This is a genomic window from Autumnicola musiva (assembly GCF_031846585.1).
Taxonomy (GTDB): domain Bacteria; phylum Bacteroidota; class Bacteroidia; order Flavobacteriales; family Flavobacteriaceae; genus Autumnicola; species Autumnicola musiva.
The window spans coordinates 115,344-173,014 of sequence record NZ_JAVRHK010000005.1 but is presented as its reverse complement, the minus strand read 5'-3'; the positions used below and the strand labels follow the sequence as shown (position 1 = coordinate 173,014).

The following is a 57,671-nucleotide window of genomic DNA, read 5'->3' as shown; positions in this document are numbered from 1 at the left end:
CCGAGTAAAGTGGTTACACTGCCATCCTTACTATGTACTACATCCGTCCCAAATTCTAAAATACCACCTTCTTTCTCGTCTTTTTTAATGATCTGAACCCTCTGGCCGGCAACACGTAATTCCCAGTCTTCTGGTTTTGCCTCCTTCACGAATACCCGTAAATCTTCCATACGATCTTTATGTCCCATGGTAACCTGTTTTATAAGGTACTGCGTAAGTGGTAAATTATGCCAGAAAACTCCCCATAGCGATGGAATATTATCCAGCCTTATGGATTTTGGAAGAGCCAATTTTGAACCTTCTTTTAAGAACTTGGTGCTGAATCCCGCAAAGGGGCCAAACAATAGTTCCTTCTTACCGTTTATATACCGTGTATCCAAGTGTGGCGTTGACATAGGAGGCGCGTCCGGCCCCGCTTTGCTATAAACTTTGGCGCTATGCTCTTTAATCACTTCCGGATTTTTGCAGAACAACCATTGTCCGCTTACGGGAAAGCCGCCATATCCCTCTTTTTCTTTTATATCTACTTTTTGTAAAAGGGGCAATGCACCACCACCGGCACCTATAAAAACATGACCGGCATCGTAATATTTTTTGTCTCCTGAACTTAAATCTTTGGCTTCCACAGTCCATTCCAGTTTTTCATCTGGGTCTACGTCTAAAACTTCATGGTTTCTTAAAACCGTAACATCAAACTGGGTCTCGAGAATCTTAAAATAATATTCGGTAAGTTTTCCAAAGTTGACTTCAGTACCAATTTCCATTCTTGTAGCCGCAAGATTTTCACCTTCGCTGCGGTCCTTCATAATTAATGGAAACCATTTACGCAGGGTAGAAAAGTCTTCAGAATATTTCATGGTTTCAAAAAGGGGATGTGCCTTCATGGCTTCAAACCTCTTTTTGAGGAATTTCACATCATCTTTTCCATGCACCCAGCTATGATGAGGCACTGACCGCAGAAAGTTTTTGGGATCCTGGATTAATCCTTTTTCAACCAGGTAAGCCCAAAATTGTTTGGTGGTTTCAAATTGTTCAAAAATTTCAATGGCCTTGGAGATATCTATTGTTCCGTCTTCCTTTTCCGGAGTGTAATTCAGCTCACATAAAGCAGAATGGCCCGTGCCGGCATTATTCCATGCTTCAGAGCTTTCTTCGGCAACTTTTTCAAGCCGCTCAATAACAATAATTTTGGATTCGGGTTCAATGAGTTTCAGCATCAGGGAGAGTGTGGCACTCATAATCCCGCCGCCTATGCAAATTAAATCGTAATCTTTTTCAGTAGTAATATTAGGAGTCATAGCAGTCTTTTCCCAAATTTAGGGAATTGAGCAGCCAATTGGTTTAAAGAAATATTAAAAGGCCTTACAGCAAAAATTTAAAACCTTCAGAAGAAATGATTTATGAGGATGTTTCTTCAGCATATTCTATTTTTTCCTCTAACTTTCCTTCTTTTCTTCTTTTCTTCTTTCTTTGAGAAAGCGTTTAAGATCTTCTCCGTATTTGGATTTTTTTACTCTTTTGTCCAAAGAATTATAGATGGTATCCAGGTATTTGATATTGGCATCAAAAACTTCGGAAAGGGCCAGATAGGGGGCCAGCTCAAGATTTTTATTGTTAATGGCGAAATTTACCGTGTAAAGATATTTTCTTCTTAAAAGCTTATCATACTGCTGGTCAATTTCCATCAGTTTATCTTCATCTTCAGCCTGCTGCGCCTCAAAACTGGCTTTAATAAGATCAAGATTACTGTCGTTGAACCGTTTCATCATTTTACGGTATTCTACCAGTTTTTCCTGATTTTGAGAGCCAACAATTTTTGCGGCAGTTTCAAATTTATCTAAGCGGGTGGTAATATTTACCTCACCTTTATCAGCAAAAAAATCCAGCCTGTCATCATATTCAGAATTATCTACTTTTTCAAGATAGAGATACATCATCTGGGGACTGTCAATATAGGTTTCCAGTACAAACTGAGGATCGCCGTTAACTTCCACCGAATCCACGTTCACCAGTGCAGTATCCTCAATCCTTTGAAGGAAAACTGTACCTTTTTTTAATCCTTTGATATTTCCATTGACCACCAGATTGCTTTCCTTTTCAGATTCAGAACAAGCGGAAAGACTAATCACAAACAATAAAAGAAGGCCAAGATTTTTCATTCTGATCAATATAATTTTTGGAGCGCAAATATCTTATAAATTTTTATTTTTATCTAACCTGCAGAAGCCATTTGCATTAAAATTGTGCACAAAATTGCGCCATAAGTTCCTACCACATATCCAAATACAGCAAGAAGTACACCAACTGTTGCCAGCGAAGGGTGAAAGGCCGCTGCTACAACCGGAGCAGAAGCCGCCCCGCCTACATTTGCCTGGCTCCCTACCGCCAGGAAGAAATATGGTGCCTTTATAATTTTGGCAGTAACAAGAAGAACAATCACATGAATTAAAATCCATACCAGCCCAATGGCAATTAACCCGGGGTTATCCAGTACACTGCCTAAATCCATTTTCATCCCTATGGTTGCCACAAGTATATAAATAAAAACGCTTCCCAGTTTACTGGCCCCCGCACCCTCGTAGGATTTAAACCGGGTAAAGGAAAGGACAATTCCAATTGCCGTGGCAATGGTTATCATCCAGAAAAAATCTGATGAAAAGGAGGACAGTGCGCTTTTAGGGTCTGTAAAAACTTCAAAATTAGCAGAAAGAAAAGCTGAAATTCCGTCGGCTCCCCAGTGGGCAATACCAACTGCGCCAAAAGCCAGGGACAGTAAAATCATTAAATCTGCCAGGGAAGGATTACGGGTGACGCTGGCTGCATAATTGGAAACTTTGGTTTTTAGTTCTTCTATTGCCGAGTTATCTGCTTTTAACCACCTGTCTATCTTTTCGTTTTTGCCAATTCCCATTAGTACTATTGCCATCCAGAGGTTGGCAACAATAATATCCACCAGTACCATCCCACCATAAAGATCGGGGTTATATTCATAAATTTCGAGCATGGCAGCCTGATTGGCACCACCGCCAATCCAGCTACCTGCAATGGTTGAAAGGCCACGCCAGATAGCATCGGGTCCTACGCCGCCAACAGTTTCAGGAGAAACTGCAGAAATAAGCAATACCGCCACAGGGCCACCTACAATTATCCCAACAGTTCCGGCAAAAAACATTATTAATGCCTTTGGCCCTAGGTTAAAGATGGCTTTTAAGTCTATACTCAGGGTCATTAATACCAGTGCAGCAGGCAGAAGGTAGCGGCTGGCTACAAAATAGAGATTAGATGTGGAATCATCTATTAATCCCAGCGAGTTAAAAATTGCAGGGATAAGATAGCACATCAAAAGTGCAGGAACTACAGCATAAAACTTTTTCCAGAAACCCGATTTTTGTCCAGAGGTGTAAAAAACAAATCCAAGTGCGATCATTAAGAGGCCAAATACAATGGCATCATTGGTAAAAACCGGTAAATCTTCCATAGAGTAAAATGTAGTTGTGACGGCAAAAATACAATTTTAAGAAACTTTTTTTGAATGTCCCGCTAAAAGTAAGAATGAATGTCATCATGAATCTGGCTGCCTCCCGAGCCATAAAGGTTCAGCAGGAGAAACACTGGCTTTTTCTCACGATTTAAGGGGTATAGAAATTTTTAAAAATGTTTAAACTCGTGAATTTTGAAGTTTGAAAAGCTCCCGTAAACTCTTCGCTACACCGTCTTCAATTCCTGCGTGGGTAACTGTGTTGGCAACTCTAAGCACTTCATCCCGGGCATTGGCCACCGCTATGCCCATTCCCACTCCTTCTATCATCTCCACATCGTTATAATTATCACCAAAAGCAATACAATCCTTAATATCCATTTGATAATGCTCTTTTAGAAGTAGTTGAATGGCGCTGAATTTGGAAATATTTCTGTTGGCGATTTCCAGATAAGTAGATTTGGAGCGGTATAAATGAAGTTCTTCCGGAAAATTTTTGTTAAGATAATCCCTGATGCTGTCAATATCTTCTTCAGTGCCCATAGCCATTACTTTGTGCGCACCTTTGCCTTCATTTTTCCATTTTTTGATCGCTTCAGCATTAGGTTTTACTTCCGGGGCAACTTTTGTATTCGCTTCCTCGCGTTCAGACCATTTGTCAATCTGCGGAACATACCATTCATCTTCATGGTAAAGGCTTAAATGGCAGTTGAGTTCAGAATTAAATTCATGCAATTTTTCAACAATTTCAATAGGTATAGTTGTGGAACTGATAGTTTTTTCGCCCACCATTACCAATCCGCCGTTATAGGCAATAATTGGGTAGTGCTTTATGTTGAGGTCATCCTGAAGGTGATGCATGGCTTTTGGCATCCTCGCTGAAATAAGTACAAAAGGGATTTTATCGCTAATATTCTGAATGGTTTCAATGGTATGGTCAGAAAGGACTTTTTTTGAATTAAGTAAAGTTCCGTCGATGTCTGAAAAGATAATTTTGTAAGGCATTTATTCTTTGTTTTTATTTTTAGGATCTCTGTTTGCTTCTTTTAATGATTTGTTCAGCATCCACTCAATCTGGCCATTGGTGCTTCTGAATTCATCAGCAGCCCATTTTTCAATAGCCTTCAGCATCTCCTCGTCCACTCGTAGTGCAAATGCTTTCTTTTTACTCATTACTTCTTCTTTTTCCTTTTAATCCCTCATTGAGGGTTTAATTTCCCGAGGCTTGCCTCTAAATTCTGAAATGTTTTTTCCGATTCATACCTCGTGGACTTGCCCCACAGGTAGTTAATTGTTTCTGAAGGTGATTTTTTATAGTTCTGGCTGCTCCATCTGGTTCCCTGGTGCCCATAAGAAAGGATTTTTTCTTTTTGGTTAACAGTTGAATTCCTTTATTTCCTGAAATTTTGTTTTTCTTTAAAGATTATCGGTACCATAAAAATTAATGGTTTAAAGTTCCTGCGTTCACCACGGGACTCGCATCTCTGTCTCCGCACAAAATAACCATTAAATTACTTACCATTGCAGTACGGCGCTCATCATCTAGTTCCACTATTTGCTTTTGGCTTAATTCTGTGAGGGCCATTTCTACCATACTTACGGCACCTTCAACAATTTTATGCCTTGCTGCAACTATGGCTGTAGCCTGTTGCCTTTTTAACATGGCACTGGCGATTTCATTAGCGTAGGCCAGGTAACCTATCCTTGCTTCAAGCACTTCTATTCCGGCAATATTCAGCCTTTCTTCAAGTTCCTTTTCCAGGGCATCACTAACTTCGTTCATGCTGGAGCGAAGAGTAATATCTTCATCCAGGCCTTCATCGGCAAAATTGTCATAGGGATATAAACTGGCCAGTTTTCTTACAGCGGCATCGGTTTGCACCACCACAAAATTTTCAAAATTGTCAACATCAAAAGAAGCTTTAAAGGTATCTTTTACACGCCACACTAAAATGGTACTAATCATTACCGGGTTTCCCAGCTTATCATTTACTTTTAAGCGTTCACTGTCAAAATTTCTGGCCCGCAGGGAAATTTTCTTTTTGGTGTAAAAGGGATTTACCCAAAAGAGGCCGTTTTTCTTCACAGTACCCCTGTAATCTCCAAATAGGAGCAATACACGGGATTCATTAGGATTTACCAGGATAAATCCGGGAAGCAGTACTAGTGAAATCAAAAAGCCCAGGCCGAACCACACTGTTTTTGCTATGGTAAAGCCTATGATACTCCCAATTAAAAGGATTAGAAAGATAAAAAGCATCAGGTAACCGTTAGAGGGTTTTAAATGTTTTTCCTGTGTCATGACTGAAGATGTTATTTGATATTAATTTGATATCATCAATATATTAATTTAAAAAGTATTAAACCTATACTTTAACAATTAATTTCTTCTTGTTCCATATCTTAGCCGAAAATTGTAAAACATGAAACCTTTTTTAGTGCTATTCCTTTCTGTAGTATTTATAAATACTGCCCTTGCAAATAATGATGATTGGGGAAAAACCGGTCACAGGGCCACTGCTGAAATTGCAGAGTCCTATCTTACCAAAAAAGCCAAACGCAATATCAGAGATTTATTAAACGGAAGAAGTCTTGCCTTTGTGGCAAATTATGCCGATGATATTAAAAGTGACCCGGAATTTCGCCAGTACGGTCCCTGGCATTATGTAAATATAGATCCTGAAGATGAAGAATATAAACCTGAAGAAGCTAATCCTCAGGGAGACCTGGTACAGGCTATTAGAAAGTGCATCTCGGTTTTAGAGGATGGTGGAGCTGCAAAAGAGGAGAAGCAGTTTTACCTGAAAATGCTGGTGCATTTTATGGGGGATCTGCATCAGCCTTTCCACGCCGGAAGAAGTGAAGATAAAGGCGGGAATGATATAAAAGTAAAATGGTTTGGAGACGATTCTAATATTCATAGGGTATGGGACAGCGAAATGATAGACTCTTTTCAAATGAGCTACACCGAGCTGGCAGAGAATACCAAAAATATTTCTAAGGAAGAGATGGAAAAAATAAAATCCGGCAGTCTTCTTGACTGGGTTTATGAATCCCGTGATTTGGCCGGTGAACTTTATGCGTCTGTAGATAATGAAGATAATCTGGGATATGAATGTATGTATGATCGTTTCCCGCTGGTACTGGAACAACTTCATAAAGGAGGCCTGCGCCTTGCTAAAGTTCTTAATGGGCTTTTTGGATAGGATTATTCAATTCTTCTGAAGGTGAGATTTATTCTTGATCCTATTTCTTTTTTGGTTTTTGGAAGCTGATGTTTCCAGAAATGTTGAGTAGGGCCTTTCATAACTAATAAACTGCCATTTTCAAGTTTAAGCTTAAATTTGGCAGTTTTAGATTTGTGCCGTAGATGGAAAATCCTTTCAGCACCAAAACTAACAGATACAATTTCAGGATTATCTCCCAGTTCTTTCTCGTCATCTGCGTGCCAGCCCATGCTGTCCTTTCCGTTGCGGTATAAATTCAAGAGGCAGGTAGTAAAACGAACATCAGATACTTTTTCTACTGCTTCCTTTATCTTTAGTAATGTTTCAGAAAAAGGTTGCGGATGCATGGTAAGTCCCGAATATTTATAATCTTTGCCGTTATCTGCATACAAAGCAGTAAGCCTTGGCTGAAGCATTTCTTTTCCGAATATCCTAATTTTATCCTGTTTCCAGGGCGTATCCTTCAGTAATTGCTCTAAATAAAGATCTGCATCAACTTCAGAAAAGAAATTGGGAAAATAGAAAATTTCGGCATCAGGTAATTCTGGAATTTCGTGTTTCATTTAAAATCTTAGATAAAACCATGCCCACCACATGAGAAAGAATTGCAGCGGAATTCTCAAAACCAGGGCCCATTTAGGTAGCCCGGCACCTGCTTTTTCAGAAGAAAGCATATAAAAATGTACCGGTAAAAAAACAGCTAGCATAGCAATTATCCCATAAACAGCAATGTTTTTAGTTGCTTCAAAACACAACGCCATACCTAGCAAAGCTTCCGCAATTCCGCTAAGATAGACCAGGAGTTTATGAGCGGGAAGGTAGGAGGGCATAATTCGTATATACATTTTTGGCCTCACAAAATGATTAATGCCGGCAAGAATATAGATTGCCGCCATAAGATAAAGATGCCATGGGTATTTCATGGGTGAAAGTATGTGGCACTAAAATACATATTATTCATAGTTCATTTAACAGGGTTGATAAATTATTTTTGTGTAGTTCGTTAAAATAACCTAATTTTCGTGTCCCTTATTACTGGACCTAACCTGTCAACTAATTGAAGAGAAGCTGTTTTACGCTTATTTTTTTGCTATGGGCTTTTGTGCCGGCAATTGCCCAAACTGAAGCCTGCCGGGATGCATTTCTTGATTCTATATACTGGAAATCTTCAGATTATATAGGTATCTACAATTATAATGATGGGATTTCCGAAGCCAGGAAATTAATAGAGGAAGCTCGATTTCGGGATAATAACAGCTATCTTTTTCATGCCCATAATCTTCTGGGGGCAAGTTACACCGACTTAAGTGACACGCTTCGCGCAAAAGGGCATTATGAAAATGCACTTGAATATGCTGAAAAATCTAAAAACGATACACTCATCCTCTGGGCCATCAATAACCTTGGGAATATTTATGCCGACAATAACGAAACGGCAAATGAAGGAATCACTTATTACGAAAAAGCAATACATCTTGCTACAGAGCTGGAGGTAAAAAATGAAATTTTATATCCCACGGTGAATATTGCCTGGACCTATCTCGATAATGAGAAGCTGGAAAAAGCAAAACCGTATCTGGATAAAGCATGGAGATTACAAAAGGAATCTGCAATTACAGATAATTACCTTTTATCGCAACTTAATTTTCTTACGGGCAGGTATTATGCCGGGAAGGATGAGCTAAAAAATGCTAAAGCTTATTTTGAAGATGCCATTGAAGTGGCAGATGAATTTTCCTATTTATTAGAGGCTTCGATGGCGTATAAAGCTTACGCAAAATTGCTCTTTAAAACGGAAGATTTTAAAGAGGCTTATGCTGCTTTGGATCAATATGAAAAGTACAATTCACAGATTTTTGAAAAAGACAGGCTGCGCCAAATAGAAATAGCAAATGCCAGGTTCGATAATAATAAATATCAACACAACCTGGAACTTGCCGAAAGTGAACAGGAATATCAGGCAAAAATAATAAGGAAATCCAATGAGAAGCTCTTCATTATGCTTGTCTCTTCCATTATACTCGTGGTAATTCTTTTTAGCCTGAATAAAATCAACCGCGACAGGAAAAAATTAATTGAGGAACTTAAGGTAAAAAATAATCAGCTTCAGGAATCCAAGAATGAAGCTGAACGCCTTTCAAAGCTTAAAACCCAGTTTTTCTCTACGGTAAGCCATGAAATAAGGACGCCTTTATACGGGGTAATAGGGCTTACTTCTTTGCTGCTGGAAGATAAAGGCCTTAAGAAACATGAAAATGACCTGAAATCCTTGAAATTTTCAGCAGATTATTTACTTGCACTTATAAATGATGTATTGCAAATGAATAAGATGGAATCCAACCTTGTAAAACTGGATAATATATCTTTCCATCTTAAAGATTTGATGGCCAGCATCCTGAATACCTTTGAATTTTCCAGGGTGCAGAATAGCAATAAAATACATATGAGTATAGATAAAGATATCCCTTCTTATTTAATGGGGGATCCTGTGCGGCTGTCACAAATATTGATGAACCTGGTGGGGAATGCCGTCAAGTTTACTGAGATGGGGAATATTTACCTTTCTGCCCGTCTTGAAAAGGTTAAAGATGAGAGGTGTTTTGTTTATTTTGAAGTGAAAGATGACGGTATAGGTATTCCGGAAAATAAGCAAGCTCAAATTTTTGAAGAATTTTCCCAGTTACGAACAGCAAATTACAATTACCAGGGTACGGGATTGGGGCTTCCAATCGTGAAGAAATTACTGGAATTGCATAATTCTGAAATTTATCTGGAAAGTAAAGAGGAAGAAGGAAGTACTTTTAGTTTTGAAATAGAATTTGAAAAAGATATCCAAAAGCAGGAGAAACCAGCACAAATTGAACAGGAAGAGGAATTAAGTACTGGCGAAGATGCCCTGCTTCCGAAGAAAATTTTAATTGTGGATGATAATCGTATAAATCAGGTAGTGACAAGCCGAATTCTTGAAAAGAAGAATTTTAGATGTGAGGTTGCCGGCAGCGGGGAAGAGGCAATAGAAATCCTGAACAAAGAAGATTACCACCTTGTTCTTATGGATCTTAATATGCCCGGAATTGGTGGCCTTAAAGCTACGGGGAAAATAAGGAGTTTTAATTCCCAGGTGCCAATAGTTGCACTTACAGCAGTTGAGGTAGATGAAATGCGGGAGAAAATTTTTACAGCCGGGATGAATGATATTATTGTTAAACCTTATGATGTGCAGCAATTCTACAGGATTATTTACAGGAATATTGACAGCCGGGAAGTGCCAGCAGAATCCTGAGCGGGCCTAAACTGCTATTTTCACACCATCTGCCTGCATATTACCTTCTGTGTCCAGGTAAAAATCGATTCTCCCCAAATATAACCCATAACAACCTACCTGGTTTACGAGTACACTTTTACCTGCTTTGTTAGTTTCAATGTCTGGCTTTTCAAGAAAAGTGTGGGTATGGCCACCAATAATCAGGTTAATGTTCTCAGTAGCCCTGGCCAGTTTTACATCATCTATTTTTTCACTATCATAGCTGTAGCCAAGATGGCTAAGGCATATTACCAGGTCACATTGTTTTTCGTTCTTTAAAATCCTGGTCATTTCCTGTGCAGTTTCTACAGGATCAAGATATTTAGTCTCCTTGTATAATCTCTCATTCACCAGTCCCCGCAGTTCAATTCCCAACCCAAAAATGCCAATTTTAACCCCGTTTTTGGTAAATGTTTTATGCGGAAGGCTATGGCCATCCATTACAGTATTGCTAAAATCGTAATTAGAGCATATAAAACTAAAGTCGGCGTGTGGCAGTTGCGCGTAAAGTCCGTTTATGCCATTATCAAAATCATGATTTCCAATAGTGGCGGCATCATACTTTAATTTGCTCATCAGCTTGAATTCCAGTTCTCCGCCATAGAAATTAAAATAGGGAGTTCCCTGAAAAATATCTCCGGCATCTAAAAGTAGCGTATTTGGATTTTCCTGTCTTATTTGCTGTACAAGGGTAGCCCTTCTGGCCACACCTCCCATATTTGGATTTTTAGGGTCATCAGGCCCAAAAGCTTCAATATGGCTGTGCACGTCATTGGTGTGCAAAATGGTTATGTGCTTTAGGGTATCTTCTTTAAAAGAGAGGGAAGATAAGCCGCCGAATCCCACAAAAGCTGTAGCTGCTGAGGTTTGTTGTATAAAACTTCTTCTTTTCATCTATTAAATTTAGCTGAAGTGATTTTTTTATAAACTTTTTAATCTTTAATCCTTAATAAGCCTGTTGTCAATCTTAGCTTTTATAGTGTCTACCTTTCGGAAATAATCAATAATGGCATTCCGCAGTTTATAATCTAAGTGATAAAGCTTTACAGGATCTTTAAAAAAGATCATATTGTCACCACCCTGCTGTAAATAATCTGAGGTTGCCACAAAATAATTTTTATTGCTGTCAATTGATTTATCGTTTATTGTGGCTTCTGTAATCTTATAATTATTGTTCATCTTAATCTGAACTCCGCTTACCGGATGTGCGGTGCCGGCATCTTCAAGATATTGCAGCATTTCCTGTACCTTAGCTCCGGAAAGTTCGGCGACTACAATTTCATTTTCAAAAGGCATCAGCCCGTAGGCAGAACGGGCGGTAACTATTCCTTTATTCAGGCTTGCACGTATTCCGCCATGATTCAGCAATACTGCATCTATTTTTTGCCCGGTTCGCTGGCGAAAAACAGGATTTGCCTGTTCCATTAAAATATCAGCCATTAGATTGCCTATTGCGGTATTTAGTTCTCCATCATCTTTAGAAAGGTTGCCGGGATTGTATGCCAGGGCGCTATCTAAGGTGGCATTTATATGCTCCTTATAAGGTGCTATATAACTTGTAATCGCGGTATCTTGTGGAATACGCTGGTCTATGGCTATTCTCTGTGCTTCAATTTTTGCTGAATTTGACTCAGATTTACAGGATAAAACCAGGAAGGAACAAAGCAAAAGATAAGCTAATTTGTAAGATTTCATTTTTCTTGCTTGAGGATGCAAAGATAAACAGTTTTACCAAAGGAAGGCAAAAGTCCCGGTATGCTGAAGTTTTTCGGGAATGTCTTTAATTCTTCCAAACCAGGGAGCTATCAATATTTGAATAAAATCAGTAGCAGTGCTTCCAATGCTATTAATTTATACCTGAAAATGTACAGTAATTTCACAAAAAAAAAGAAGGTGTTAAATAAAGTACTTTTACAATTTATGTAAGGGTGCCTGGATTATAAACTTCATGAAATTTCTTTACATTTGTGCCCCTTAATTAGAGAATAATCAACAGAATGACTCTTATCAATGTTCAGAATGAGGATTTTTCTGTTTTTAAGCGAAAGTATTGAACTTCTAAAAATTAAAAGAATTGAATAGCATGGATGCTTTTATAGGTACGGGAGTGGCATTAATTACTCCTTTTAATGATGATTTAACCGTAGATGTTCCGGCCTTGGAAAAACTGGTGGAAGAGCAGGTGCAAAACGGGATAGATTACCTTGTGGTGCTTGGAACCACTGCTGAAAGTACCACCCTTACTTACGAAGAAAAAGAACTGGTAAAAAACACTATTATCGCCCGGAATAACGGCAGGTTGCCTTTAGTGATAGGTGCAGGAGGAAACAATACCACAGCCCTTGTGGATGAATTGAAATCATCAGACCTGGAAGGCTTTGATGCCGTATTGTCTGTCTCTCCATATTATAATAAACCCACCCAGGAGGGCATTTTTCAGCATTTTAAAGCTGTAGCAGCGGCTTCACCAAAACCTGTTATTCTATATAATGTGCCCGGCAGGACTTCTTCAAATATGCTGCCTGGAACTGTTAACCGGATAGCCCGGGAAATTCCTAATATAATAGGAGTAAAGGAAGCGGCAGGAGACATTGTACAGGCTATGGAATTGATAAGTCTTGTGCCTGAAGATTTTCTGGTGATCTCAGGAGATGATATGCTTACTTTGCCTATGACGCTGGCCGGAGGAAAAGGAGTGATTTCTGTTATAGGCCAGGGTTTTCCTGCAGAAGTTTCCAGGATGGTAAAATTAGGATTGGAAGGAAAATCTAAAGAGGCTTATAAGTTACATTATAAAATTGCTCCGTCTGTTAATTTAATTTTTTCTGAAGGAAATCCGGCAGGAATAAAAACGCTGCTAGCTAAAAATGGCCTTTGTAAGAATAACCTAAGGCTCCCGCTGATTAAAGCCACAACTGGGCTTCAGGAGAAAATCAACAATTTTGTAGAAAATTTCTAGAAGGAAGAATTCTTAATTTGGAGAATTCCTTCCCTTGCTGCATACTAATTTCCTTATTTACGGGTTATACCTGTAGTTAAGGAAATTTTTTTATAGTGCGGAAAAAATGTATTTTTGCCAGATGTTTTTACAAATAATGAAAAAAGGAATCTTATTAATCTGTGTCCTAGTGCTGGCATCCTGTAGCGAATATCAGGATGTTTTGCAAAGTAAGGATGCAGGAGAAAAATATTCTTACGCCGAAAAGCTTTACAACGAGGCCAGTGCAGAAAATAGTAATCGTAAATATCGTAAAGCTATACGCCTGTTTGATCAAATAATGCCCCAGTTTAGAGGGAAGCCGCAGGGGCAGCGTGTGAGTTATCTTTTTGCTGATTCCTATTATCAGGTTGGTGATTATCTTCTTGCCGATTTCGAATTTAACCGTTTTTTGCAAAGCTATCCAGATAGTGAAAAAGCCGAGGAAGCTGCCTTTAAAATGGCCGCCAGTAATTATCACGAATCTCCTCCTTACAACCTGGATCAAACTGAAACCGATAAGGCAATTCTTTTGCTTCAGCAGTATTTAGACACTTATCCTGAAGGAGAATATGTGGAAGCAGCCAATGAAATGGCTACGGAATTAAGGGTTAAACTGGAGAGAAAAGCTTATGAAATTGCCAAACAATATCATAAAACTTTAAATTACAAAGCTGCTATTGTGTCTTTTGATAATTTCCTGGCCAGTTATCCCGGTTCGCCTTTTAGGGAAAATGCGTATTATTATAAGTTTGATTCCGCTTATGAACTGGCTATTAACAGCTACTTTCAATTAATGCAGGAGCGGTTGCAGGAAGCTAAAACATATGCGGTAGATTATATGAAGTATTATCCTGAAGGAGAATATCCTGCTGTAATTGAGGTTTCTATGGACGATATAAATAAAAGGTTACAAAATTTTTAATAATAATTAAAATGGATATAAAAAAGATGGATGCGCCAGTGAATAGTGTCACGTATGATAGAAATGCGGTAGATGCGCCAACACAAAATATTTATGAAGCAATTTCTATAGTTGCTAAAAGAGCTACTCAAATCAATTCTGAAATTAAAAAGGAATTGTTGGAGAAGCTGGATGAGTTTGCTACTTATAACGATAGTCTTGATGAGATTTTTGAAAATAAGGAGCAAATTGAAGTTTCCAAGTTTTATGAAAAACTGCCAAAGCCACATGCGCTTGCAGTACAGGAGTGGTTAGATGAAAAAATCTATTACCGCAACACCAAAAATTCAGAAGCATAGACAAAATCTTATGTCTGTATTGAGGGGCAAAAAAGTACTTTTAGGCATCACAGCCGGAATTGCTGCATACAAAACTGCCTCTCTGGTAAGGTTATTTATAAAAGCCGGCGCTCAGGTAAAAGTTATCATGACGCCGGCTTCTAAGGATTTTATTACCCCGCTTACCCTTTCCACCCTTTCTAAAAATGAGGTATTATCTTCTTTTACTTCGGAAGAAGATGAAAATAAAACCTGGAACAGCCATGTGGAATTAGGCCTGTGGGCAGATATTATGCTTATTGCCCCGGCTACGGCCAATACTCTTTCTAAAATGTCTATTGGTAATAGCGACAATTTTTTACTGGCAACTTACCTCTCTGCCAAATGCCCTGTATTTTTCGCCCCGGCCATGGATTTGGATATGTACCGGCATCCTTCCACCAGGAAGAGCTTTAATACACTTCAGGATTATGGGAATATAATTATCCCTGCAGGTACGGGAGAACTGGCCAGTGGTCTAACGGGGGAAGGGAGAATGGCGGAGCCGGAAGAGATAATTGCCTTTCTGGAAGAATATTTTTCAGCAAAACTTCCTTTAAAAGGAAAGACAGTACTAATCACTGCCGGGCCCACTTACGAAGCTATAGACCCGGTTCGTTTTATAGGGAATCACTCCAGTGGAAAAATGGGATTTGAACTGGCCCATGCAGCCGCAGGGATGGGAGCTGAGGTGATTCTTGTTTCCGGGCCAACTCATCTTCAACTGGAAAACAACAATATTTCACTTATAAGAGTGGTGAGTACGCAGGAAATGTTTGATGCCATAAACGCCAAATTTGAAGATGTGGATGTGGTTATTGCCGCTGCGGCCGTTTCAGATTATAAACCTAAAGTGATTGCGGATAAAAAGATAAAAAAATCTGAACAGGAATTTACGCTGGAACTAACCAGAACGCAGGATATTCTTGCCGGTTTGGGAAAAAGAAAGACACATCAAAAGCTTATCGGCTTTGCACTGGAAACAAATGACGAGCTGGAAAATGCCAGGGGAAAATTACACAGGAAGAACCTGGATTTTATTGTGCTGAATTCTATGCAGGATAAAGGTGCCGGTTTTAAGATAGAAACTAATAAAGTAACCATTATTTTTCCCGGTAACGAAAAGTCTTTTGAACTGAAATCTAAAAAAGAAGTTGCCCGCGATATATTAAATGAAGTAGTAGATTTGTTCAATGTATAAGTATTTCCTCTCTATTTGCTTATTTTTAGTCCTTCAGGCCACATGGGCGCAGGAGCTTAACTGTGAAATTATTATCAATGCTGAGCAAACAGGACAAAGCAATCAGTCAGTTTTCAGAACCCTGCAGCGTTCGCTTTCAGATTTTGTAAATCAGAATACCTGGACCAACAGGGAGTATGAAGATCAGGAACGAATTAACTGCAGTATGTTTATTACCATTAACAGTTTTGAAGGTGAATCTTTTACGGGCAGCATTCAAATTCAATCGTCCCGGCCGGTGTACGGAACTTCAATGATAACCCCTGTTTTTAATTTTAACGATGAACAGTTTAATTTTAATTATCGGGAATATCAGCCTTTAAACTACAGTCAGAACAGTTATACCGGTAATCTGGTTTCGGTTATTTCTTTTTACGTTTATACTATTATTGGTCTTGATGCAGACACTTTTATGCTAAACGGCGGCAGTGAATATTTTGAAGAAGCCAATAGAATAGTTACCACGGCGCAACAGGGAAATTCCCAGGGCTGGCGTGCGGCTGACGGTTCAGCTTCGCGGTACAGGCTTAATACCGATTTGCTTTCGAATGTTTTTGCTGCATATAGAGCGGCTCTTTATTCCTATCATCGCCTAGGGCTGGATGTGATGCATACCGATGTTAAGGCCGGTAAGATTGCCATTGCTGAAAGCCTGGAGAACCTGGAAACCATGAGCAGCCGTAGGGCAAATTCCCTTCTTATGAGAACTTTTTTTGATTCCAAGGCAGATGAAATAGCGAGGGTTTTCTCGGGTGGGCCTACTGTTCCCATAGGTCCTGTGGTGGAAACACTCAATAATATTGCTCCCAGGTATTCCAAAAACTGGAATGCGCTTCAATAATTTTATTTGTTTTTGATTCGGAATTAATTCTTAGGTATATTTAGCCTAAAATTTATACACATTGCTTACAGCACTTTCTATAAAAAATTACGCTTTAATTGAAGATATCAACATTGGTCTTCAACCGGGATTTACAACTATCACCGGGGAAACCGGTGCGGGAAAATCTATAATGCTGGGGGCGCTTGGTCTTCTTCTGGGTAACCGTGCCGATTACGGAGCGATAAGAAATTCAGAAAAAAAATGCGTTATTGAAGGCACTTTCAATATTTCCAATTATAAGCTTAAAGATTTTTTTGCTTCAGAAGACTTGGATTACGAGGCCAATACCATTATTAGAAGAGAGATCCTCCCCTCGGGAAAATCACGTGCCTTTGTAAATGATACGCCGGTAAATCTGAGCTCTCTTAATTCTCTGGGCGCTTATCTAATAGATATACACAGTCAGCATGAAACCCTTAGCCTGGGCAATATAGATTATCAGTTTCAGGTGATTGATACCATTGCCAAAAATGAAGGGGTTATTATTGAATATAAACAGCACCTGAAGGAATACCGGAAATTGCAAAAACGTGCTGTGGAATTAAAAGAAGAGCAGGTACAGGCGGCAAAAGAGTATGACTATAATCTTTTCTTACTAAATGAACTGGAGGAAGCAAAGCTAAAACCGGGAATGCAGGAAGAACTGGAAGAGCGGTATGAAGAGCTGAATAATGTGGAGGAATTAACCGGGCAGCTAAGTGCTGCTCTTAATAATATTACGCAGGAGGAAATTGGAAGTTTGGAAACATTGAAGGAAGTGCGCGGCAACCTGGCAAAAATTTCAGCATATTCAGCAAATTACGAGAACCTTCATGAACGCCTGCAAAGCCTTATAATTGAGTTAGACGATATTGGGGAAGAAATAGCTGCTGCTTTGGAAAGGGTGGAAGCCAATCCTGAGGAACTTGAAGCTGCAAATGCAAAACTTCAGCTAATTTATAACCTTCAGAAAAAACATGTTGTAGGAACTGTGGAAGAGCTGGAAGAGATAAAAGAGGGGCTTCAGAAAAAAGTTTCCGCCAGTGAAAATGCCGAGACCGATATTTCCGAAATGAATAAGGCCATTGCGGGGAAAGAAAAAGCACTGGCAGCAGTGGCTAAACAGCTACATGAAAACCGGAAAAGGATCATTCCTCCTTTTATCCGGGAAGCAGAACAAACCCTTGCAGCTTTGGGAATGCCAAACGCTAAATTGAAAATAGATCTTCAGCAGGAAAAAACATTTTTGCCAAACGGCCAGGATCAGCTTTTCTGGTATCTGGCAGCCAATAAAGGCGGGGATTTTAAGGAAATGAAAAAGGCTGCTTCGGGAGGGGAGCTGTCCCGGATTATGCTGGCAGTAAAAAGTATTCTCGCGGCACAGAGTAATTTACCTACCATTATTTTTGATGAAATAGATACCGGGGTTTCGGGGGATATTGCTCAAAAAATGGGTGAGATCCTGCAGCGAATGGGTAATAATATGCAGGTAATTGCTATTACACACCTGCCGCAGATTGCCGGTAAAGGCAATAGTCATTTCAAAATTTTCAAAGAAGATACGGCAAATGTGACCACTACTAAAATCAGGCAACTTCAAACAGGAGAAAGGGTGGAGGAACTGGCCATGATGCTGGGCGGCAATAATATTAGCGAGTCGGCCCGTGCACACGCAAAGGAATTGCTGAGTGAAGGCTGAAGATAAGAGTTGGAAATTGGAAAAGTGAAGAGTGAAAAGTTAAAGTGGAAGATAAGTTCCGGAAAATATATAGGAATTAATTTTGCTCCTAATCTGGAAAGCCGAAATTCTGATAACTGATAACTGATAACTGATAACTGATACCAATTCCTGCTATAAAAACTTTGAACTTTGAAATTGGAACTACTATCTTTACACGCTAACAACTTTAAAATTAAATAACCATGTCATATAACCTGCTGAAAGGGAAAAAAGGAATCATATTTGGCGCGCTGGACGAGAATTCTATCGCCTGGAAAACGGCTGAGCGTGTACATGAGGAAGGTGGGGAATTTGTACTTACCAATGCACCAATTGCAATGCGTATGGGAAGTATAAAAAACCTGGCCGAAAAAACCAATTCTGAAATTATCCCTGCTGATGCCACTAAAGTTGAAGATCTTGAAAACCTGGTGGAAAAGGCGCAGGAAATTTTAGGCGGGAAACTGGATTTTGTATTGCACTCCATCGGGATGTCTGTGAATGTTCGTAAGGGCAATCACTATACTGATATGAATTATGACTTCACCACCAAAGGCTGGGATGTTTCTGCTGTTTCCTTTCATAAAACCATGCAAACCCTTTATAAAAAGGATGCCATGAATGAGTGGGGGAGCATTGTGGCGCTTACTTATATTGCCGCACAAAAGGTATTTCCAGATTATAATGATATGGCCGATAATAAAGCTTATCTGGAATCCATTGCCCGCAGTTTCGGATATTTCTTCGGGAAAGAGAAAAAAGTGCGTGTAAATACCATTTCACAATCCCCAACCCCTACCACTGCCGGTCAGGGCGTAAAAGGCTTTGGCGGATTTATTGCTTATGCCGATAAAATGTCGCCGCTGGGTAATGCCAGTGCCCAGGACTGTGCCGATTATACTGTTTCACTTTTTTCAGATTTAACAAAACGCGTGACGCTTCAAAATCTATATAATGATGGCGGGTTTTCAAACATGGGCGTTAGTCAACAGGTAATGGAAGCTTTTGAGCAGGATCAGAAAGAATAGTATTTGCTGCTTTAGATGAACAATATTGAAGGCTGTTTAAAAGTTCAAATTTCAGATGCGGAATTTTAATTTTTAAGCAGCCTCTTCTTTTTTATTAGATTTGCCAGATGAACCTTAGTTACTCTTTTATAATTCCCGTTTATAACCGTCCGCAGGAAATAAGGGAACTACTAAAGAGTATGCTTCAGCTTCAATTTGATTTGCCTTTTGAAATTGTGATTGTGGAAGATGGCTCTGCAAATACTTCGGAAGAAGTTATTTCCGAATTTTCAGAAAAATTACAAATAAGCTATTATTTTAAAAAAAATTCCGGGCCTGGCAACTCCCGTAATTTCGGGATGAAGCGTGCCGGGGGCAATTATTTTCTTATCCTTGATTCTGATGTACTGCTGCCACCGGATTATTTAAAGCAGGTAGATTCTTTTCTGAAAGAAAATTACTGCGATTGTTATGGAGGGCCGGATGCTGCTCATTCTTCGTTTACCAATGTACAGAAAGCAATAGATTACAGTATGACTTCCTTTTTAACAACCGGAGGAATAAGAGGTAAGGAATCTTCGGTTAATAAGTTCCAGCCGCGAAGTTTTAATATGGGAATTTCAAAAAAAGCCTTTGAAGCCAGTGGCGGTTTTGGCAGAATACATCCCGGGGAAGATCCCGATTTATCACTAAGGCTTATAAAATCTGGTTTTGACACCTGCCTTATTCCCGGTGCGAAAGTATTTCATAAACGAAGGATTGACTGGAAAAAATTTTACCTTCAGGTGAAAAAATTCGGACTGGTACGACCAATTTTAAATAAATGGCATCCGGAATCGGCAAAGGTCACCTACTGGTTTCCTTCGGTATTTATAATGGGATTTGTGCTCTCATTAATATTTGCAATTTTTGACTGGTATCTTTTTATTGCTATATATATGTTATATTTCGGAATTATTGGCATAGATGCTGCAGTCAGGTACAGAAATATTGCGATAGGAGGACTGGCAATATTTGCAGTTTTTATCCAGTTTTTCGGTTATGGGACAGGATTTTTAAGGTCTTTTTTTCAGATTAAGATTTTAAATAAACAACCCGAAAAAGCTTATCCCCAATTATTTTTTTAAGATGCTGAACAATATAAAAATCAGGAGAAGAAATTTTAAGAAGGCCAATGTTAAGACCTTCAGCGTTTTTCTTTTCTTTTCTGCATTAACATGGCTGCTGGTCCAGCTTTCCAAGGAATACACGCAGATTGTCCAGGTACCAATACATTATACGAACGCCCCTCTGGATAAAAGTATTTCCGGGGACCGGCCTCAAAATGTGTCCGTAAGGATGCATGACCAGGGTTTCTTTATCCTTTACTACAGGATTTTTCGCCCTGAGCTTACTATAGATCTTACCAATACTGAAGTTGCCGGGAGTAACCTTGTATATGAAATTGAAGATAACCGAAACCGTATTTCAGAAGAACTGGGAATAGATTTCGAGAATTCTGCTTTTCTGGATAGTAGTATTATTATTCCTTTCCAGCCTAAGCAGGAGCGGAGGATAGCGGTGGTTCCTGATGTAAATTTAAGTTTTGCCGTAGGTTTTTCAGCAGCAGAAGATATAAAGCTGGAGCCGGATTCCATAACCGTAACCGGTCCTAAAAATATTATAGATACCATAAGAAAGGTTTCTACACTACCTATTAGAAGGAATAATGTAAACAAGGATATTTCCGGAGAGGTAAAAATAGATACTTCCAATTTAGGGATGCTTGGTTTTTACAGGAATGAGATAAATTATTCCCTGCAAGTAGAAAAATTTACTGAGGGGAGCGTGCAGATTCCCGTTGAGGTAATTAATGTGCCTCCGGAGCTAAACATGGCTTATTTTCCGAAGAGGATCCTGGTGTATTACCAGGTGAATTTGGAAGATTATGAACGGGTGAAAGCACGGGATTTTAGGGTAGTTTGCGATTATAGCGAAGTAAATGAAGGGCAGGATTATTTTATGGCCGAGGTGGTGGAAAAGCCTGATTTTGTAACAAATATCAGGTTGAATGAAAGGAAAATCCAGTTTGTAATAAAAAGATGATGGTAGTAGGACTTACGGGCGGTATAGGAAGTGGAAAAACCACTGTAGCAGGTTTTTTTCGAGAGTTGGGAATACCTTTGTACATTGCAGACGATGCTGCAAGAAGGTTGATGAATACTTCTGAAGAAATCAGGGATAAGATTATAAATCTTTTTGGGGAAGCATCTTATAAAGACGGACTGCCCGATAGGAAATATATTGCTTCCAAAGTTTTTAATAACTCAACACAGCTCAACCTGCTCAATGATATAATTCATCCTGCGGTGGCCCGGGATTTTAAGAACTGGCAATCTCTTCAGGATGCCCCCTATGTGATTTATGAAGCTGCAATTTTATTTGAAAAAGATGGCTATAAAAATTGTGATCTAACAATCCTGGTAACCGCACCTTATGAAGAAAAAATTAAGCGCCTTCGGGAAAGGGATCAGAGTTCAGTAGAAGAAATTGAAGCCCGGATGAACAATCAATGGAGCGACGAAAAGAAAAGAAAATTGGCCGATTTTGAAATTGAAAATCTTCATCGGGAGCAAACGGGACGGCACGTAGAAAATCTTCACGACATTATCTTAAAGTCAGGTAAAAATTAGTCTAAAGTCTGTTAACATTTGGTTAAACCCTCAGAGCTCTAAATGTTAAAATCTTACTTTTGAGGTCATGAATAAGAAGTTATTTTTTCTTCTCGTTGTTCTAATGAGCCTCTCCCTTATAGGTATTATTTTTGTGCAGGGATATTGGATCAAGAGTACAGTAGACGATAGGGAAGAACAATTTTCCTACAATGCAAAGCAGGTACTTCTTAACGTGGCTGATGAAATTCAAAATCAGGAACTGGAAAGTTACTGGTTTCGGTTCGATTCTATAGATCAAAGCAACAGCTCGCTTAACGGCATTACACTTACGGAATATTTTAGTTCGGGTAGGGATAACATCAAAAATGAATTCCAGTTTCAGGCTGAGGCAATACTGGAAGAAGATTACAAGATTTCTTCCGGGTTTTTAAGTTCAGGAGAAGACAGTATTCTTTTTACAAAACTCATCAATAAAAGAGTTACCAATATTGTAAAGAACAGCCTGGAGAATAAATCTCTTACTGCTGAAGAGCAAATTGAGAGAATGGTTCGGATGAAGGATGTTGAAAAAGAATCATTGCGCCGGCTTATTGCCGATGTAACCAGTAAGCTGCCCGTACATACCCGGGTGAGCAAAGAAACTATAAAGAAACTTATACAGGCAGAGCTGGAAAAGCGGGATATTAAAACCGGTTTTGAATATGCGGTTTTTAGCAATTCTATTGCTACAAACCTGCATTCCGAGGATTTTTCACTGGACCACGCTGCGACGTATGGGGTTCCTTTATTCGTAGATGGTAACGGAAAGAGCAATTACAGGTTGCTGGTAAATTTTGTAGGAAAGAAGGAAGTAGTATTATCATCGGTAATAATAATGGCTTCCCTATCTATTATTTTTACTTTAATAATAGTAATTGCCTACTCCAGCGCCCTTTCACAACTTATTAAGCAGAGACAGATTTCGCAGATAAAGACCGACTTTATCAATAACATGACCCACGAGTTCAAAACGCCAATTGCTACCATTAATCTGGCTTTGGATTCGATTAAAAATCCAAAAATCATTAATGACCGGGAAAAAGTTTCCCGGTATCTCAAAATGATAAGGGATGAAAATAAACGTATGCATGCGCAGGTAGAAAATGTGCTGCGTATATCAAAACTGGAAAAAAACGAGCTGGATCTTAAAAAGGAAAGACTTCAGCTACATGACCTTATAGAAGACGCGGTAACGCATGTGGAATTAATTGTGGAAGACCGGGGAGGATATATTCAAACCCATTTTGCCGCCTTAAAATCTTCTATTCTGGCGAATGAAGATCATTTTACCAATGTGATAGTAAATATTCTGGATAACGCGGTGAAGTATTCACCAGATGAGCCCAAAATTGATATTTATACTGAAAATGTAAAAGATAAGATCATTTTGAAAATAAGGGACCAGGGTGCCGGAATGAGCAAAATTGTACAAAAAAGGATTTTTGAAAAATTTTATCGCGAACATACAGGAAATATCCACAATGTAAAAGGGCACGGCCTGGGGTTAGCCTATGCAAGGCAGATTATTGAAGACCATCACGGTGATATTTACGTAGATAGTGAAAAAGGAAAAGGAAGCACATTTATAATTAAATTACCACTAATATCTTAATATATGGAAACTGAAGACAAGAAAATTTTGTTGGTTGAAGACGATCCGAATTTTGGAACGGTCTTAAAAGATTACCTGGCTATGAATGACTATGAAGTCACTCACGCTAAGAATGGGATGGAAGGTTTTGAAAAGTTTAAAAAAGATGATTTTGACCTTTGTATCCTGGATGTTATGATGCCTTATAAGGATGGGTTTACCCTGGCTAAGGAAATTCGTGACAAAAATGAGGAAATTCCTATTATTTTTCTCACCGCCAAGGCCATGAAAGAAGACGTGCTGAAAGGTTATAAAGTAGGGGCAGACGATTATCTGAACAAGCCTTTTGACAGTGAAGTGCTTTTGATGAAAATAAAGGCGATTATGCAACGCAAAGCTACAGACAGTGTTGCAGACAGTAAGCAGTTCGAGTTTGAAATTGGTAAATTTCACCTTAATTCAAAATTAAGGTTTTTAACTTATGATGACGGGGAGCCTCAAAAACTGTCTCCAAAAGAAAATGAATTGCTGCGATTACTGGCTTTGCATGAGAATGATTTGATGCCACGGGAACTTGCCCTGACTAAAATATGGAGGGATGATAACTATTTTACCTCCAGAAGTATGGATGTTTATATTGCCAAGCTTCGTAAATACCTGAAAGTAGATGAAAACGTTGAAATTCTTAATATCCATGGGGAGGGATTCCGTCTTGTGGTTAGAAATGAAGAAAAGGACGAAGAGTAATTTAAGATTTTCAGTTTCTTAGTGAAACTTCCATTTCAGGGACATGGATTTCTGAAATGGAGGTTTTTCTAAAACTTCTAAAATAATATGGATTAAAGAGCAATCCGGCTAATTGAGCCAAAGATTGCTGGCTTTTTAACTACCTGAAAATATACTTCTTATTTTTATATAGCAGGCGAAACCTTAACAAAATCGCCTTTACCACTTCTCTCTCTATACGTATATTAGCGGTTTAAGGATATACCCTAAGCCCCAAATGTTTAGCGCCAATTCCCCTACAAAATTGAGCTCTTGCAGAATATTTCTGTATAGATATCTTATGCCCTTTTTTTTCCTGTTCTTTGCCTTTCAGCATGTAGCGGGGCAGAATGGTGTGCGTATTTCCAGTCCAGAAAATAATTTCACCCCTCAAAATCCAGTACCTCTTACTTTTGAATTTGATCAGCCGATTAACTATTTTGAAGAATCTGATGTCAATATTGCTGGGGGAACTTTATCTAATTTCTATATAGAAACGCCAGATTTCTCTCGTATTAATGAGTTTTATATAAATGACTTTGGTTTAGGTTTACCTGATGTGATTTCCGGGGGTTACGAGGATAAATTAAACAGTATTCCTATAGCTGTTGATGTAAATAGCAGGGACGAAATCTTTATTCTCACCTTCGGGAATGGTATTAGAAAGTATACTTCAGAAGGTATAGAGGAAATTTTTCCTGTTGATGGAAATGAATTTGATTCACCTTTGGATATTGCTATAAATAGTAATGATGAAATTTTTGTAGCAGATAATGGCGCAAGAAAAATATATGCCTTTTCAGAAGATGGTATTCCATTATCCGCTAAAAATTTGGGATCAGGTTATTCCGGAACTGGTAGAGATTCGTTCTATGGTCCAATGGGATTGGACTTTGATTTAGATGATAACTTATATATAGCAGATTATTACAATGGTAATAATGCCGGAGTTGTTGAACGAAGTCGGGTAAAAATTTATTATTCAAATGATGAATTTTACGAGTTTTACGGGAGGTCGGATAACGATAAATTTGATACTCCATACCGGCTAACATTAGATAACCAAGGCTTACTATATGTAGCTGATCTGGGAAGAAATAACGGGCGGGTGCAGGTTTTTGACGTGAGTGAGCCTAAGACTGCAATTTATGATGAGCGAAGTGAAGTTTTCCAAGATAACATAGATTCACCCGGTAGTATCGCAATAGATAATTATGGTTTTGTTTACATTGCCGATTTTGGTGATGATATTAATATAACAGATATCCTCAATCTCGAAGGAACTAATCCATTTGACATTCTAGCAACATTAAACAATATTAGCGGGGGAACTTTTGATGTTAAAGTTTTTGATTCAAATTTCGGTTACAGGGACGCTATTTCAAATAATGTAAATTTACCCTTAGATTTGGCTTTGGATCGTTGTGGAAGGTTATATGTAAATAATGCTACTATAACAGGATCATTCTCCTATAATTTTGAGTTTGATCTAGAATTCTACAACCGCCTTCCCGATACTTTTACTGCTGAATTAACTATTAATAACCAATGTGAACCAGCAACTTTAGATATTCCGGCTGGAGTGGCATCCAATATAGATTGCGAAGATAACTCGGCCTCTAATGATTTTTCTATTATCTGGGACGAAACACCTCCTGAAATTTCCTGTTTTGAAGAGGATTTTTTTCAAGACAGCGGATATGAATTACCGGAATTTTATAATCTTAATGAATTTGATGCTTCCGATAATTGTGGAGGAACTTTAACTTTTCGGCAAAATCCATCGGCTGAGCAGATAATTACAGAAACTACGGAAGTTTCTATCATCGCAATTGATGAAGCCGGTAATGAATCAGAAGCCTGTACATTTCAAGTAATTATTGAAGAAGAAATTACACCGAGTTTTTCCTGTACCGATCAAAATGAAATTTCGGCTTTAGCTTTGGGTGAAGATTGTAATTATGAAGAAACAGATTTTACTACTTATTTAAGCGAATTTGAAAATTTCGAGAACGAGCCGTTTTTTGAAGAGTCAATTAGTCGCAACGGAGACATTCTAAACGTGGAAATTAATGTTTATGATGGAGAAGGAGGGAGTTTTATTGGCGATTGCAATTTTGAGGTTATTTTAGATGATGTAACAGATCCTTCGGTTTCCAATTGTCCTACTCCTGAGCCGGTAATACTGGCTCAAGGAGAGACCTATAATTTGCCAAATTTCATCCCCAATATTTCCGCAGCAGACAATTGTGATGATGACTTAGAAATAATTCAGGATCCACCGGCAAACACTCCTATAACAGAAACATCAGAGGTTACCATTACAGCAACAGATGATGCCGGTAATGAAGGTACCTGTACATTTATGGTGGCTGTTGAAGAAGAGGAGACACCACCTATAGCCAATTGCAACGATCAAATTGTTTATCTGGATGAAAACGGACAGGCGCAAATTAGTGCGGAGGAAATTTATGGTTCAGATCCGGACCTAAATAATGTAATTTTAAATCTTAGTCAGGCAAGTTTTGACTGTTCGGATGCCGGAAGTGATGTTGAGGTAACACTTCGGGTGACGGATAAGCAAACAGGTTTGTTTTCTGAATGTCTTGCTGTAATCACAGTTACAGATGATAAAGATCCGGAAATAGAGTGTGCTGAAGATAAGGAGTTTACCATAGATTTTGGAGAAACAGGAAGAATTGTAGATTATGATGAACCAACCTTCAATGATAATTGCCAAAATTCCAGCATAGTTCAAACAGAAGGTCCTGCTTCCGGAGAAGTTTTCTCCGTAGGAAATACAGATGTAACCTATGAGGTCACAGATGCTTCAGGAAATACCGCCAGATGTACATTTACAGTAACTATTACTGAAAATATTGATTTAGAGGCACCCGTAATAAATTGTCCGGAAGATATTATTGAAAATTCAAACCCTGGTATCTGTGGTGCGCCGGTGACTTATGAGCTTCCTGAGATTTCAGATAATTCCGGGGAAGATTTAACTCCTGTACTTACCAGTGGTTATGCTTCCGGGGAAACTTTTCCGTTAGGAGAAACAGAAGTTAAATACCGGGCAACGGATGAAGAAGGTAATTCTGCAGAATGCAGTTTTCTCGTAACAGTTACAGATAATGAAGATCCCGTAATAAACTGCCCCAGCCCAAAAATGGTAAATATCAATCCGGAAGAAGGTTTTACCGTTCCTGATTACCGGGGAGAAGTAGCAGTTTCCGATAATTGTACTTCCGAAGAAGAATTAAGGCAAAACCTTATACAGACTCCTGCACCTGGAAATGTGATTTCTGAAAATCAGCCGATTATCTTTACCGTTACAGATGCTTCAGGAAATATTGAAGATTGCAGTTTTTTACTTAGCTTAGGGGAAGAAGAGCAGCCACTTGAAATTAGCTGTCCCGCAGCCCAGGAGAATAACTTTGGCGAAAATTGTCTATTTGAGGTGCCAGATTATACAGTGGCATTGCAGCAACAATTTCCACAGGCAGAATTTTCACAAATGCCTGAAGCCGGAGCCTTTATTTCCTCCAGTACCGCTGTTACTATTTTTGCCACGCGTGATGATGAGAGCGATTCCTGTACTTTTCAACTTAACCTTCAGGATTTAACTGCACCGCAGGTTTCGTGTCCTGCTCCCCGAATACTAACTTTTGATCCTGCAGTTGGTTTTGAGGTGCCCGATTATCGTGATGAATTGGAAATTTCAGATAATTGTACTTCCGAAGAAAATCTTATTATCACCCAAACTCCTAATCCGGGGGATATTATTTACGAAAGTCAGCCGGTTATTTTTACTGTAGAAGATTCTTCAGAAAATACGGAAACCTGCAGTTTTCAGCTTGGTTTAGAGGAAGAAGAGCAGCTGCTGGATATAGTCTGTCCGGGAACTCAGGAGGAAATGTTTGACGAAAACTGCCAATTTGAGGTACCCGATTATACAATAGCATTGCAGCAACAATTTCCGCAGGCAGAATTTTATCAATCTCCTGAAGCGGGAAGTATAATCACCACTCCCAGTGATATCATATTTATTTCGGCAGATTTAGGAGACCAGAGTGATTCCTGTACGTTCGTTCTTAACCTTACAGGCAATAATATTCCTGTTGTAAATTGTCCCGCCCCGAAAACGGCAATTTTCAACCCTGAAGTGGGTTACACATTGCCCGATTACAGGGATGAGCTTGAATTTTCAGAAAATTGTACTTCAGAAGAAGAGCTTACTATAGTTCAAACTCCTGCCCCGGGAGATGTTATTTCTGAAAGTCAGCCGATTTCTTTTACGGTGACAGACGCTTCAGGAAATGGCGATAATTGCAGTTTTCAACTTAGCCTTACAGAGGAAGCAACAGATGTTCCGCTGGAAATTACTGACTGTCCGGGACCGCAGGAGGGCAGCCTCGATGGATATTGCACTTTTACCATTCCCGATTTTACAGATGAGGTTACTACAAACATTCCTGCCAGTATAACGCAGTTGCCAACTCCCGGCTCCTCAATTTACGAGGATACGCGGGTAACGATGATCGCTACAACCACTATGGGCGAGACCATGAATTGTTATGTAGATATTAGCCTGGATATCTCGCTGCCAGATGCGCTTAACTGTCCGCCGGCTGTTGAAGAGGCAGATTATGACCCTCAGTTAGGCTATATTATTGGCAGTTATCTTACCCGTTACAACCTGGATTTTTGTGACCGGAATTTTACCGTTACGCAAACGCCGGAATTTGCTACGCCAATTACTGAAGATACTCCTGTAAATATTACCGTGAGCGATGCCAACGGAAATCAGGTTTCCTGTGATTTTATGGTTACCGTACCGGGAGATAATCCGGAGGGATTGGTGGCAAGGGATAATGAATATTTTGTTGAAGACAATACAGAATTGTTTCTAGCTCCTGAAGGAATCGGAATTTTGGCTAATGATGATTTTAATGGATTAGGAGTTCCTCAAATTGAAATAATTAAACCTTCTGAGGGGACATTGGATATGAGCCCCAATGGTTCTTTTTCTTATAAACCTGCAGAGGGTTTTACAGGACAGGATTCCTTTACATACCGCCTGAATGACGGTGAAAATACTTCTGGTATCGCGACGGTGCTTATCAATGTTCCCGGGGAAAATATGGCACCTGTGGCAAATGACGATTCTTATAATACAGAACAGGGAGTGATTCTTGATGTAGGATTTGAGGATGGTGTATTGGCAAATGATGTACTCTATGGTGATAACACTTATGAGGTGGTTAGTATTGAAGGAGTGAGCAATGGTTCGCTGCTGCTAAGAACTGATGGTTCTTTTGTTTACACCCCTCATCCAGATTTTTCAGGCGAAGAAAGGTTCACCTATCACCTCACCAATGATGAAGGCCAATCTAATATCGCCACTGTGACTATTAATGTAAACCAGGTAATCCTAAATAATGCCCCGGTAGCTGTTCCTGATGAATACCAGGTAGACCAGAACCAAACCCTGGATGTGTCTGTATCCGGTTATTTGGAAAATGACTACGATCCTGACGGCGAAGCTATCTTTGGACGCATTGTGAGAAGCACCGAAAACGGATCACTTGGATTTAGTACTAACGGTGCTTTTAGCTATATTCCAAATTCCGGCTTTACAGGGATAGATTCCTTTACATATTATGTAACCGACAGAAGGGATGTTTCTGAAACAGTTACAGTGACTATAACCGTAAATTATGTGCCACCTACTGCCCGTAACGATAATTATGTAGTGCAGCAGGGGGAAACGCTTGAGGTGAATGCCGCCGATGGACTGCGGGCTAACGATGAAGATCCTGACGGGGACAACCTTGTAGTTTATGAAGTATCTTCTGTAACCAACGGTTCTCTTGATTTACTCCCTAACGGCTCGTTTACCTATACGCCCAATCCCGAATTCTCCGGCGAAGATAGTTTTACCTATTATGCCAGTGACGGGGAAGGCGAATCCAATGAAGCTACAGTTACAATCACCGTAATACCCAATGATGCCGATGATTTTATAGAATGCAGGGAAGTAATTATGGTTGAGCTGGATGAAAATGGCACTGCCGATGTCACCCTATCAGATTTGTATGTTTTAAAATCTGATAATATAAATGTTACTGCGAACAATCTGGGATTTGATTGTTCCGATCTCGGAAATAATAATTTTATAGAACTTACTTACTCCGGAGCTTTGAATGGTAGCTGTAGCATAGAAGTTGTATTGCAGGACAATATTGCTCCTGTGGCAAATTGTGTGAATAGTATGGATCTAACACTGGTGAACGGCACAGCAGTTCTTACTGCGGAAGAAATTAATCTTAACTCTTCCGATAATTGCGGAATTACCAGCATGAGCATTGATCAGACAAATTTCTCTACAGCAGACGCTGGAGAAAATATAGTTACACTTACCGTAACCGATGCTTCAGGAAATACTGATAGCTGCCAGGCCATTGTGACTGTAAGCGGCAATAATGATGGTGGTAATGTAAGCTGTGTAGATGATATAATACTGGAACTGGATGAAAATGGTGAAGCTGTTATTAACATTAACGATGTTTACACTGGAAATCCACAGGGGGAACTAAGACTTAGCCAAAGCCTTTATACCTGTGCAGATATTGGAGTGAGCAGGCAAAGATTTTATTATACCGAAAACGAACAGGAAAGCTTTTGTGAATTTTCGGTAACCGTAGTAGATAATATCGGCCCGCAAGTAGAGACTGGCACTATAACACTTCAGCTAAATGAAAATGGGCAGGCTACGATAACCGAAGAAATAATTCGGGAGTCGCTTAATATTACAGATAACTGTTCCGGTGAAATGGAGTTCGAATTTGCGCCTTCACGTTTTACCTGTAAAAATGTTGGAGAGAATAATGTTGAAGTAAGGGTGGCCGATGAAAGTGGAAACAGCACAACCGTTAATATTTCGGTATTGGTGGAAGCCGCTCCCGGCCTTTGTGAGCCGAAAGAGTGGGATTTTATCCGGGTATATCCAAACCCGAACAATGGGCGATTCAAAGTCAGTGCGCCTGCAAATGTAATTATTGACAAAATTCTTGTTTTCGACATGCGAGGCAGGTATTTGCTTGAAAGGCAATTTAAGGAGGAACAACCAGGGCAGGAGTATAATATGGATATTGGAGAACTGGAGACAGCAGTTTATATTCTGCAAATATTTACCACCAAAGATGGGCAGGAAGACATAAAAATACGCAGGATAATCTATCGGTAGGCCGGTATTTCCCATTTATATAAGAGCGACTGGAAAGACAAATTAAAAACCATTGTAATAAAACCCTGCGTTATACGGTGTAAGAGAAGCGTGGTATTATTTAAAAGTAGCAGTTACGGATTTTTAATTAATCCTGTATGTTAATCCTAATTGGATTAACATACTTATATCTTCTCCTGCAATTTGCCATTTTTCCCTATTTCTTAAAGAATTAATTGGATCAGTCCACATGAGGTTTGGTTCAATCTGGAATGAGAAATTTTCATTAATCTTTCTATTTAAAATCCCACTAATATTAATACTCAAATAGGTACTTTCTATATTATTTATGGAATTTACCAGGTCTGGCTTAAATGTTTGGTTTGTATATCCCAAACCAAAATTATATCCTGAATTCCATTTACTATTACATTTTAAATGTTCAAGTAAGATCAAAGTTGTTAGTGATGTAACTTCGCCATTAATATTATAATTAAGACCCTTCCAGTTACTTCCCCTAATTCCGGCATTCAAATACTGAAGTCTTAATTTAGCTCCAAAATATTTGTCAGACTTTGAATATTTTAAATCTACATAAGAACTAAGAGGAGTGGAGTAATCAATATCTATTCCATCATCTAAATTTTCTACCAGGTAAGCTGTTCCAGAACCTATTCCGAAACCTAATTCAAAAGTTTGAGCTTTCCCTTTAGTAAATGACAAAAGTACAAAAGTAAGGAGTAAAGTAATTTTTTTCATATTTCTATTTAAAGCTTATCGATTGAATGTTTACCAACAAAATATTAGCTATTATTCTCCATTTAAAACATTATTTCTAAGTATAATTTACCCCTTTCTATTTTTTATCTCCTGTTCAGCATAAATTAGAATATTATCGAGAGGTTCGGTGATATCAAACCATTTAATGTTTTTATCTTTTCTAAACCAGGTGAGCTGTCTTTTGGCGAAGCGGCGGGTATTTTTTTGAATTTCGGCAACGGCTTCTTCCTGGGTAACTTCTCCTTCTAAATGCTGAAATAATTCTTTATAACCTACCGTGTTGAGCGCGTTTAAATGACGCCTGGGATAAAGATTTTTAGCTTCCTTTAATAGGCCGGCTTTCATCATTTTTTCTACACGCAGGTTAATACGTTCGTAAATTTTTATTCTCTCTGCAGTAAGCCCAATTGAAATAATATTAAAATCTCTATGTGTTTTTTTCTGTTTCAAAAATGATGAATAAGGTTTACCCGCGCCAAGAGAAATTTCCAGTGCACGAATCAGACGGTGCGGATTTTTAAGGTCTGCCTTTTTATAATATTCAGGATCTGATTCTTTTAATTTTTTCTGAAGCACCTGTATGCCTTCCTTTTCCAAAATGGAATTTAGATTTTCCCTGATTTCCGGATCAACTTCAGGAAAATGGTCTAAACCGTCAGTAATGCTTTTAGTATATAATCCACTGCCGCCAACAAGAATTACCACTCTGAGTCTTTTGAAAAGTTCTTCAATCCTCAAAACTGCATCACGCTCAAAATCGCCAACCGAATAATCTTCTTCCACAGAAATATGCTGAACAAAATGATGAGGTGCAGCGGCCAGTTCTTCTTTTTCCGGAACTGCAGTGCCAATTTTCATCTCTTTAAAAAACTGCCGGGAATCTGCCGAAATAATTTCAGTTTCAAAATGTTGGGCAAGTTTAATGGCCAGGGCGGTTTTACCAATAGCAGTAGGCCCTACTATGTTAATCAGGAAATTATTCGGCATTTAGTCGGTTTCCGCAGTTATGGCAAAATTCGGCTTCATTTAAATGATCCTGTTCATTGCAGACGGGGCAATGCTGTGTATTGGTGTTTTTATGTGCCCCGTCGGCTTTATTAAATTCTGAAGTGACTATCCCGGTAGGAACTGCAATAATCCCGTAGCCGGTAATCATTAAAACGGAAGCTATAAATCGGCCCAGGGGTGTAACCGGTGCAATATCACCAAACCCTACCGTGGTAAGGGTAACAATACACCAGTAAATACTAAGAGGAATATTACTAAAACCTCCTGTTTCTCCTTCTATGAGGTGCATTAACGTGCCGGTAATTACACAAATAATTACTACCGCAAACAGGAAAACAAGAATTTTTGCACGGCTGTTTCTAAGTGCTTCCATTAAGCGATTGGATTCGCCAATGTAACGGCTAATTTTTAGTACCCTAAAAACCCGAAGCAGCCTGAGGGCCCGTATGGCAAATAATAAGTTGGCGCCTCCCATAAAAAAACTCAGGTAACTCGGCAGGGTGGAAAGCAGGTCCACAATTCCGTAGAAACTAAAAATATAAGCCTTTGGGCGTCTTATGCTAATGATTCTCAGGATGTATTCTACTGTGAAGATTGCGGTAATCACCCATTCTGCCCAATAAAATTCCGTGGCGTACTGTACATAAAGCTCTGTCACACTTTCCATCATTACCAGTGCCACGCTAATCAGGATGATCACCAGTAAAGCAATGTCAAAGATTTTTCCGGCCGGAGTATCCGCTTCATAAATTACTTCATGCAGTCTGGCTTTCCAGTCTCGTTTTATAGATTGGTGTTTCAAATTGTTCTGATTAGGAATAATTCAAATTTAAAGAAATTCCCTGAACCAGTACCTGTTTTTAAAGAAAGTGAAGATTAATCTGTGGGAGTAAACTCTACAATTTTGAGTTTTTTATTTTTTCGCAGATAATTTTGGATAATGTGTTGAGTATCCCTGTTGTTTTTCATAGGGGTAATAATAGACCGCACGATCTCGGGATTGTTGATCTGGTGATTTAGGTTAAAGTACCCCATGCCTTTAAACTCTCCATCCTCAATAAGGAGCACGCTTTTTTCATCCACTTCACGTCCCCTGTCAATAACGAGCATATTCTGGCTGTGATAGGAATATTTATTGATGAGGTTCTGGACCCTTTGGTTATATTCTTCCACGCTTTCTTCTTCCACACAAGCACCCTGGCAATCTTTAATAGAATGTTTAAAACAATTTCCCGTGCCTTTTTCCAGTCCGGAGAGACGTTCACACAGCTGGTTTTCTTCCACCCAGTTAGTTAGCAAGGTCCTTGCCTGGCGCATATTAGTGAAAGTGGTAATATTAGCCCTGCCATTAGCCCTGCCAATTTTTAAGTTGATATACCCATTTTCATCAGTATGATGATAAAGGGCATGACTAAAAATATTTCTTTTTAAAGCTTTATTAAATTTAGGCTTATTGCGCTTAATTTCGTTATTCTCTTTTAAAAGGGCAAAAAGTTCATTACCGGAGGCTTCAAAAGAAATTGAAGCTACTTCTTTTTGAATCTCTTTGGCCTTATGATGTTCATTGGTGAAATGCTGGGTAACGCGCTTTCGTATGTTTTTACTCTTGCCAATATATATAATTTCACCGTTTTCATCATGAAGATAATACACGCCTGTAACCGAGGGAAGTTCTTCTAAAAGATAAACAAGTTTTGTATCCAGGTTTTTCTTTGGCTCCAGCCTTACATGGTTTTTAACAATATCTTTCTCAACATCTTTTGCGAGCAACATCTTAAACAGTTTCACAGTTGCCTGGGCATCTCCGCTGGCACGGTGACGACCACTTAAGGGAATTCCCAGGGATCGCACAAGTTTTCCCAGACTATATGAGGGAAGATCTGGAATAAGCTTTTTGGAAAGTTCTACCGTACAAAGGGATTTGCGTTCATATTCAAAGCCCAGCCGGCGGAATTCTGTTCTTAAAATACGGTAGTCAAATTTGGCATTATGGGCAACAAGAATACAATCTGTAGTAATTTCCACAATTCGCTTCGCCACTTCGTAAAATTTCGGGGCGTTACTAAGCATATCGTTATTAATCCCGGTAAGTCCAACCACAAAAGGCTGGATAGTTTTCTCAGGATTAATAAGGCTTATAAACTGGTCTACGACTTTAAGGCCGTCAAATTTATAAATGGCAATCTCGGTTATTCCCTCTTCATTATACTTTCCACCTGTGGTTTCTATGTCTAAAACTGCGTACAAAAAATTCCTCCTGTTTAATTATAATTCCGTTCTCCAAAAATACTACTTCCAATCCTTACCATAGTCGTGCCACAGTCTAAAGCAATTTTATAATCGCCGCTCATTCCCATAGATAAGGTGGTAAAATCTTTGTTTACCGCGGCAACTTCATCATACTTATTTTTAAGAAATTGGAACTCCTGTTTTATCTGCTCTTCATTATTGGTAAGGGTAGCCATGCCCATTAAACCAATAACTTTTACATTTTCCATTTCCTTATAAGCGTCTGAAGCCAGGATTTTATCTACTTCAGCAGCATCCATCCCGTATTTACTATCTTCTTCAGCAATTTTTACCTGTAGCAAACATTTTATCACCCGCTCGTGTTCTTTGGCTCGTTTATCTATTTCCTTAAGTAATTTAAGTTTATGCACGGCATGAATCAAACTAACGTAATGCGCCATATATTTTACCTTGTTGCTTTGTACATGGCCCACCATATGCCACTCAATATCCTTTGGCAGTTCTTCCCACTTATCAGTCATTTCCTGAACTTTGTTTTCTCCAAAAATCTTTTGTCCGGCATTATAGGCTTCCATAATATCTTCACTGGGTTTAGTTTTGGAGATAGCCACCAGCTTTACGTTTTCAGGTAATTCTTCTTTATATTTTTTAATTTTTGCTGAAATATCCATAGTTTAATCTAAAACTTTTTGATTATCCGTAATAATGTAAGGTTCATTATGCTGAACTAATTTCAGCATTTATTCCATCTATTGAAATTATTCTCCAGCCTGTTAAAATCTTAAAACTCCTTTTTGCGTAAGGATTTTATGTAAAGTTTAGGCGGCCCTTCAAAAAATTTAAAGTTACAAAAGTTCAATTTAAAACTTTCAGAATTCATAGATGGTCAATCCGCTTCTTAATTTTGGTTCTATATAGGTACTTTTTGGAGGCATGGTAAGCCCTTCATCTGCCACTGCTTTAATTTCTGAAATATCCAAAGGCATCATTCCAAAACCTACTGTAAATTCTCCCGAATCTACTTTTCCTTTTAGCTCCAGTACATCTTTTTTTCCGGGCATATAAGATATACGTTCATCGGTACGCGCATCTTTAATGCCCAAAATTGGCTTTAATATCATGCTATACAAAATAGAGGGATCCAGGCTGCTTAGCGTATTGGTAAAATTATAACTTGTTTTTCGCAGGTAAAGTGCATAAAACTCCCCATCAAGATACATATTAAAATGATGCTTTTCTGAAGGTTTAAAAACCTGGAGTCCGCGATTTTCAATTCTGAAATGTTCATCGAGCAGCATCAGGAATTCTTCTTTTGAATGGCCGTTAAGATCTTTAACCAGTCGGCTGAATTCGTAAATTTTTAGGTTGCTTTCAGAAATAAAATAACTCATAAAGTTATTGTAGGATTCCTTCCCCGTATGCCCGTTGTTGTTTTTCGCATTTTCTTCTGAAAGGAGAAAAGAAGACGAGCAGCGGTGATGCCCATCAGCAATATAAATTTTTTCCATTTTGGTGAAAAATGCAGAGATAGCTTCAATTTTTTCTTCATTATCGACCTTCCATAAATAATGCATTTCCCGTTGCCGGGTGGCAAATTCATACTCCGGGGTTTCTTCCATTATTTCATTCAGCAGGCTTTGCAGGGCTTCATCATCTTTATAGGTAAGGAGCACGGGTTCTGTATTAAAACCAACCGTTTTTAGGTAATCTTTAAATAAGATTTCCCGGCTTTCAATGGTGTCTTCATGCCGTTTGATTACCCCCTTTTTATAATCTCCTGCACTGGCCGCGGCGATGATTCCGCAGCAGGAAAGATCACGGGTTTCCATCCTGTAAATATAAAAACAGGGTTTTTCATCCTGGATAAAAGTATCTTCTTCCTTAAATTCCAGGTACCGGTTCTTAACCAGCTGGAACTTATCTGTTCCCGTGATTTTATGCTGAAACTTATATCCCGGGTTCAAAATGTGCAAAAATGAATAGGGATTATAATCCAGCCGAGCCCTTAATTCGGCCTCGTTATATTCTTCATAGGGGCGGGAAGCCACCAGTCCTGCCATTGCCCTTCGCGGCCTTACCGCCCTAAAAGGAATAATCTTCACCAAATGCTTCGGGTTTTATTTTGAATCAAATTGAGAAGAAACTTTCTCGGCCTTCTTACTTTCAGAATAATCGTAAAAACCTTCCCCGGATTTTACACCGAATTTTCCTGCCCTAACCATATTTACCAAAAGCGGGCATGGTGCATATTTTGGATTTCTAAAGCCATTGTGCATTACCTCCAAAATTGAAAGGCAAACATCAAGGCCTATAAAATCGGCTAATTGCAGCGGTCCCATAGGATGTGCCATTCCCAGTTTCATCACCGTATCTATTTCGTAAACTCCGGCCACGCCATTGTAAAGCGTTTCAACGGCTTCGTTAATCATAGGCATTAAAATACGATTAGCCACAAAGCCGGGATAATCATTAACTTCCACAGGAACTTTATTTAGCTTTTCTGAAAGTTCCATAATTGTTTTGGTCACCTTATCGCTGGTGTTGTAACCGCGAATTATCTCCACCAGTTTCATTACCGGCACAGGATTCATAAAATGCATCCCGATCACCCTCTCCGGATTGGAAACCACGGAAGCGATTTGCGTAATGGAAATAGAGGAGGTGTTGGAAGCAAGAATGGTATCTTTAGAACAATTGCCGTCCAGTTGCTGGAAAATTTTAAGTTTCAAATCTTCATTTTCGGTTGCAGCTTCAACAACTAAATCCACATTTTTTACTCCGGAAGGAATATCTATTTGCTGTGTGATATTGTTCAGCGTTTCTTCTTTCTGGGCCTCAGAGATTTTTTCTTTGGACACCATGCGATCCAGGTTTTTGGAAATAGTATTAATACCCTTGTGAAGGTTTTCCTTTGAAACATCTATAAGCTGAACTTTACATCCAAATTGTGCGAAAGTATGGGCGATTCCATTCCCCATTGTCCCTGCACCTATAACTGCTATATTCTTCATATTCTTTTGAATTGTATATTTTAAATTTTGAATGAAAACTTTTCAGTCTTCACTTTACACTTTTTAAACTAGAAATTCGCGATTACCTGATTGGCAATTTTCAAAGCTTTTGCGCCCTGCTCTAAGGTTACCACAGGTTCTGAATCATTATTAATGGCATCGGCAAAAGTTTCCAGTTCCTGTAAAATGGCATTGTTTGGAGCAACATCCGGATTATCAAAATAAATCTGTTTTTTTACTCCTTCGGCATTCTGAAGGATCATGGCGAACTCATCAGGATTTTCAGGTACATCTTTCATCTTTACCACTTCGCATTTCTTCTCCAGAAAATCCACTGAAATGTAAGCGTCCCGCTGAAAGAACCTGGATTTCCTCATGTTTTTGAGCGAAATCCTGCTGGCGGTGAGGTTGGCCACACAACCATTTTCAAATTCAATCCGCGCATTGGCAATATCGGGCGTGTCGTTGATTACCGAAACTCCGCTGGCGTTTATGCTTTTCACTTCAGATTTTACAACACTTAAAATAGCATCAATATCATGGATCATTAAATCCAGCACCACGGGAACATCTGTTCCACGCGGGTTAAATTCCGCCAGGCGGTGGGCTTCAATAAACATGGGATTTTCTATACGCGAAACTACCGACTGGAAAGCAGGGTTAAACCGCTCTACATGCCCAACCTGGCCCTTTACATTGTGTTTTTCAGCAAGCGCAATAAGTTCCTGCGCTTCTTCAAAAGTATTGGTGATGGGTTTTTCAATAAAAAGATGTTTTCCTTCGGAAATTACTTTTTTGGCAACTTCAAAATGTGAAAGAGTGGGAGTGACCACGTCTACAACATCAACTTTTGAAATAAGATCTTCAAAACTGGCAAAATCGGTATAACCGAATTCTTCCTTTACTTTTTGTGCATTTTCCTTATTGGCATCGTAGAATCCTACCAGTTCGTATTTTTCAGATTGATTAAGTAGTTTTAGATGGATTTTTCCCAGGTGACCGGCACCCAGTACGCCTACTTTTAGCATAGTTTTCAGGATTTAGCACAAAAATACTATTTTGAGAATAAATACTTTAAAAGATTCTGTTATAATCCCTGCTGTTTTTGTTTGTTGGCAATGCTAATATTTGTCTAATTTTACAATTGAAAAAATTACTAACATTGCTCAGGGATAACTTCAGACATAAAGGAAAAAGACAACAACTTGTAAATATTATTAAAGAAAAAGGTGTTACCGATAAAAAGGTTCTGGATGCCATTAATACAATTCCCCGGCACCTTTTTATGGATAGCAGTTTTGAAGATCATGCCTACCAGGATAAGGCATTTCCCATTGCTGCAGACCAGACCATTTCTCAACCTTATACGGTAGCATTCCAGACTGAGCTTCTTGAAATTACCAGAGAGGATACGGTTTTGGAAATTGGTACGGGCAGTGGTTACCAGACTGCCGTGTTGTGTGAGCTGGGAGCAAAAGTTTACAGCATTGAGAGGCAGCGGGAATTGTACCGCAAAACCAGCAAATTTCTTCAAAAAATTGGCTATCGCCCAAAACAGCTAAGTTTTGGCGACGGCTATAAAGGTTGGCCCGAATATGCCCCTTTTGATAAAATAATTGTGACTGCAGGAGCACCATTTTTGCCTAAAAAACTACTGGGACAGCTTAAAATAGGAGGTAGGATGGTGATACCTATAGGGAAGGATGTACAGATCATGACCATGTTTACCAGAAAATCTGATACCGAATTTAATAAAAAAGAATTCGGGAATTTCAGGTTCGTACCTTTGCTGGAGGATAAAAACTAGGAATAAAGTGTTAATTTTTTATAGAGGACCGCTTGACTTTTGCTGAAAGTTTAAACCTTAAACCTCTCATTTCTTTAATTTACAGGAGAAGAATCCAGTAAAGCTTATAAACTAATACCCACACCAATATTAAGGTTTGAAGTGTACTCGTTGGTATTTAACGGTGTTTTACTGTCAAAGTAATAGTTGTAAAGAGCGAAAACCTTAAACCACTTGGCGAGAGGTATGTCCAGCCTGAATTGTTCCAGTAATCTGTAATCTTTGAAATTTTTATAAAGGGGCTGGTAGTAAAAAGTATTGGCTATAGAAAAGCGGCCGGATTCCGGAAAATAGGAAAGGCTAATATACGTGCTGTTCCGGTGGTTGTATTCCGTACTTTCTGCCTTATCGCTATATTCTATTTCATACATATAGCTGTTTCCCGCATATCCATTGAAGTACTTCCTGTCCATCCATTTTACCCGAAGTCCAACCCCAACAAGGTTCCTTTGTTTCACAACCAGGAGCTCGTTGTACTGTCCCTGTAAAAAGGACTCCAACCTAAGCAGGTTATTAAATTTATAATTAAACCTGCCATGCAGGAACCAGGATTTTTGAAGGCTGTTGCCATCTGTATCTATTAGCTGATAATTGCCCAGCAGGAGATAAGTTTTTTTAAGGTCCTTTGATTTTACCTGGGTGGTGAGGGTTCCGTCTATTTCATTTACCTGCGTACCGTCGTTATTGGTATAATCAAAAGAAAAATCGGCATTAAGGGCAAACTTTATTGAGTCGGTCTGCATTCGTTTCGATTCAATATTCACCAGCTGCGCCCAACCCAGGCCTGGAATTATTAGGAATAGTAGTATTGATAAAAATTTGCGGATCATCCTGCTTTTTTAAAAGCAAAGTTAATTGATTTTAGTACGATTAGATTCTTCAGGCCAATTTTATCCTTAGCCATTGAGGGCTTAATTCCCGGGCTTGCCACGAGTTGTTCATTAAAAAACCCTCAAAATCCGTGGATTTTGAGGGTTAGGCAACTCAAACAATAAAGAAAATTTTAATTCCAGCCGCCGCCCAGTGCCTGGTACATATTTACCACGGCATTCAATTGGTGCATTTTGGTTTCTATAAGATCAAATTTTGATTCTAAAGCATCACGTTGAGTGAGCAAAACTTCCATATAATCTGCTCTGGCAGACCTGAAGAGATTATTGGAAATCCTAATTAAATGATTTAAAGCCTCAACTTCTTCCTCCTTCAGAAGATAACTTTTCTCCAGATCGTTCAGTTAGCCTAAGAAAATTTGGGTTCTCATTTATATCCAATTACTCACAAAGGGAAATTTATAGGAGGTAAGAGAAGAAGGCAAGCAGGAAAGCCACCTACAACTCCAAATACTTATTTGTTGAATATCAGAATTTTTAACTAATATTTTTTAACAGAAGATGCTGAGATGCTGATATCATATTTAAGCCAATTTTAAAGTTTATAGAAAATAATCCTAATTTTGCACATAATTGAAGAATTGACTATAACCCCTATCAGCCATATTTTTTCTTTTTTCTACTTTTTAGCATGTACCAAATAAAGCAGTTTTTCTTTTTCTTATCACGGCAATACTGGAAAAAATCTCCGCCCCTTTTCTTTAAAATTGTCTGTTTTCTCTTTGTATTTCTAAATTCAACAGGAGTTGTTGGGCAGGAAAGAGAGGTGCTCCAGGAACTCCTGAAGGCAATAGAAAATACTTCTGAATATGATGCGGCCAAAATGCAGCGTATTAATGAACTTAAAGTGGAGCTGAAGGAGCAGACAGCCATTGAACTCCAGCAGCGGTTTGATCTCAACCGGGCTTTATTTTATGAATACCGAATTTTCAAACAGGATTCAGCATTCAAATATGCACTTATAAGCAGGGAACTCGCAGGAGAACTGGGTGGCAAACGCTTGCAGGCAGAGACTACACTTGATCTTGCCAATGTTTGTGTTTCTGCAGGAATGTTTAGGGAAGCTCTGGGATATCTGGACACAGTTGCACTTGATGACCTTCCGGAAACTACCAGGTTTACCTATTTTGGCTTGTTGGGAAGATGCTATACCGATATGGCAGAATATAGCAGCATCTCTTATTTTTCCCGGCGTTACGAAGAGACAGCAGAAGATTACCATCAAAAAGCACTTTCTCTTGCACAACCCGGTACATGGGATTATATCATGCTGGAGGGTTACCTGAAATATAAAAACTCCAGATTAGAGGAAGCATTGGAAGGTTTGCTTCCGCTATTGGAAAAAAATCAAAATATAAGGGCCCAGGCAGTGATAAATTCGGTTCTTGGAGATATTTATGCAAAAATGGACAATGAAGAAAAGGCTATATTTCATTTGTCTCGGGCTTCAATCGCAGATATAAAATCATCAGCAAAAGAAAACCTGGCAATGATTCGCCTGGCAGAATTTCTTTTTAAAGAAGGAGAAATTAAACTCGCTTCGGAATTTATAAAAAAAGCCAATCAGGATGCGGAAAGTTACGGTGCACAACAGCGTAAAATCAGGGTTGGTGCTATACTGCCGCTAATTGAGGAACAAATTATTGAGCAGGTAGAATCACAAAGGCAACGGTTGTACAGGCAAAATATTATGCTTTCCATTTTGCTGATTTTTGTGTTGATACTCGCAATTATCACTTATTCCCAGGTGAGGCGGTTAAAAAGAGCACGAAAGGCACTTGTGGAAGCACATCATGCCCTTCAGGTAAAGAATGAGCAGGTAATTCATGTGAATGAAGAAATAAACCTTAAAAATGAAGAGCTGAATAGTGTTAATAATCAATTACTGGAAGCGAATAAAATTAAAGAAGAGTATATCGGCTTTTTCTTTACTCAGGATGCCGATATTTTTGAAAAATTTAAAGAGTTTAAAACGCGGATTGAGGAAAACCTGAAAAAAGAAAACCTCAACGGAATAAAATATCTCGTTAAAAGTTACGACCTAAAGCGGGAGAAAAAGAAATTACTTCAGGATTTTGATGAAGCCTTTATAAAATTGTTTCCAAATTTCATAGAAGAATTTAATTCCCTTCTAAAAGATGAAGAAAAAATAGAAATGAAGGAGGGGCAAATCCTGAATAAGGAGTTGCGCATTTTTGCATTGATTAGATTAGGAGTTACGCATAACGAAATTATTGCGCAAATTTTAGGCTATTCTGTAAATTCCATATACACATATAAGACAAAAATCAGGAATAAATCTTTCCTTGATAAGAAGGATTTTGACCAGATGCTTCTCAATAATACCCGTCTTAAGCTTTAAAATCACCATTTTTACCATATTATTTTCTATATATAAGAGGTTGTTTTTTATTGCATAAACTATTGTATTATAGTGTTTTAGTGTCTAATTCACCTCTTTATTTTCTATATGAAATTCCTAAAAAGTTATTACAGCTCTTAATTTCTTCAATTTTGTAGTGTCTGTGAATTATCGATCAATTCAGATACTTCTTACCCGCTTTTGAAAGCTAAATAAGTATTATTTACGGATAAGTTTATCTGGTAAGCGAAAACGTTTTCAGCTTAAAAACTGTGGGAAAGAGTAAAAATTAAAGTCAAAATTATTAAATGAATAGGAAATTTATGAGAAAATTATTAAATAGTTTATGGCTGTTGCTTTTTATGCTGCCAATAAGCTTTTTTGCCCAAAATGTGGTAAGCGGGGTGGTAACAGAAAGTGCCACAGGACTTCCTGTCCCGGGAGTAAATGTGGTAGTACAGGGAACCAGTAATGGTACTACTACAGATTTTGATGGAAATTATACTATTGAAGATGTAGCTGAAGGTGATGTTCTTGCTTTTTCTTTTCTTGGTTTTGCTACCGAAGAAATTCCTTATGAGGGACAATCTACTTTAGATGTGCAACTGGAAGAAGACCAGGCTACACTGGATGAGGTGGTATTAATTGGTTATGGTGCAACAACAGAACAGGATGCTACCGGAGCTGTGGAGAAGATTTCTCCAGATGAATTCAACCAGGGGGCTGTAGTTTCACCCGAGCAACTTATTTCAGGTAAATCTGCGGGGGTTCGTATTACCTCCAGTGGAGGTGCTCCGGGAGGTGGCGGTGAAATTAGGATTCGTGGTGGTTCTTCATTATCGGGAAATAACTCTCCTTTAATTGTTGTAGACGGGATTCCGCTGGACCAGCGGGGTGTGCAGGGCGTTAGAAACCAATTAAATTCTATTAACCCCAACGAAATTGAAGATTTTGTGGTTTTAAAAGACGCAGCAGCTACTTCAATTTACGGGTCACGTGCTTCCAATGGTGTGATTTTGATTACCACTAAATCCGGAAAGAAAAATGCTGATTTAAGAATAGATTATGATATTAAGGCTTCTGTAGGAAGTAATACCAATAAAATTGATAATCTAAATGCAGAGCAGTTCCGTAATCTTATTCAAAATGAACCGGGTACAGATCCTTCTTTATTAGGAAATAACAACACCGACTGGCAGGACCAGATTTATCAAACTTCGGTAGGAACCATTAACAACCTTACTGTAACCCAGGGGTTCGATAATTTTACTTATCGGGTGAATTATAACCATACACGGCAAACAGGGGTGTTGAAAACCGATTTGTATGAGCGTAATGCACTAAACATTGCCTTGAATCAGGATTTATTTGATAACAGCCTGAAGCTTAGCCTTACTTCAAAAGGAATTATAGATGCAAATGATTTTGCCGATGAGGGTGCAATAGGTGCAGCAGTTGCTTTTGATCCTACACAACCCGTATATGATAACTCTCTTCCATTTGGAGGATTTTATGAGTTTAGCAGGGTAAACAGTGAAGGGGAAATAGTGCCTTTAAACCAGGCCACCAGAAATCCATTGGCATTATTGTTACAAAACGATGCAGAGGGCGAGACGAAGAGAAATATTACCAATTTTAACGTGGAATATCGTTTTCCATTTCTTAAGGAACTAAAGTTTAATGCCAATGCCGGTTTTGATTATGCTGAAAATGAAGGTCACAATAGAAGGCCATTTAACTCTGCGGCGGTAACAAATGTTGAAGCTCCGTATGAAGAAGTTTATTCCGGAATTAACCGGAATGTTTTGCTTGACTTCTATTTTAACTATAAAGATGAAGTAGAAGCTCTTGATACCGAGATAGACTTAACGGCAGGACATTCTTATCAGGAATTTTTTATAGAAAATCGTACAAGGAGCAATCCTAATGATAATATAACCGAAACTTTTGACGTAAACAGAAATTCCCTGGAGTCTTATTTTGCAAGAGCAAGTTTTGATATTGCCAATAAATATCTTCTTTCAGCAAGCTACAGAAGAGATGGTTCTTCAAGATTTTCAGAGGATAACAGGTGGAGTAGCTTCCCTTCAGCATCTATCGGGTGGAAGATTCACGAAGAGAATTTTTTGCGGGATTCGGGAATTTTAAACCAGCTTAAGCTAAGGGCAGGTTATGGAGTAACCGGTAATCAGGAAATTGGACCTAATTATGGTTATGCAGGTATTTACACCCCAAGTATTTCAGGGGCACAATACCAATTCGGTAATCAGTTTTATAATACGCTGAGGCCTGAAGAATTCGACCAGAATTTAAAATGGGAAGAGCTGCAAACTTTTAATGCAGGGATAGACTTCGGATTTTTGGATAATAGACTAAGCGGTAGTGTAGATGGATATTACCGGGAGACCAAAGATTTGCTGGCTACTGTACCGGTGCCTGCCGGTGCCAACCTTTCTGACCTGTTGGTGACTAATGTTGGTGAGACAGTTAGTAAAGGTATTGAAGTGGCTTTAAATGGATCCCTGGTAAGATCGGAAAATTTTAACTGGGACGTGAATTACAATATTACTTTTCAGGACCTTGAGATTACAACACTTTCTTTAGGAAACGATCCTAATTTCTTTATCCCTCAGGGAGGTATTAGCGGGGGTGTTGGAAATAATATTCAACTCTGGAAAGCCGGCTATGATCCAACAACTTTCTTCGTCTTTAGGCAGGTTTATAACGAAGCAGGCCAGCCAATTGAAGGAGCATATGTAGATGTAAACGGTGATAATGAAATTAACGAAGCGGATAAGCAGCCGTACAAAAAAGCTTCTCCCGATTATTTCATGGGTTTTACCAATACCATAAATTATAAGAATTTCGACTTCAGTTTTACCTTCCGCGGAAGTTTCGGGAATTATGTGTACAACAATGCCCAGTCCAGTAATGGCTTTATTACAGCAGGAACGGTAACCCCACAAGATTACTATGCTAACCTGAACGCGAATGTTTTGGAAAGCAATTTCCAAAACAGTCAGTTCTTTTCAGATTACTACATCAGAAGTGCCGATTTTGTGAAATTGGATAATATTTCTTTGGGCTATTTTATTCCGGGGAATAAAATAGACGTACGGGCTTCCTTAACAGCTACAAACGTTCTGACTATAACCGAATACGAAGGTCTGGACCCGGAAATCCCTAACGGAATAGATAACAATTTCTATCCAAGATCAAGAAGTTTTGTGCTTGGTTTCAATTTTCAGTTTAAATAATATCAAAAAATAACTTACAGCTATGTATAATAAATTTAAAATAGTTTTCCTGACCATTTTTGGCCTTGCCATAATTTGGTCCTGCGAAGATGAATTGGATTTGCAGCCGGAGGATAACCGGGAATCTGCAGAGTCGGTTTTTGAAGATCCGGCAGCGTACAAACAATTCCTTGCAAAATTATATGCAGGTCTGGCTGTTAGCGGTCAGGAGGGACCGGCAGGTAATCCCGATCTTGCGGGTCTGGATGAAGGCTTTTCTCAATATTTGAGGCTGTACTGGTCTATGCAGGAATTAACCACAGATGAGGCGGTTATTGGTTGGAATGATGAAGGTATTCGCGATTTACACGCGCAAAACTGGACATCGGGAAATCCTTTCATCAGGACAATGTATTCCAGATTATTGTATCAGGTAGGACTTACCAATGAATTTTTAAGACAAACTACTCCTGCGCTTTTGGATTCCAGGGGAGTGAATGAAGATATGAGAGCCAATATTGAAACATACCGTGCTGAAGCAAGGTTTTTAAGAGCTCTCAGTTACTACCATGCTTTGGACCTCTTTGGAAATCCTCCATTTGTTACTGAAGAGGATCCTATTGGAGCATACCTTCCGGAGCAAATTGAGCGAGCAGAACTATTCGATTTTATTGAAACGGAGCTGCTGGATATTGAAGATGATCTTATTGCTGCAGGTCAGAATGAATATGCCCGGGCAGACCAGGGAGCATTATGGATGTTATTGTCCAAGTTATATCTAAACGCAGAAGTTTATATAGGTGAAGATCGGTATAGCGAAGCAATAACTTATACCGAAAAGGTGATCAATGCTAATTATCAACTTGTCGACGATTACGAGAGATTGTTCCTTGCAGATAATAATACTAACGGCGCCCAAAATGAAATTATATTTCCCATTGCTTTTGATGGGCAAAATACCCAATCCTATGGAGGAATGGCCTTTATAATTCATGCAGCCATAGGAGGAGATATGGATCCGGGAAACTATGGCGTAAACAGCGGTTGGGCTGGACTAAGAACAACATCTTCCCTGGTAGATAAGTTTTCTGATGGCGCAGACGCTGAAGATAACCGTGCTTTGTTCTTTACGGAAGGTCAATCCAAAGAAATTAATGATATTGGTAGCTTTACCGAAGGCTATGCGGTAACCAAATTCAAAAATATAGATACAAACGGGGAGCAGGGATCTGATTCTACCGGTGAATTTCCGGATACCGATTTTCCTCTATTTCGTCTTGGAGATGCCTACCTGATGTATGCTGAAGCTAATCTCCGCGGAGGTGGTGGAAGTATAGATAATGCCGTTGCATATATAAACCTTCTTAGGGAGCGCACTTATGATGATGAAAGCCAAAATATTTCAGCGGCAGATTTGACCCTGGATTTTATTATCAACGAACGTGCCCGTGAATTGTACTGGGAAGCGCACCGAAGGACTGACCTTATCAGGTTTAACAGGTTTTCAGAAAATGGAATCTGGCCCTACAAGGGCGGAGTTCCACAGGGAACTACTACTGAGTCTTTTAGAAATCTAATGCCAATCCCGGCATCAGATCTAGGTGTGAACACCAACTTAACCCAAAATCCCGGATATTAATTTTAAAAAAAACAAAATGAAGAAGCTTTCTATTTTCTTATTAGCGATAGTCTCCTTTGCAGGTATTAATGCCTGTTCAAGTGATGATGATGTGGTGTTTGTTGCACAACCCGACACTGAAGGAATTGCCTTTACAAGTTCAGTAGCAAACAATTACGTATTAACAGCGGCAACGAATGATAATGTGGCTGAAAGATTTGTATGGAACGATGTAGATTTTAGCACTCCTACAACAGTTACTTATGAAGTTCAGGGTTCTGCCAGCGAATCTTTTGAAGATTTTATCGTTGCCGGTACCACAAGGGAGAATAATATGGCTGTAAATGTTGCGACTTTAAGAGACCTGGCCGAGGATGCAGGTTTAGATAATGATCCTACCACACCAGAACCTAGCACGGGAATCATTTACTTTAGGGTGCGGGCTTATGCCGGTAACAATGGAGGGAACACCCTGGAACAAATATCAGGACCTGTTGTCTTAAACATTACCCTTCCTGAAGCTGAAGGTGAGGAAGATGAGGACCTTCCAAAATTATACGTAGTTGGAAATTTTCTCGCGGCAAGTGGATATGGAACAGACTGGAGCGCGACCGATGGGGTGCCTATTGCTGCTGAAGCCGAAGGAAATACCGCTTATGAAGGATTTGTTTATATGAACGTTGATGCCCCTCAGTTCAAAATTTTACAAACGAATGAAAATTTTGATGGAAATTTAGGAGATGCAGGAGATACGGACGGAGTTTATACAGGAACACTTGAAAGCCCGGGTGTTAATGCAGGAACACCAGATGGTACCGGTGGATATTATTTGGTATCTGTAGATACTGAAGCGCTAACTTATGAGCTTACCGAAACCAGCTGGGGCGTTATTGGTAATGCAACCCCATCAGGTTGGGATAGTGATACAGATATGACTTATGATCCAGCTACCCAAACATGGAGCGTCACCTTAGATCTTACCGAACAGGAAGCAACAGAAAACGGATTCAAATTCCGTGCTAATGATGCGTGGACTCTAGATTTAGGAGATACCGATGCTGATGGTTCTTTAGAGTTTGCAGGGGATAATATTGGTGTACCGGAAGATGGAAATTACACTATTACCTTAGATCTAAGCAATCCAGGACAATACAAGTATTCTATTAGTAAAAACTAAACATCAGGAGTCCGTTAAAAAGTGCAATAATCTTTTTAAACGGACTCTTCTAATTTGATTAGAATGAAATATAAATTAATAAATCCATTAAGCTATCTGCTTATTTTGGTCATATTCTTCAGCTGTTCTTCAGATGATGACGCTATCACTTCAGAAACAGATGATGGCCCGGTTATAGAACAGCCAGATACCGCCACGCCTCTTAATCTTTCAGAATATGACAATGGCAGCCGTGTAATGATGCAGGCATTTTATTGGGATGTAGAGCCAAGATTTGAGTGGTGGAATACAATAGCAGATGAGGTTCCTGGATGGGCAGATGCCGGTATTAACCGTATCTGGCTTCCACCGGCAACCAAAGGCCAGAGCGGGCAATATTCTATGGGCTACGATATATCCGATTATTTTGATTTTGGGGATTATGAGCAGCACGGTACTGTAGAAACCCGTTTTGGAAGCCGTGAAGAACTGGAGAACCTTATTGCTACCGCGCATGAAAATGATATGGAAGTAATTGCAGATATTGTTCTAAACCACAACAGCGGTGGTGGGCTGGAATACAATCCTTACCGAGGGTACGATACCTACACGCTTTTTGATGAAGAGCATGGCAATGCTTCAGGAATGTTCAATAGGAATTATGAATATTTCTACCCCAACAGCGTAAGCGATTATGATAACGGGAGCTTGTTTTATCCTGAACAAAATTTAGATCACCACCGGGAATATGTTCAAAACTGGCTTTGGGAAGATCAAAATTCTGTAGCCAAATACTACAAAAACGTCATGGGCTTTGATGGCTGGAGGTTTGATTACGTATTGGGCTTTGAATCTTTTGTAATCAAGGACTGGCTGGACGAAGTTGGTGGTTTTTCTGTGAGTGAACTTTGGGATGCCGATGCAGATTTAATAAGAGAGCATATTGAAGAAACAGGAAGCAATGCTTTCGATTTTTCTGGATTTTACAGGATGGAGCAGGCTTTTGAAAGGTATGAAGACCTCAATTACCTTACCCGCGACCAGGTTTGGCAAACAAATCCTGATAAAGCGGTAACTTTTACCGCAAACCATGATACCGAAAAAGATGGTAATATTGATAACTATCTTGAAGCTGAAAACAAACTCAAGGCTTATGCTTTTATAATGACTCATCCCGGTTATCCAACCGTATTTTATCTGGATTATGAAAATGAGGAATTCCAGGAAGAAATTCAGCGGCTTATCAGCATTCACAACACGCTGGCAACAGGAGACCTGGAAGTGCTATATGTAGATAACGATGAATATATCGCTAAAAGAGGTGGTAATGAAAATAATCCCGGCCTCATTGTTTACATCACTACTAACGCTAATATTAAGAGAAGGGAAGTGGAAACCACCTGGAACGATATGGAACTAATGGATTATTCTGAAAATACCACTTACCGTGCTTCCACTAATGAAGAAGGTGTGGTAATGCTTGAGGCCCCGGCCAACGGCTACGCTGTATGGTCAATTATGGAGGAAACTTCAGCAGAATAAATTTTTAATACAAAAGAAAAATTAAGTATAATGAACAGCCGGGTACTTTGAAAAGAAGTGTTCGGCTTTTATTCAAGTTATGAAACAGAACATCAGAAACATTTTATTTTCAGTATTAATCAGCAGTATATTCAGTATTGGTGGTTATGCGCAGATAGAGAGAGTGGAGCCCCCATTTTGGTGGGCAGGGATGAATAAATCTGAAATACAGGTGCTTTTCTACGGAAAAAATATCGCCGATTACCAGGTGTCTTTACAGGAAGAAATTCCCGTAACCGGAATTATCAAAACTGAAAATCCGAACTACCTTTTCGTTAGTGTCGAAACTGAAGGTGTGGCGCCGGGAATGCTTCATTTTGATTTTCAGCAGAAAAACGGGAAGAAATTCACCCGTGAATATCAGCTAAAATCCAGACGGGAAAACTCCACAACGCGTGAAGGCTTTAACAGCAGCGATGTGATCTATCTTTTAATGCCCGATAGGTTTGCAAATGGAAATCCCGATAATGATTCTGTTGAAGGCCTGGCCGATAAACTGAACCGCGAGGAAAAAGGCGGCAGGCACGGCGGCGATATTCAGGGTATAATAAATCATCTTGATTATCTGGAAGATCTGGGGGTAACCGCCATTTGGAGCACTCCGTTATTGGAAGATAATGATCCCCGCTATTCATACCACACTTATGCGCAAAGCGATGTTTATAAAATAGATCCTCGTTTTGGAAGCAATGAAGATTATAAAGAATTATCTTCAGAATTGCACAAGCGTGACATTAAGCTGGTTATGGATTACGTGACCAACCACTGGGGAACAGAACACTGGATGATTAAAGATTTGCCCACCTACGACTGGGTTAACCAGTTCCCGGGCTATGCGCAGTCTAACTACCGTATGGAAACGCAGTTTGATCCGCATCGTTCCCCCCGTGATCATAAGTATTGCGTGGAAGGCTGGTTTGTAAGAACAATGCCCGATTTAAACCAGGAAAATCCGCTGGTGCTTAACTACCTTATCCAAAATGCCATCTGGTGGATCGAAAATGCTAATTTGGATGGGTTTCGTGTAGATACTTACAGTTACAATGATAAAGAAGGCATTGCCGAATGGACAAAAACCATTATGGAAGAATATCCAAATTTCAACATTGTTGGTGAGGTATGGCTGCACGACCAGGCGCAAATTGCTTACTGGCAGAAGGATAGTAAAATTGGGGCGATCCAAAATTACAATACTAATTTGCCTTCAGTAATGGATTTTACCCTGCATAATGCCGTGGAGGAGATGTTTGCTGAAGGTGGCGGCTGGCAACGGGGCGTAATGAAAGCTTATGACAATTTTGTAAACGATTTCCTTTATCCCGATATCAACAATTTGCTGGTATTTTTGGAAAATCACGATACCAACCGATTTAACGAAATCTACGATCAAAATTTCAAAAATTACAGGCTGGGCCTCACCTTAATTGCCACCACGCGTGGTATCCCGCAATTGTATTACGGATCAGAAATTGGTATGCGCGGTAATAAAGAAGAGGGCGATGGAGATATTCGCCGTGATTTTCCCGGTGGCTGGGCAGGAGATAAGGTAAATGCCTTTAATCCTTCAGAAAGGACAAAACAACAGCAGGAATTCCACAATTTCACCAAAAAAATCCTGAACTGGAGAAAATCTGCGGAAGTTATTCATAAAGGAAAGCTTACCCAGTACATTCCGGAGAATAACGTTTATGTCTACTTCAGAACGCTCGGTGATAAAAAAGTAATGGTGGTTCTAAATAATAATGAAGATGAGCAGGTTTTAGATCTAAAAAGATTTGCTGAAGATCTTCAGCAGAATACTTCGGGAAAGGAAATTTTAAGCGAAAAACCAATAAACTTAAACGGCGAGTTGCAAATAGATGCCAAAACTCCCATGATAATTGAATTGAATTAATAAAAGATGAAGAAGAACTTTTTAGTATGGTTGGTGGCGATAATGGCAGGATTACAGCCTGTTTTTTCACAATCGGCCAGCATTACAGAGCCCGGTGTGGCCATATTTTATCCCGCCGATTTTGACTCGATTAAAACCCTGCCTTCCCTGGCAGTAATTAAAGATTTGCCCAAACGGGATTCGTTGCCTGCAGATTGGGCGGTACGGCCTGAATATTTTCAGGTAGATGGAAGGAATGCGGTACGCTTTAATTTAGATGAAGATATAGACCTCTACGGGACCGGTGAAGTTATTGGCGATTTACGCAGAAATGGAACCGATGTAACCCTTTGGAATACTGATAATTATGAATATGCCAAATTTGAAGGAAAGCAGCTGTACCAGTCGCATCCCTGGATTTTAGGAGTGAGGCCAGATGGTTCTTCTTTTGGGATTTTAGTCGATAATTCGTGGAGACAGGAAATTGTGCTGGACGAAGATGCTGAAATTATTAGTGAAGGGCCATCCTTCCGCGTGATTGTAATCGAAAAGGAAAATCCGCAGGAAGTAATGAAAAGCCTGGCAAACCTTACCGGAACTATGGCGTTGCCACCGTTATGGGCCCTCGGTTACCAACAATCCCGATATTCTTATTATCCCGATACTGCAGTCGAAGAACTTGCCGATGAATTCAGAAAAAGGGAAATTCCGGCAGATGTTATCTGGATGGATATTGATTATATGGAAGGCTTCCGCGTGTTCACTTTTGACGATGAAGGTTTTCCTGATCCTGCCGGCTTGAACGATTACCTGCATTCCAAAGATTTTAAATCGGTTTATATGATAGATCCGGGAGTGAAGCAGGATTCTACCTATTTTGTGTACCAGCAGGGCGATGCCGGCAACCACTGGGTTTTGGATTCATTAGGAAATGAATACAACGGCGAGGTATGGCCAGGGCAGGTTGCATTTCCAGATTACACGAGGCCGGAAACCCAAAAATGGTGGGCTTCATTGTACCAGGATTTTATGGACCTTGGCATAGACGGTGTTTGGAACGATATGAATGAGCCTGCGGTTTTTGATGGCCCCGACGGTTCAATGCCCGATGATAACATCCACCGTGGCGGGGGAGAGTTGCCTAAAGATATTCACCTGCGTTATCACAACGTTTACGGTTTATTAATGGTACGTTCCAGCCGCGAAGGAATAATGGCTGCAAATCCTGAAAAGAGGCCTTTTGTGCTTTCCAGAGCAAACTTTTTAGGAGGGCAGCGCTATGCCGCCACCTGGACGGGCGATAACTCCGCCACCTGGGACAATCTTAAAATGTCTATTCCTATGTCCCTTAACCTTAGCCTTTCCGGCCAGCCCTTCAATGGCCCCGATATTGGTGGTTTTACCAAAAGCCCTTCAGCCGATTTATTCGGAAACTGGATTGCTTTGGGAGCTTATTACCCATTTTCCAGGAACCATACTTCTAATGATACCGAGGCACAGGAACCCTGGTCTTACGGGAAGAAAATTGAAAATGTTTCCAGAACGGCCATTAACAGGAGGTATCGTTTAATGCCTTATTTATATACTTTGTTTCACGAAGCTTCAGAAAACGGGATGCCAATTATGCGGCCTGCATTTTTTGCTGATGTTACTAATGAAGAATTACGTGATGAACAACAAAGTTTTCTTTTAGGTGAAAATCTTCTGATTATTCCGAAATGGGCAGAAAATGCGGCAATGCCTGAAGGTGACTGGCAAACTGTTCAGTTTGAAAAAGAAGATGACGGGTATCAGGCTACCGTAAAACTCCGGGATGGCGCCATAGTTCCAATGGGGCCGGTAATCCAAAGTACCGAGGATTACAGCACAAAACAAATTACTTTGCTGGTAAATCCCGATAATAATGGAAACGCTTCAGGAACTTTATATGATGATGCCGGTGAAGGCTTCGGATATAAGAATGGAGAATATTCCATTCATAAATTTACGGCTTCAAAAATATCAAAAAACAAGCTGAAAATTGATGTGGAGCAAACTGAAGGAGAACGTAAAACGGACCGTCAGTACAGAATTGGACTGGTTAAAGGCGGAAAAGTAGTTTATTCAAATTGGTCTTCAGGAAAAAAATTGACGATAAGTCTTAAAAAATAAATCATTACTATGAAAAATTCAGTAATATATGCCTTTATTCTTTGTTTTATGGGCGTAGCTACTTCTCAAACTTTAAAATCTCCCAATGGAGAACTGGAAATGCAATTTTCTGTTAAGGAAAATGGAACTCCTACTTACAGTCTTACTTATAAAAATCAGGCAGTAATCAAAAGCAGTGCATTAGGTTTCAGTCTGAAAAATGAAGAGGATCTTTTAAACGATTTCACTGTTTCCGGTATTGATGAAACCAGCTATGATGAAACATGGGAGCCGGTTTGGGGTGAGCAAAAAGAAATCAGAAACCACTATAATGAAATGGCGGTAAACCTGCTTCAGAAAGGGACAAACCGTGAAGTAATTATTCGCTTTCGTCTTTTTGACGACGGCCTTGGCTTCAGGTACGAATTTCCGCAGCAGAAAAACCTGGGGCATTTTGTAATTGAAGATGAAAAGACTGAATTCGCGATGACCGGCGATCATACTGCTTTTTGGATTCCCGGAGATTATGACACCCAGGAATATGATTATACCGAGTCGAAACTTTCAGCAATAAGAGGACTTATGGAAGGTTCGATAACTGAAAATGTTTCCCAAACCTCTTTTTCACCTACAGGAGTGCAAACTACTTTAATGATGAAAACTGATGATGGCTTGTATATCAACTTACATGAAGCGGCTCTGGTGAATTATCCGGTGATGCATCTTAATTTGGATGATGAAAATTTTGTTTTTGAATCATGGCTTACTCCAAATCTGGAAGGTGATAAAGCTTATATGATCGCTCCTTCCATAACTCCCTGGAGAACTATTATTGTAAGTGATGATGCCCGGGATATCCTGGCTTCTAAAATGATCTATAATTTAAATGAACCTTCAAAAATTGACGATACTTCCTGGATTAAACCTATGAAGTACGTTGGAGTTTGGTGGGAAATGATTACCGGTAAAAGCACCTGGTCTTACACCAACGATTTTACAGCGGTAAAACTTGGGGAAACAGATTATGAATCTGCCACTCCAAACGGCACCCACGGGGCAACTACAGAGCATGTAAAAGAATATATAGATTTTGCTGCTGAAAACGGGTTTGACGGCGTACTGGTTGAAGGCTGGAATGTTGGCTGGGAAGATTGGTTTGGACATTCCAAAGACTACGTTTTCGATTTTGTCACCCCTTATCCCGATTTTGATGTAAAAGAAATTCAGGATTACGCAGAAAGCAAAGGAGTGGAAATGATCATGCACCACGAGACTTCGGCTTCCGTACGTAATTATGAGCGCCATCTGGATACAGCTTATCAGTTTATGAAGGAGTATGGTTACAATGCCGTAAAAAGTGGATATGTTGGAGACATTCTTCCGCGTGGAGAAAACCATTATAGTCAGTGGCTGGTAAACCATTATCTGTACGCGGTTAAAGAAGCGGCAGATTATGGAATTATGGTTAATGCACATGAAGCGGTACGTCCTACAGGTCTTGCCCGTACATGGCCTAATTTAATTGCTAACGAATCTGCAAGAGGGACAGAATACCAGGCATTTGGAGGCTCAAAACCAAATCATGTGACAGTGTTGCCTTTTACAAGATTGATTGGTGGGCCGATGGACTACACACCCGGAATTTTCGAAATGGACCTTAGTAAATTAAATCCTGAAAATAATTCCCATGTTAACAGCACCATAGCCAATCAGCTTGCCCTTTATGTGACCATGTACAGTCCGTTACAAATGGCAGCCGATCTTCCGGCAAATTATAAGCGTTTTCCGGATGCTTTTCAGTTTATAAAAGATGTGGCTTTAGACTGGGACGAGAGCATTTATCTAGAAGCCGAGCCGGGTGATTATGTTACCGTAGCCCGAAAAGAAAAAGGAAGTGATAACTGGTTCCTTGGAAATGTAAATGGAGAAACCGCCCGTACTTCAAAGATAAAATTTGACTTTTTAGATAAGGGACAAAAATATATCGCCACAATATATTCCGATGCTAAAGATGCGCATTACAAAACCAATCCGCAGGCTTATGAAATAAGAAAAGTTGTTGTTGATAATAAATCCAAACTCTCACAGTTCTCTGCACCGGGAGGTGGTTACGCCATCAGCATTATTCCGGCAGAAAAATCGGAGACAAAAGGGATGAAGAAGTTGTAAAATAGAAGCTATTATAAACATCCCGTTCCGAAAAATAATGGGAAGTATTAAGATTGAAACAAATATTTAAAGCTGAACAATTTTTTCGTTGTTCAGCTTTTTTAATTTGTATTTTATTCTTTTTAAAAATTGATTGTTGATGCATTTGATGAGGTGTTAGCATGGGGTTTGACAGGTGTGGTATAAGATGCTTAGAAATTTTAAAACCTCTATTATAAACTTTTTCTTCTTAAATTTCAGAACTACGTAACAATACTAAGTATTTTTACTTATATTTGTTTCAAATACGTAGTCATGAAAAGAATTATTGTAGTAGGAAACGGAATGGTAGGTCATAAATTTTGTGAAAAATTAATGTCCCACCCCTCGAGGGAAGATTATGAAGTGT

General features: G+C 39.3%; 44 protein-coding genes and 1 pseudogene (2 of these 45 cut by a window edge). 25 read left to right on the top strand and 20 right to left on the bottom strand.

Annotated features, from left to right (window positions below):
• From mqo to RM539_RS09065, 6 genes are all read right to left on the bottom strand, one after another.
• A protein-coding gene (mqo, locus tag RM539_RS09090) for a malate dehydrogenase (quinone) (protein ID WP_311503080.1) crosses the window boundary here: on the bottom strand, positions 1-1,298 show its 5' portion. It extends 208 nt beyond the left edge of the window; only the first 1,298 of its 1,506 coding nucleotides appear in the window; its start codon is at positions 1,296-1,298; its stop codon lies off the left edge, out of view.
• A gap of 138 nt (positions 1,299-1,436) precedes the next feature.
• Entirely contained in the window at positions 1,437-2,159 is a 723-nt protein-coding gene (locus tag RM539_RS09085; RefSeq protein WP_311503079.1) for a DUF4369 domain-containing protein, read from the bottom strand.
• Between the two features lie 53 nt (positions 2,160-2,212).
• A complete protein-coding gene (locus RM539_RS09080) occupies positions 2,213-3,478 on the bottom strand; it encodes a DUF819 family protein (protein WP_311503078.1) in 1,266 nt (421 codons plus the stop codon).
• Positions 3,479-3,658: 180 nt separating this feature from the next.
• Positions 3,659-4,483 carry an HAD family hydrolase gene (locus RM539_RS09075; protein WP_311503077.1) on the bottom strand — a complete coding sequence of 275 codons (825 nt, stop codon included), beginning with the start codon at positions 4,481-4,483 and terminating at the stop codon, positions 3,659-3,661.
• On the bottom strand, positions 4,484-4,651 hold the full coding sequence (locus RM539_RS09070) for a type II toxin-antitoxin system antitoxin (RefSeq protein ID WP_311503076.1): 168 nt from the start codon (positions 4,649-4,651) through the stop codon (positions 4,484-4,486).
• A gap of 268 nt (positions 4,652-4,919) precedes the next feature.
• Positions 4,920-5,780 carry an SPFH domain-containing protein gene (locus RM539_RS09065; RefSeq protein WP_311503075.1) on the bottom strand — a complete coding sequence of 287 codons (861 nt, stop codon included), beginning with the start codon at positions 5,778-5,780 and terminating at the stop codon, positions 4,920-4,922.
• 121 nt (positions 5,781-5,901) lie between these two features.
• On the opposite strand from RM539_RS09065, the gene RM539_RS09060 reads away from it, so the two are divergent.
• A complete protein-coding gene (locus tag RM539_RS09060; RefSeq protein ID WP_311503074.1) occupies positions 5,902-6,684 on the top strand; it encodes a S1/P1 nuclease in 783 nt (260 codons plus the stop codon).
• Positions 6,685-6,686: 2 nt separating this feature from the next.
• On the opposite strand, the gene RM539_RS09055 is transcribed toward RM539_RS09060, so the two are convergent.
• Together RM539_RS09055 and RM539_RS09050 are read right to left on the bottom strand one after the other, a co-directional pair.
• Entirely contained in the window at positions 6,687-7,268 is a 582-nt protein-coding gene (locus RM539_RS09055; protein WP_311503073.1) for an alpha-ketoglutarate-dependent dioxygenase AlkB family protein, read from the bottom strand.
• Positions 7,269-7,628 carry a DoxX family protein gene (locus tag RM539_RS09050; protein ID WP_311503072.1) on the bottom strand — a complete coding sequence of 120 codons (360 nt, stop codon included), beginning with the start codon at positions 7,626-7,628 and terminating at the stop codon, positions 7,269-7,271.
• A gap of 134 nt (positions 7,629-7,762) precedes the next feature.
• Between RM539_RS09050 and RM539_RS09045 the strand changes: the two genes are divergently transcribed.
• On the top strand, positions 7,763-9,988 hold the full coding sequence (locus tag RM539_RS09045) for a hybrid sensor histidine kinase/response regulator (protein WP_311503071.1): 2,226 nt from the start codon (positions 7,763-7,765) through the stop codon (positions 9,986-9,988).
• Between the two features lie 6 nt (positions 9,989-9,994).
• On the opposite strand, the gene RM539_RS09040 is transcribed toward RM539_RS09045, so the two are convergent.
• Together RM539_RS09040 and RM539_RS09035 are read right to left on the bottom strand one after the other, a co-directional pair.
• Complete coding sequence (locus RM539_RS09040) at positions 9,995-10,903, bottom strand: bifunctional metallophosphatase/5'-nucleotidase (protein ID WP_311503070.1); 909 nt, start codon at positions 10,901-10,903, stop codon at positions 9,995-9,997.
• Positions 10,904-10,948: 45 nt separating this feature from the next.
• Entirely contained in the window at positions 10,949-11,704 is a 756-nt protein-coding gene (locus tag RM539_RS09035) for a 5'-nucleotidase C-terminal domain-containing protein (RefSeq protein ID WP_311503069.1), read from the bottom strand.
• Between the two features lie 388 nt (positions 11,705-12,092).
• On the opposite strand from RM539_RS09035, the gene dapA reads away from it, so the two are divergent.
• The 13 genes from dapA (at position 12,093) to RM539_RS08970 (ending at position 31,394) form a co-directional block, all read left to right on the top strand.
• On the top strand, positions 12,093-12,968 hold the full coding sequence (dapA, locus tag RM539_RS09030) for a 4-hydroxy-tetrahydrodipicolinate synthase (protein WP_311503068.1): 876 nt from the start codon (positions 12,093-12,095) through the stop codon (positions 12,966-12,968).
• A gap of 136 nt (positions 12,969-13,104) precedes the next feature.
• Positions 13,105-13,911, top strand: a complete 807-nt coding sequence (locus RM539_RS09025) for an outer membrane protein assembly factor BamD (protein WP_311503067.1) — start codon at positions 13,105-13,107, stop codon at positions 13,909-13,911.
• A gap of 11 nt (positions 13,912-13,922) precedes the next feature.
• Positions 13,923-14,249 carry a DNA-directed RNA polymerase subunit omega gene (locus RM539_RS09020; RefSeq protein ID WP_311503066.1) on the top strand — a complete coding sequence of 109 codons (327 nt, stop codon included), beginning with the start codon at positions 13,923-13,925 and terminating at the stop codon, positions 14,247-14,249.
• 10 nt (positions 14,250-14,259) lie between these two features.
• On the top strand, positions 14,260-15,468 hold the full coding sequence (gene coaBC / locus RM539_RS09015) for a bifunctional phosphopantothenoylcysteine decarboxylase/phosphopantothenate--cysteine ligase CoaBC (RefSeq protein ID WP_311503157.1): 1,209 nt from the start codon (positions 14,260-14,262) through the stop codon (positions 15,466-15,468).
• Entirely contained in the window at positions 15,461-16,348 is an 888-nt protein-coding gene (porD, locus tag RM539_RS09010) for a type IX secretion system protein PorD (protein ID WP_311503065.1), read from the top strand. The genes coaBC and porD overlap by 8 nt, the downstream gene beginning before the upstream one ends.
• A gap of 61 nt (positions 16,349-16,409) precedes the next feature.
• The gene (gene recN, locus RM539_RS09005) at positions 16,410-18,068 is read left to right on the top strand and encodes a DNA repair protein RecN (RefSeq protein WP_311503064.1); all 1,659 of its coding nucleotides are present in this window, start codon (positions 16,410-16,412) and stop codon (positions 18,066-18,068) included.
• Positions 18,069-18,292: 224 nt separating this feature from the next.
• Positions 18,293-19,117: an enoyl-ACP reductase FabI gene (locus RM539_RS09000; protein WP_311503063.1), complete on the top strand. Its 825-nt coding sequence runs from the start codon at positions 18,293-18,295 to the stop codon at positions 19,115-19,117.
• Between the two features lie 107 nt (positions 19,118-19,224).
• Positions 19,225-20,223 carry a glycosyltransferase family 2 protein gene (locus tag RM539_RS08995; protein WP_311503062.1) on the top strand — a complete coding sequence of 333 codons (999 nt, stop codon included), beginning with the start codon at positions 19,225-19,227 and terminating at the stop codon, positions 20,221-20,223.
• 1 nt (position 20,224) lies between these two features.
• Positions 20,225-21,181 (top strand): CdaR family protein, encoded by a 957-nt coding sequence (locus RM539_RS08990; RefSeq protein ID WP_311503061.1) that lies wholly within the window; start codon positions 20,225-20,227, stop codon positions 21,179-21,181.
• Positions 21,178-21,768, top strand: a complete 591-nt coding sequence (gene coaE, locus RM539_RS08985) for a dephospho-CoA kinase (protein ID WP_311503060.1) — start codon at positions 21,178-21,180, stop codon at positions 21,766-21,768. Before RM539_RS08990 ends, coaE begins: the two co-directional genes overlap by 4 nt.
• A gap of 67 nt (positions 21,769-21,835) precedes the next feature.
• Positions 21,836-23,401, top strand: coding sequence for a sensor histidine kinase (locus RM539_RS08980; RefSeq protein WP_311503059.1), 1,566 nt, complete (start codon positions 21,836-21,838; stop codon positions 23,399-23,401).
• A 3-nt stretch (positions 23,402-23,404) separates the two neighbouring features.
• Positions 23,405-24,127 (top strand): response regulator transcription factor, encoded by a 723-nt coding sequence (locus RM539_RS08975; protein WP_311503058.1) that lies wholly within the window; start codon positions 23,405-23,407, stop codon positions 24,125-24,127.
• 319 nt (positions 24,128-24,446) lie between these two features.
• Positions 24,447-31,394 carry an Ig-like domain-containing protein gene (locus RM539_RS08970; protein ID WP_311503057.1) on the top strand — a complete coding sequence of 2,316 codons (6,948 nt, stop codon included), beginning with the start codon at positions 24,447-24,449 and terminating at the stop codon, positions 31,392-31,394.
• A gap of 123 nt (positions 31,395-31,517) precedes the next feature.
• Here RM539_RS08970 and RM539_RS08965 read toward each other — a convergent pair whose 3' ends face one another.
• The 8 genes from RM539_RS08965 to RM539_RS08930 form a co-directional block, all read right to left on the bottom strand.
• Positions 31,518-32,132, bottom strand: a complete 615-nt coding sequence (locus RM539_RS08965) for a hypothetical protein (RefSeq protein WP_311503056.1) — start codon at positions 32,130-32,132, stop codon at positions 31,518-31,520.
• Positions 32,133-32,219: 87 nt separating this feature from the next.
• Positions 32,220-33,140, bottom strand: coding sequence for a tRNA (adenosine(37)-N6)-dimethylallyltransferase MiaA (gene miaA / locus RM539_RS08960; protein WP_311503055.1), 921 nt, complete (start codon positions 33,138-33,140; stop codon positions 32,220-32,222).
• Positions 33,130-33,963: an ion transporter gene (locus tag RM539_RS08955; RefSeq protein ID WP_311503054.1), complete on the bottom strand. Its 834-nt coding sequence runs from the start codon at positions 33,961-33,963 to the stop codon at positions 33,130-33,132. The genes miaA and RM539_RS08955 overlap by 11 nt, the downstream gene beginning before the upstream one ends.
• A gap of 74 nt (positions 33,964-34,037) precedes the next feature.
• Entirely contained in the window at positions 34,038-35,408 is a 1,371-nt protein-coding gene (locus tag RM539_RS08950) for an exonuclease domain-containing protein (RefSeq protein WP_311503053.1), read from the bottom strand.
• A gap of 14 nt (positions 35,409-35,422) precedes the next feature.
• Positions 35,423-36,082, bottom strand: a complete 660-nt coding sequence (locus RM539_RS08945) for a YggS family pyridoxal phosphate-dependent enzyme (RefSeq protein WP_311503052.1) — start codon at positions 36,080-36,082, stop codon at positions 35,423-35,425.
• A 198-nt stretch (positions 36,083-36,280) separates the two neighbouring features.
• Positions 36,281-37,516: a DUF1015 domain-containing protein gene (locus RM539_RS08940; protein ID WP_311503051.1), complete on the bottom strand. Its 1,236-nt coding sequence runs from the start codon at positions 37,514-37,516 to the stop codon at positions 36,281-36,283.
• A 12-nt stretch (positions 37,517-37,528) separates the two neighbouring features.
• Positions 37,529-38,422: a 3-hydroxyacyl-CoA dehydrogenase family protein gene (locus RM539_RS08935; protein ID WP_311503050.1), complete on the bottom strand. Its 894-nt coding sequence runs from the start codon at positions 38,420-38,422 to the stop codon at positions 37,529-37,531.
• Positions 38,423-38,490: 68 nt separating this feature from the next.
• Positions 38,491-39,450, bottom strand: coding sequence for a Gfo/Idh/MocA family protein (locus tag RM539_RS08930; protein ID WP_311503049.1), 960 nt, complete (start codon positions 39,448-39,450; stop codon positions 38,491-38,493).
• A gap of 116 nt (positions 39,451-39,566) precedes the next feature.
• Between RM539_RS08930 and RM539_RS08925 the strand changes: the two genes are divergently transcribed.
• A complete protein-coding gene (locus tag RM539_RS08925) occupies positions 39,567-40,229 on the top strand; it encodes a protein-L-isoaspartate(D-aspartate) O-methyltransferase (protein ID WP_311503048.1) in 663 nt (220 codons plus the stop codon).
• Between the two features lie 104 nt (positions 40,230-40,333).
• Here RM539_RS08925 and RM539_RS08920 read toward each other — a convergent pair whose 3' ends face one another.
• Both RM539_RS08920 and RM539_RS20040 read right to left on the bottom strand, forming a co-directional pair.
• On the bottom strand, positions 40,334-41,098 hold the full coding sequence (locus tag RM539_RS08920; RefSeq protein ID WP_311503047.1) for a DUF481 domain-containing protein: 765 nt from the start codon (positions 41,096-41,098) through the stop codon (positions 40,334-40,336).
• Positions 41,099-41,271: 173 nt separating this feature from the next.
• A pseudogene (locus RM539_RS20040) lies at positions 41,272-41,502 on the bottom strand (TolC family protein); the annotation flags it as partial.
• A gap of 287 nt (positions 41,503-41,789) precedes the next feature.
• Between RM539_RS20040 and susR the strand changes: the two are divergent.
• The 9 genes from susR to nirB form a co-directional block, all read left to right on the top strand.
• Positions 41,790-43,520, top strand: coding sequence for a SusR family glycan utilization regulator (gene susR / locus RM539_RS08910; RefSeq protein WP_311503045.1), 1,731 nt, complete (start codon positions 41,790-41,792; stop codon positions 43,518-43,520).
• 323 nt (positions 43,521-43,843) lie between these two features.
• Positions 43,844-46,777 carry a SusC/RagA family TonB-linked outer membrane protein gene (locus RM539_RS08905; RefSeq protein WP_311503044.1) on the top strand — a complete coding sequence of 978 codons (2,934 nt, stop codon included), beginning with the start codon at positions 43,844-43,846 and terminating at the stop codon, positions 46,775-46,777.
• A gap of 22 nt (positions 46,778-46,799) precedes the next feature.
• Entirely contained in the window at positions 46,800-48,395 is a 1,596-nt protein-coding gene (locus tag RM539_RS08900) for a RagB/SusD family nutrient uptake outer membrane protein (protein ID WP_311503043.1), read from the top strand.
• A 16-nt stretch (positions 48,396-48,411) separates the two neighbouring features.
• The gene (locus RM539_RS08895; protein WP_311503042.1) at positions 48,412-49,551 is read left to right on the top strand and encodes a SusE domain-containing protein; all 1,140 of its coding nucleotides are present in this window, start codon (positions 48,412-48,414) and stop codon (positions 49,549-49,551) included.
• Positions 49,552-49,614: 63 nt separating this feature from the next.
• Positions 49,615-51,072, top strand: coding sequence for an alpha-amylase (locus RM539_RS08890; RefSeq protein WP_311503041.1), 1,458 nt, complete (start codon positions 49,615-49,617; stop codon positions 51,070-51,072).
• A gap of 79 nt (positions 51,073-51,151) precedes the next feature.
• Entirely contained in the window at positions 51,152-53,005 is a 1,854-nt protein-coding gene (locus RM539_RS08885) for a glycoside hydrolase family 13 protein (protein WP_311503040.1), read from the top strand.
• A 6-nt stretch (positions 53,006-53,011) separates the two neighbouring features.
• Positions 53,012-55,135 (top strand): TIM-barrel domain-containing protein, encoded by a 2,124-nt coding sequence (locus RM539_RS08880; RefSeq protein ID WP_311503039.1) that lies wholly within the window; start codon positions 53,012-53,014, stop codon positions 55,133-55,135.
• Positions 55,136-55,144: 9 nt separating this feature from the next.
• Entirely contained in the window at positions 55,145-57,283 is a 2,139-nt protein-coding gene (locus RM539_RS08875) for a glycoside hydrolase family 97 protein (protein WP_311503038.1), read from the top strand.
• Positions 57,284-57,577: 294 nt separating this feature from the next.
• Positions 57,578-57,671 carry the 5' end (the start) of a nitrite reductase large subunit NirB gene (gene nirB, locus RM539_RS08870; protein WP_311503037.1) on the top strand. 2,417 nt of this gene lie beyond the right edge of the window, so only the first 94 of its 2,511 coding nucleotides appear in the window; its start codon is at positions 57,578-57,580; the stop codon falls past the right edge of the window.

Coding starts and splice junctions, on each gene's coding strand:
- RM539_RS09085 (WP_311503079.1), bottom strand. CDS start 2,159: ATGAAAAATCTTGGCCTTCTTTTATTGTTTGTGATTAGTCTTTCCGCT.
- RM539_RS09080 (WP_311503078.1), bottom strand. CDS start 3,478: ATGGAAGATTTACCGGTTTTTACCAATGATGCCATTGTATTTGGCCTC.
- RM539_RS09075 (WP_311503077.1), bottom strand. CDS start 4,483: ATGCCTTACAAAATTATCTTTTCAGACATCGACGGAACTTTACTTAAT.
- RM539_RS09070 (WP_311503076.1), bottom strand. CDS start 4,651: ATGAGTAAAAAGAAAGCATTTGCACTACGAGTGGACGAGGAGATGCTG.
- RM539_RS09065 (WP_311503075.1), bottom strand. CDS start 5,780: ATGACACAGGAAAAACATTTAAAACCCTCTAACGGTTACCTGATGCTT.
- RM539_RS09060 (WP_311503074.1), top strand. CDS start 5,902: ATGAAACCTTTTTTAGTGCTATTCCTTTCTGTAGTATTTATAAATACT.
- RM539_RS09055 (WP_311503073.1), bottom strand. CDS start 7,268: ATGAAACACGAAATTCCAGAATTACCTGATGCCGAAATTTTCTATTTT.
- RM539_RS09050 (WP_311503072.1), bottom strand. CDS start 7,628: ATGAAATACCCATGGCATCTTTATCTTATGGCGGCAATCTATATTCTT.
- RM539_RS09040 (WP_311503070.1), bottom strand. CDS start 10,903: ATGAAAAGAAGAAGTTTTATACAACAAACCTCAGCAGCTACAGCTTTT.
- RM539_RS09035 (WP_311503069.1), bottom strand. CDS start 11,704: ATGAAATCTTACAAATTAGCTTATCTTTTGCTTTGTTCCTTCCTGGTT.
- dapA (WP_311503068.1), top strand. CDS start 12,093: ATGGATGCTTTTATAGGTACGGGAGTGGCATTAATTACTCCTTTTAAT.
- RM539_RS09025 (WP_311503067.1), top strand. CDS start 13,105: ATGAAAAAAGGAATCTTATTAATCTGTGTCCTAGTGCTGGCATCCTGT.
- RM539_RS09020 (WP_311503066.1), top strand. CDS start 13,923: ATGGATATAAAAAAGATGGATGCGCCAGTGAATAGTGTCACGTATGAT.
- coaBC (WP_311503157.1), top strand. CDS start 14,260: ATGTCTGTATTGAGGGGCAAAAAAGTACTTTTAGGCATCACAGCCGGA.
- porD (WP_311503065.1), top strand. CDS start 15,461: ATGTATAAGTATTTCCTCTCTATTTGCTTATTTTTAGTCCTTCAGGCC.
- RM539_RS09000 (WP_311503063.1), top strand. CDS start 18,293: ATGTCATATAACCTGCTGAAAGGGAAAAAAGGAATCATATTTGGCGCG.
- RM539_RS08995 (WP_311503062.1), top strand. CDS start 19,225: ATGAACCTTAGTTACTCTTTTATAATTCCCGTTTATAACCGTCCGCAG.
- RM539_RS08990 (WP_311503061.1), top strand. CDS start 20,225: ATGCTGAACAATATAAAAATCAGGAGAAGAAATTTTAAGAAGGCCAAT.
- coaE (WP_311503060.1), top strand. CDS start 21,178: ATGATGGTAGTAGGACTTACGGGCGGTATAGGAAGTGGAAAAACCACT.
- RM539_RS08980 (WP_311503059.1), top strand. CDS start 21,836: ATGAATAAGAAGTTATTTTTTCTTCTCGTTGTTCTAATGAGCCTCTCC.
- RM539_RS08975 (WP_311503058.1), top strand. CDS start 23,405: ATGGAAACTGAAGACAAGAAAATTTTGTTGGTTGAAGACGATCCGAAT.
- RM539_RS08970 (WP_311503057.1), top strand. CDS start 24,447: ATGCCCTTTTTTTTCCTGTTCTTTGCCTTTCAGCATGTAGCGGGGCAG.
- RM539_RS08965 (WP_311503056.1), bottom strand. CDS start 32,132: ATGAAAAAAATTACTTTACTCCTTACTTTTGTACTTTTGTCATTTACT.
- miaA (WP_311503055.1), bottom strand. CDS start 33,140: ATGCCGAATAATTTCCTGATTAACATAGTAGGGCCTACTGCTATTGGT.
- RM539_RS08945 (WP_311503052.1), bottom strand. CDS start 36,082: ATGGATATTTCAGCAAAAATTAAAAAATATAAAGAAGAATTACCTGAA.
- RM539_RS08935 (WP_311503050.1), bottom strand. CDS start 38,422: ATGAAGAATATAGCAGTTATAGGTGCAGGGACAATGGGGAATGGAATC.
- RM539_RS08930 (WP_311503049.1), bottom strand. CDS start 39,450: ATGCTAAAAGTAGGCGTACTGGGTGCCGGTCACCTGGGAAAAATCCAT.
- RM539_RS08920 (WP_311503047.1), bottom strand. CDS start 41,098: ATGATCCGCAAATTTTTATCAATACTACTATTCCTAATAATTCCAGGC.
- susR (WP_311503045.1), top strand. CDS start 41,790: ATGTACCAAATAAAGCAGTTTTTCTTTTTCTTATCACGGCAATACTGG.
- RM539_RS08905 (WP_311503044.1), top strand. CDS start 43,844: ATGAGAAAATTATTAAATAGTTTATGGCTGTTGCTTTTTATGCTGCCA.
- RM539_RS08900 (WP_311503043.1), top strand. CDS start 46,800: ATGTATAATAAATTTAAAATAGTTTTCCTGACCATTTTTGGCCTTGCC.
- RM539_RS08895 (WP_311503042.1), top strand. CDS start 48,412: ATGAAGAAGCTTTCTATTTTCTTATTAGCGATAGTCTCCTTTGCAGGT.
- RM539_RS08890 (WP_311503041.1), top strand. CDS start 49,615: ATGAAATATAAATTAATAAATCCATTAAGCTATCTGCTTATTTTGGTC.
- RM539_RS08885 (WP_311503040.1), top strand. CDS start 51,152: ATGAAACAGAACATCAGAAACATTTTATTTTCAGTATTAATCAGCAGT.
- RM539_RS08880 (WP_311503039.1), top strand. CDS start 53,012: ATGAAGAAGAACTTTTTAGTATGGTTGGTGGCGATAATGGCAGGATTA.
- RM539_RS08875 (WP_311503038.1), top strand. CDS start 55,145: ATGAAAAATTCAGTAATATATGCCTTTATTCTTTGTTTTATGGGCGTA.